This window comes from uncultured Bacteroides sp., assembly GCF_937912035.1.
In the GTDB taxonomy this organism is placed as follows: Bacteria; Bacteroidota; Bacteroidia; order Bacteroidales; family Bacteroidaceae; genus Phocaeicola.
On record NZ_CALDPF010000028.1, the window covers coordinates 1 to 57,671 of the forward strand.

At 39.6% G+C, this 57,671-nt stretch carries 43 protein-coding genes and 2 pseudogenes (1 of these 45 running past the window's edge); 17 read left to right on the forward strand and 28 right to left on the reverse strand.

Features of this window, described 5'->3' with window-relative positions:
- Positions 1–70: 70 nt before the first annotated feature.
- The gene (gene nadB / locus Q0486_RS04895) at positions 71–1,654 is read right to left on the reverse strand and encodes an L-aspartate oxidase (protein ID WP_299230774.1); all 1,584 of its coding nucleotides are present in this window, start codon (positions 1,652–1,654) and stop codon (positions 71–73) included.
- A 189-nt stretch (positions 1,655–1,843) separates the two neighbouring features.
- Between nadB and Q0486_RS04900 the strand changes: the two genes are divergently transcribed.
- The 5 genes from Q0486_RS04900 to Q0486_RS04920 all read left to right on the forward strand — a co-directional run bounded on the left by Q0486_RS04900 (position 1,844) and on the right by Q0486_RS04920 (position 7,446).
- The gene (locus tag Q0486_RS04900) at positions 1,844–2,266 is read left to right on the forward strand and encodes a PH domain-containing protein (RefSeq protein ID WP_299230776.1); all 423 of its coding nucleotides are present in this window, start codon (positions 1,844–1,846) and stop codon (positions 2,264–2,266) included.
- Positions 2,267–2,298: 32 nt separating this feature from the next.
- The gene (gene lpdA, locus Q0486_RS04905; protein ID WP_299230778.1) at positions 2,299–3,645 is read left to right on the forward strand and encodes a dihydrolipoyl dehydrogenase; all 1,347 of its coding nucleotides are present in this window, start codon (positions 2,299–2,301) and stop codon (positions 3,643–3,645) included.
- Between the two features lie 112 nt (positions 3,646–3,757).
- Positions 3,758–5,167, forward strand: coding sequence for a D-alanyl-D-alanine carboxypeptidase/D-alanyl-D-alanine-endopeptidase (gene dacB, locus Q0486_RS04910; protein WP_299230780.1), 1,410 nt, complete (start codon positions 3,758–3,760; stop codon positions 5,165–5,167).
- 160 nt (positions 5,168–5,327) lie between these two features.
- Entirely contained in the window at positions 5,328–6,122 is a 795-nt protein-coding gene (locus tag Q0486_RS04915) for a gluconate 5-dehydrogenase (RefSeq protein ID WP_299230782.1), read from the forward strand.
- A gap of 97 nt (positions 6,123–6,219) precedes the next feature.
- Positions 6,220–7,446, forward strand: coding sequence for a DUF4861 domain-containing protein (locus tag Q0486_RS04920; protein WP_299230784.1), 1,227 nt, complete (start codon positions 6,220–6,222; stop codon positions 7,444–7,446).
- Between the two features lie 79 nt (positions 7,447–7,525).
- On the opposite strand, the gene Q0486_RS04925 is transcribed toward Q0486_RS04920, so the two are convergent.
- Positions 7,526–8,140, reverse strand: coding sequence for a polysaccharide deacetylase family protein (locus tag Q0486_RS04925; RefSeq protein ID WP_299230785.1), 615 nt, complete (start codon positions 8,138–8,140; stop codon positions 7,526–7,528).
- A gap of 13 nt (positions 8,141–8,153) precedes the next feature.
- Positions 8,154–11,474: a DUF2723 domain-containing protein gene (locus tag Q0486_RS04930; RefSeq protein WP_299230786.1), complete on the reverse strand. Its 3,321-nt coding sequence runs from the start codon at positions 11,472–11,474 to the stop codon at positions 8,154–8,156.
- A 391-nt stretch (positions 11,475–11,865) separates the two neighbouring features.
- On the opposite strand from Q0486_RS04930, the gene Q0486_RS04935 reads away from it, so the two are divergent.
- Complete coding sequence (locus Q0486_RS04935) at positions 11,866–13,857, forward strand: hypothetical protein (RefSeq protein ID WP_299230935.1); 1,992 nt, start codon at positions 11,866–11,868, stop codon at positions 13,855–13,857.
- Positions 13,858–13,920: 63 nt separating this feature from the next.
- Here the strand turns inward: Q0486_RS04935 and pstB are convergent, their stop codons facing one another.
- The 22 genes from pstB to Q0486_RS05045 all read right to left on the reverse strand — a co-directional run bounded on the left by pstB (position 13,921) and on the right by Q0486_RS05045 (position 34,171).
- On the reverse strand, positions 13,921–14,691 hold the full coding sequence (gene pstB / locus Q0486_RS04940) for a phosphate ABC transporter ATP-binding protein PstB (protein ID WP_299230787.1): 771 nt from the start codon (positions 14,689–14,691) through the stop codon (positions 13,921–13,923).
- Positions 14,679–15,551, reverse strand: coding sequence for a phosphate ABC transporter permease PstA (gene pstA / locus Q0486_RS04945; RefSeq protein WP_287678497.1), 873 nt, complete (start codon positions 15,549–15,551; stop codon positions 14,679–14,681). The genes pstB and pstA overlap by 13 nt, the downstream gene beginning before the upstream one ends.
- 21 nt (positions 15,552–15,572) lie before the next feature.
- Positions 15,573–16,430, reverse strand: a complete 858-nt coding sequence (pstC, locus tag Q0486_RS04950; protein WP_204391488.1) for a phosphate ABC transporter permease subunit PstC — start codon at positions 16,428–16,430, stop codon at positions 15,573–15,575.
- A 90-nt stretch (positions 16,431–16,520) separates the two neighbouring features.
- Complete coding sequence (gene pstS, locus Q0486_RS04955; protein ID WP_154044993.1) at positions 16,521–17,570, reverse strand: phosphate ABC transporter substrate-binding protein PstS; 1,050 nt, start codon at positions 17,568–17,570, stop codon at positions 16,521–16,523.
- A gap of 106 nt (positions 17,571–17,676) precedes the next feature.
- Positions 17,677–18,681, reverse strand: a complete 1,005-nt coding sequence (locus tag Q0486_RS04960; RefSeq protein ID WP_299230792.1) for a hypothetical protein — start codon at positions 18,679–18,681, stop codon at positions 17,677–17,679.
- 319 nt (positions 18,682–19,000) lie between these two features.
- Entirely contained in the window at positions 19,001–20,929 is a 1,929-nt protein-coding gene (locus tag Q0486_RS04965) for a heparinase II/III-family protein (protein WP_299230794.1), read from the reverse strand.
- Between the two features lie 100 nt (positions 20,930–21,029).
- A complete protein-coding gene (locus Q0486_RS04970) occupies positions 21,030–22,118 on the reverse strand; it encodes a TlpA disulfide reductase family protein (protein ID WP_299230796.1) in 1,089 nt (362 codons plus the stop codon).
- Between the two features lie 169 nt (positions 22,119–22,287).
- Positions 22,288–23,580: a tyrosine--tRNA ligase gene (gene tyrS / locus Q0486_RS04975; RefSeq protein WP_299230798.1), complete on the reverse strand. Its 1,293-nt coding sequence runs from the start codon at positions 23,578–23,580 to the stop codon at positions 22,288–22,290.
- A 102-nt stretch (positions 23,581–23,682) separates the two neighbouring features.
- Positions 23,683–24,327 (reverse strand): TatD family hydrolase, encoded by a 645-nt coding sequence (locus Q0486_RS04980; RefSeq protein WP_299230799.1) that lies wholly within the window; start codon positions 24,325–24,327, stop codon positions 23,683–23,685.
- A 17-nt stretch (positions 24,328–24,344) separates the two neighbouring features.
- Positions 24,345–24,566 carry a membrane protein insertion efficiency factor YidD gene (gene yidD, locus Q0486_RS04985; protein WP_235327130.1) on the reverse strand — a complete coding sequence of 74 codons (222 nt, stop codon included), beginning with the start codon at positions 24,564–24,566 and terminating at the stop codon, positions 24,345–24,347.
- A 12-nt stretch (positions 24,567–24,578) separates the two neighbouring features.
- Complete coding sequence (rnpA, locus tag Q0486_RS04990) at positions 24,579–24,974, reverse strand: ribonuclease P protein component (RefSeq protein ID WP_299230800.1); 396 nt, start codon at positions 24,972–24,974, stop codon at positions 24,579–24,581.
- 106 nt (positions 24,975–25,080) lie between these two features.
- Complete coding sequence (locus Q0486_RS04995; RefSeq protein ID WP_235327116.1) at positions 25,081–25,827, reverse strand: uroporphyrinogen-III synthase; 747 nt, start codon at positions 25,825–25,827, stop codon at positions 25,081–25,083.
- A 4-nt stretch (positions 25,828–25,831) separates the two neighbouring features.
- On the reverse strand, positions 25,832–26,614 hold the full coding sequence (locus Q0486_RS05000) for a DUF4271 domain-containing protein (RefSeq protein ID WP_299230804.1): 783 nt from the start codon (positions 26,612–26,614) through the stop codon (positions 25,832–25,834).
- A gap of 21 nt (positions 26,615–26,635) precedes the next feature.
- Positions 26,636–27,223, reverse strand: coding sequence for a TIGR00730 family Rossman fold protein (locus Q0486_RS05005; protein WP_299230806.1), 588 nt, complete (start codon positions 27,221–27,223; stop codon positions 26,636–26,638).
- Between the two features lie 117 nt (positions 27,224–27,340).
- Positions 27,341–28,633 carry a methionine adenosyltransferase gene (gene metK, locus Q0486_RS05010; RefSeq protein ID WP_154045002.1) on the reverse strand — a complete coding sequence of 431 codons (1,293 nt, stop codon included), beginning with the start codon at positions 28,631–28,633 and terminating at the stop codon, positions 27,341–27,343.
- Positions 28,634–29,077: 444 nt separating this feature from the next.
- Positions 29,078–29,533 carry a 2-amino-4-hydroxy-6-hydroxymethyldihydropteridine diphosphokinase gene (gene folK / locus Q0486_RS05015; RefSeq protein WP_299230810.1) on the reverse strand — a complete coding sequence of 152 codons (456 nt, stop codon included), beginning with the start codon at positions 29,531–29,533 and terminating at the stop codon, positions 29,078–29,080.
- 2 nt (positions 29,534–29,535) lie between these two features.
- On the reverse strand, positions 29,536–30,591 hold the full coding sequence (queA, locus tag Q0486_RS05020) for a tRNA preQ1(34) S-adenosylmethionine ribosyltransferase-isomerase QueA (RefSeq protein WP_287678508.1): 1,056 nt from the start codon (positions 30,589–30,591) through the stop codon (positions 29,536–29,538).
- Between the two features lie 19 nt (positions 30,592–30,610).
- On the reverse strand, positions 30,611–31,315 hold the full coding sequence (gene truB, locus Q0486_RS05025) for a tRNA pseudouridine(55) synthase TruB (protein ID WP_154045012.1): 705 nt from the start codon (positions 31,313–31,315) through the stop codon (positions 30,611–30,613).
- 13 nt (positions 31,316–31,328) lie between these two features.
- Positions 31,329–32,132 carry an undecaprenyl-diphosphate phosphatase gene (locus Q0486_RS05030; protein ID WP_287678509.1) on the reverse strand — a complete coding sequence of 268 codons (804 nt, stop codon included), beginning with the start codon at positions 32,130–32,132 and terminating at the stop codon, positions 31,329–31,331.
- 12 nt (positions 32,133–32,144) lie between these two features.
- Complete coding sequence (locus Q0486_RS05035; protein ID WP_154045006.1) at positions 32,145–32,390, reverse strand: DUF3098 domain-containing protein; 246 nt, start codon at positions 32,388–32,390, stop codon at positions 32,145–32,147.
- Positions 32,391–32,411: 21 nt separating this feature from the next.
- Positions 32,412–33,272 (reverse strand): permease-like cell division protein FtsX, encoded by an 861-nt coding sequence (locus tag Q0486_RS05040; protein ID WP_299230814.1) that lies wholly within the window; start codon positions 33,270–33,272, stop codon positions 32,412–32,414.
- The gene (locus Q0486_RS05045; protein WP_299230816.1) at positions 33,269–34,171 is read right to left on the reverse strand and encodes a class I SAM-dependent methyltransferase; all 903 of its coding nucleotides are present in this window, start codon (positions 34,169–34,171) and stop codon (positions 33,269–33,271) included. The genes Q0486_RS05040 and Q0486_RS05045 overlap by 4 nt, the downstream gene beginning before the upstream one ends.
- Before the next feature lie 130 nt (positions 34,172–34,301).
- Between Q0486_RS05045 and Q0486_RS05050 the strand changes: the two genes are divergently transcribed.
- The 5 genes and pseudogenes from Q0486_RS05050 to Q0486_RS05070 all read left to right on the forward strand — a co-directional run bounded on the left by Q0486_RS05050 (position 34,302) and on the right by Q0486_RS05070 (position 41,947).
- Positions 34,302–34,493, forward strand: a complete 192-nt coding sequence (locus Q0486_RS05050; protein WP_299230843.1) for a PspC domain-containing protein — start codon at positions 34,302–34,304, stop codon at positions 34,491–34,493.
- A 31-nt stretch (positions 34,494–34,524) separates the two neighbouring features.
- A complete protein-coding gene (locus tag Q0486_RS05055; RefSeq protein ID WP_299230845.1) occupies positions 34,525–36,879 on the forward strand; it encodes a glycoside hydrolase family 3 N-terminal domain-containing protein in 2,355 nt (784 codons plus the stop codon).
- Between the two features lie 304 nt (positions 36,880–37,183).
- Positions 37,184–38,275: pseudogene (locus Q0486_RS05060) on the forward strand (glycoside hydrolase family 88 protein); the annotation flags it as partial.
- Positions 38,276–38,313: 38 nt separating this feature from the next.
- Entirely contained in the window at positions 38,314–39,795 is a 1,482-nt protein-coding gene (locus Q0486_RS05065; RefSeq protein WP_299230847.1) for a glycoside hydrolase family 28 protein, read from the forward strand.
- A gap of 43 nt (positions 39,796–39,838) precedes the next feature.
- Positions 39,839–41,947: a hypothetical protein gene (locus Q0486_RS05070; protein ID WP_299230849.1), complete on the forward strand. Its 2,109-nt coding sequence runs from the start codon at positions 39,839–39,841 to the stop codon at positions 41,945–41,947.
- Between the two features lie 77 nt (positions 41,948–42,024).
- Here the strand turns inward: Q0486_RS05070 and Q0486_RS05075 are convergent, their stop codons facing one another.
- Together Q0486_RS05075 and Q0486_RS05080 are read right to left on the reverse strand one after the other, a co-directional pair.
- Positions 42,025–44,793, reverse strand: a complete 2,769-nt coding sequence (locus Q0486_RS05075; RefSeq protein WP_299230852.1) for a glycosyl hydrolase — start codon at positions 44,791–44,793, stop codon at positions 42,025–42,027.
- Between the two features lie 58 nt (positions 44,794–44,851).
- Positions 44,852–45,985 carry a glycoside hydrolase family 88 protein gene (locus Q0486_RS05080; protein WP_299230854.1) on the reverse strand — a complete coding sequence of 378 codons (1,134 nt, stop codon included), beginning with the start codon at positions 45,983–45,985 and terminating at the stop codon, positions 44,852–44,854.
- A gap of 242 nt (positions 45,986–46,227) precedes the next feature.
- Between Q0486_RS05080 and Q0486_RS05085 the strand changes: the two genes are divergently transcribed.
- Positions 46,228–47,568, forward strand: a complete 1,341-nt coding sequence (locus Q0486_RS05085; protein WP_299230856.1) for a glycosyl hydrolase family 28 protein — start codon at positions 46,228–46,230, stop codon at positions 47,566–47,568.
- Between the two features lie 65 nt (positions 47,569–47,633).
- On the opposite strand, the gene miaB is transcribed toward Q0486_RS05085, so the two are convergent.
- A complete protein-coding gene (miaB, locus tag Q0486_RS05090; protein ID WP_299230858.1) occupies positions 47,634–49,007 on the reverse strand; it encodes a tRNA (N6-isopentenyl adenosine(37)-C2)-methylthiotransferase MiaB in 1,374 nt (457 codons plus the stop codon).
- 547 nt (positions 49,008–49,554) lie between these two features.
- Here miaB and Q0486_RS05095 point away from each other — a divergent pair.
- The 5 genes and pseudogenes from Q0486_RS05095 to leuS all read left to right on the forward strand — a co-directional run.
- Positions 49,555–51,054, forward strand: coding sequence for an acetyl-CoA hydrolase/transferase family protein (locus tag Q0486_RS05095; RefSeq protein ID WP_299230860.1), 1,500 nt, complete (start codon positions 49,555–49,557; stop codon positions 51,052–51,054).
- A 204-nt stretch (positions 51,055–51,258) separates the two neighbouring features.
- A complete protein-coding gene (locus Q0486_RS05100; RefSeq protein WP_299230862.1) occupies positions 51,259–53,742 on the forward strand; it encodes a TIM-barrel domain-containing protein in 2,484 nt (827 codons plus the stop codon).
- Positions 53,743–53,780: 38 nt separating this feature from the next.
- The gene (locus tag Q0486_RS05105) at positions 53,781–55,694 is read left to right on the forward strand and encodes a family 43 glycosylhydrolase (RefSeq protein ID WP_299230864.1); all 1,914 of its coding nucleotides are present in this window, start codon (positions 53,781–53,783) and stop codon (positions 55,692–55,694) included.
- Between the two features lie 186 nt (positions 55,695–55,880).
- Positions 55,881–56,852 (forward strand): annotated as a pseudogene (locus tag Q0486_RS05110) (glycoside hydrolase family 43 protein); the annotation flags it as partial.
- 188 nt (positions 56,853–57,040) lie between these two features.
- Positions 57,041–57,671, forward strand: partial view of a leucine--tRNA ligase gene (leuS, locus tag Q0486_RS05115; RefSeq protein ID WP_299230866.1) — the 5' end (the start) only. 2,204 nt of this gene lie beyond the right edge of the window; the window shows 631 of its 2,835 coding nt (coding positions 1–631); it begins with the start codon at positions 57,041–57,043; its stop codon lies beyond the right edge, outside the window.

Genomic DNA, 57,671 nt, shown 5'->3' on the forward strand with positions numbered 1-57,671 from the left:
CTCTATCGACTTTATATGCCATATTACTTTTTAGGGACATTTACTGAATATCCCTGCTTATTATTATCTGTTATTGTTTGTTTTCTTCAGAATGCTTCGGATAGTCGATAGTGTAATGCAATCCTCTACTTTCTTTTCTTTCCATTGCCTGGCGAGTTATAAGATATCCTACGTTAATCATATTTCTCAATTCGCATATTTCTCGTGAGGCCTTGACACGCTTGAACAGTCTTTCTGTCTCTTCATACAGGATATCAAGTCTGTTCCATGCTCTTACCAGACGTAAGTTGCTTCTTACTATACCTACGTAAGATTCCATTATCTGATTTACTTCGTTCATACTTTGTGTAATAAGGACTCTTTCTTCGGTACTGATTGTTCCTTCGTCGTTCCATTCAGGAATATCCTCATTAAATTCGTATCTGTCTATTACACTCATTGCATGCTGTGCGGCTGCATCGGCATAAACTATTGCTTCAATCAGCGAGTTTGAAGCCAGACGGTTTCCTCCGTGCAGACCTGTGCATGAACATTCGCCAATTGCATATAGACGGCGTATGCTTGACTGTCCGTCCAGATCGACTTTGATACCTCCGCAAAGATAGTGGGCAGCAGGAGCAACAGGTATATAATCTTTTGTGATATCTATACCCAGGCTCAAACATTTCTTGTATATGTTAGGGAAATGTTTCTTAGTTTCCTCAGGGTCTTTGTGAGTTACGTCAAGATAAACATGATCCTCACCACGCTGTTTCATTTCGCTGTCTATTGCACGTGCTACTATATCGCGTGGTGCCAATGACAGGCGTGGGTCATATTTATGCATGAATTCTTCTCCTGCAAGATTTCTGAGAACGCCGCCATATCCGCGCATAGCTTCTGTTATAAGGAAGCTTGGACGGTCGCCTGGATGGAATAATGCAGTAGGATGGAACTGAATGAATTCCATATCTTTTACGGCACCCTTGGCACGATAAACCATTGCTATACCGTCGCCTGTTGCAACAAGTGGGTTTGTAGTGTGTCTGTATACAGCTTCACATCCACCTGTAGCCATGACAGTGACTTTCGAAAGGAAAGTATCCACTTCGCCTGTCTCTTCGTTCAGAATATATGCTCCGAAGCATTTTATACCAGGTGTGTGGCGCGTAACTATTATACCAAGATGATGTTGTGTAATAAGTTCTACAGCGTAGAAATTTGAGAATATTGTAATATTGGGGTGCTGTTTGACTGCTTCAATCAGGCTTGTCTGAATTTCAGCTCCTGTATTATCCTTGTGGTGAAGAATTCTGAACTCTGAATGTCCTCCTTCTTTGTGAAGATCGAATTCACCTTTTTCATTTTTGTCGAAATCAACCCCCCATTTTATCAGCTCTTCTATCTGTTTAGGGGCGTTTGTTATGACCTTTTCTACGGCTGCAGGGTCACTTATCCAATCTCCGGCAACCATTGTGTCGTGGATATGTTTTTCAAAGTTGTCAACTTTGAGATTCGTTACAGAAGCAATACCACCTTGTGCAAAATAAGTATTGGCTTCTTCCATTCCGGCCTTGCATATCAATGCAACTGATCCTTTATGCGCCACTTTAAGCGCAAAACTCATTCCGGCAATACCAGAGCCGATAACGAGAAAATCGAATTTCCTAACCATAATAATTTATATCTATGATGCAAAACTACTAAAAAGTTGTCATATAGCTTAATACTATGGTTATTTTATAAAACTTTTCATAGAAATAAATCATAAAAACAGATAAAGAAATTTTGTTTTAGTGGTTTATTAGTAAATTAATTTTTATCTTCACAGAAAATTACTGAGTTTTTGTAAATACTTAAAGATATGGATAGAACGTTTAAGACCGAAGTAGGATGGTGGTATTGGATTCTGATTACTGTTACATCTTTGCTTCTTTTCTTTTTCTTCTGGATGCATGACACGGTGCTGGCACTTATTATGGCCGTTCTGGTGATATATGAGATAGAAATGCTTATTCATACCCAATATATTATAACAGATGGCGGCTTGTTGAGAATTGAAACCGGTCGTTTTGTTAAAGGATTCACTCTTAATATTGAACAGATAGAATCAATAAAGCTGGTGCGTTCGATGAAGTTCTGGGCTCCTGCACTGTCATTCTATAGACTTGAGATAAAATACAATGGGAATAACAGATCTATAAAAGTACATGTTTCTCCACGGAACAAGGATTCTTTTATTTCGAAACTCAAGTCGATAAACGGCAAACTTGTAATTATTGAATAAACACAAACTAATTTTATACCTTTTTATATACTATGGATTTTCAATTAGCAATTATTGGTGGAGGACCTGCCGGTTACTCTGCCGCCGAAGCTGCTGGCAAAGCAGGTTTGAATGTCGTTCTGTTTGAGAAAAATGCTTTAGGCGGTGTTTGTCTTAACGAAGGATGTATTCCCACAAAGACATTGTTATATTCAGCCAAAGTTTTTGACGGGGCCAGAAATGCTTCAAAATATGCAGTGAAAGCAGATAATGTTTCTTTTGATATCGCAAAAATTGTAAGCAGAAAACAGAAAGTAGTCCGTAAGCTTGTGCTTGGAATAAAAAACAAAATGAGCGAATCGGGGGTTACTGTGGTCACTGGTGAAGCTTATATTCAGGATAAAAACACAATAAAATGTGGTGATGAAGTGTATAAATGTGAAAAACTGATCTTGTGTACAGGTAGCAAGACATTTGTACCTCCTGTAAAGGGGTTGGAAAAGACAGATTTCTGGACACACAGAGAAGCTCTCGACTGCAAGGAGCTGCCGGAAAGTCTTGTTATAATAGGAGGTGGAGTCATAGGAATGGAGTTTGCATCATATTTTTGCAGTCTAGGAGTAAAAGTCACAGTCGTAGAAATGACTTCAGAAATTCTTGGAGGTATAGATAAGGAGCTTGCTTCTATGTTAAGAGCTGAATACACTAAGAAAGGTGTCAGTTTCATACTTGATGCCAAGGTAACTGAGGTATGTAATGGATATTCCGGAAATATTATAGTTAAGTATCTGACTGCAGACGGCGATGGATGTGTAGAATCCGCGAAACTGTTGGTAAGTGCCGGACGCCATGCATGTACCGAAGGTTATGGATTGGAAAATCTTTCTCTTGAATTTACTCCTAAGCATAGAATCATGGTTGATACAAAGACAATGATGACTTCTGTTGACGGAGTTTATGCATGTGGAGATATTACTGGTTTCTCTATGCTTGCTCATACAGCAGTGAGAGAAGCCGAAGTCGCAGTAAATCATATTTGTGGGAAAGACGACAATATGAGTTATAAGGCTATTCCCGGAGTGGTATATACAAATCCAGAGGTGGCATCGGTAGGTATGACTGAAGAGATGGCCCAAATAGTAGGATTCGATTATAAAGTTGCAAAACTCCCTATGGCATACGCCGGAAGGTTTGTTGCCGAGAATGAGGGGATGAACGGTATATGTAAGGTAATAACAGATTCCAAGAATCATATCCTTGGAGTACATATATTGGGAAACCCAGCCTCGGAACTTATAGTAATGGCCGGAATGATGATAGAAGAAGGTAGGAAACTTGAGGATTTCAAGAAATATGTTTTTCCGCATCCTACTGTAGGTGAAATTTTCAGAGAGTTTTAATCTTTTAACTTCGTTGATTCTCAATTCTGATTATATTTGTAGACGGTTTTTGAATACTATTTAAATGGTATTTAAAAACCGTTTAAACGTATAATAAAAATACAAAATAATCATGGCAAGAACAATTTTAAGAACATCTCTATTGTTTGCTTTTCTTTTATTATGTCTACAGTCAAATTCTCAAACAATAGTTCACAGAATAGACTCGCTTATAAACAACTCCTCATTCCTTAATACATCTGAGGTAGGAATTCTGGTATACGATTTAACTTCGAAAAAAGAATTATACAGATATCAGGCAGAAAAACTCTACAGACCAGCATCTGTTGAAAAAGTTATTACTTCAGTAACAGCTCTTTCTGTCTTGGGTAAGGATTATCAGATAAAGACAGGTTTGTCATATTCAGGGTATATTGAAAGCGATACACTTTACGGTGACATTTATGTAAAAGGTGATTTTGATCCAGAGTTTATGCAGGAAGATATGGAATCGTTGGTAGATGCCATTGCGAATATGGGTATACACGGAGTAAAAGGCCGTCTGGTTGGTGATGTGTCAATGATGGACTCTGTTTATTGGGGGCCTGGTTGGGCATGGGATGACACTCCTGATACTTTCCAGCCATATCTTTCGCCATTGATGCTGAACCGTGGCTGTGTAAATGTAAGCATATCACCTTCAGGTGGAAGTAAATCCAATGTAGAGATTAAACCTGAGTCCGATTTCTATACCATTGACAATAGGACATCACCTGAAGGTACATACGTTAGTGCCACACGCAATTGGCTCAATAACGGTAATATCATATCTATATCCGGCAGTTCGAGACATAAGGCCAGTACTTCGATGAATATTTTCGATACAAAATCTTTCTTCATGAATACCCTACGCTATCAGTTACAGGGAAAGGGAATATTCATTCCCAAAGACAGTATAACATATAGTATTGTGCCAGACAATACAAAAGGTATAATAACAGTATATAGAGATATTGACGAAGTTTTAAAACGTGCATTGAAGGAGAGTGATAATCTTTCTGCCGAAGCCCTGTTCTTCCATGCTACAAGAGAAATATTTAATGGTAAGAAGTATCTCAGTCATAAGGATGGACAGAATGCCATTTACAAGTTTCTTAAGACTGATATAGGCTTTGATAGCCGAAAGTTCAGAATAGTTGACGGCTGTGGAGTTTCTGATTATAATTATGTCTCTCCGGAACTTATTATGGGATATTTGAAATATGCTTTCAGTTCTCCTTTGATATTCCCTTTGTTTTATGACAGTCTGCCGATAGCTGGTATTGATGGAACTTTACAATATAGAATGGGAAAAGGAAAAACATTCAGAAATGTGCGTGCAAAGACCGGAACTTTGACCGGCGTATGTTCATTGGCCGGCTATGTTACATCGTCATCCAAACATACAATTGCATTCGTCATTATTAATCAGAATGTGCTGAAATATGTTTCTGCAAGACGTTTTCAGGATGAAATCTGTAATATTCTGTCAACATGTGATTGAATTTACATAAGTAAAACTATATGTATAAATGTTTTAAAACATGTTATTATCATGATATTAAACATTTTTGTACATATTCTGTATATTTTTGTGTGCGGTAACGGAAATAATTTATTACTTTTGTGGAAATGATTTATTAAACAGTATTAATTATATTATTATGGTAAACTTTTCACTTGAAGGTAAGGTTGCTCTTGTAACAGGTGCATCTTACGGTATCGGTTTTGCAATCGCTTCTGCTTTTGCTAAGGCTGGTGCAAAGATCGTTTTTAACGATATCAAACAAGAATTGGTAGATAAAGGTATCGCAGCTTACAAAGAACTTGGTATCGAAGCTAAGGGATATGTATGCGACGTTACTAATGAAGAAGCTGTAAATGCTTTGGTTGCACAGATTGAAAAAGAAGTAGGTGTTATCGATATCTTGGTTAACAATGCAGGTATCATCAAGCGTATCCCAATGACTGAAATGTCTGCTGCTGAATTCCGTCAGGTAATCGATGTAGACCTTAACGCTCCATTCATCGTTTCTAAAGCTGTTATTCCTAGCATGATTAAGAAGGGTCACGGTAAGATTATCAACATTTGCTCTATGATGAGTGAACTTGGTCGTGAAACTGTTTCTGCATATGCAGCAGCTAAGGGTGGTCTTAAGATGCTTACTCGCAACATCGCTTCTGAATACGGTGAATTCAACATCCAGTGTAACGGTATCGGCCCGGGTTATATCGCTACTCCTCAGACAGCTCCTCTTCGCGAACGTCAGGCAGACGGTTCACGTCACCCATTCGATGCATTTATCATAGCTAAGACTCCTGCTGCTCGTTGGGGTAACCCAGAAGATTTGGCAGGTCCAGCTGTATTCTTGGCTTCAGATGCTTCTAACTTCGTAAACGGTCATGTATTGTACGTTGACGGTGGTATCTTGGCATACATCGGAAAGCAGCCTAAATAATTAATGGTCGCCAATAGAGAATAATATTATATAGGGTCCTGCCGGAATATTACTTTTCCGGTAGGACTTTTTTTGTTTTAAGCCTTATAAATTAAGTATGAAAAAGTTATTTGTATCTGCTGCTGTTGTTGCTATGATGGCTTCATGTGCTCAAGAAAAAGGAATTACAGTATCAGTTTCAAATCCATTGAATATAGATCGTGTAGAAGAGATTGTTGAGATTTCTGCTGATGACGTTTTGGGAAAACTGAAACTTGGTGAGACTGCAGATTTTATTATTACAGATGAAAATAAAACAGAGGTTCCTTATCAGTTGACATCTGATAATAAGATAATATTTCCCGCTACAGTAAAGGCCAATGCTATAGCATCTTACAGTATCACTAAGGGTCAGCCTTCGCATGTAAATACAGTTGTTTATGGACGTCAGTATCCGGAAAGACTTGACGATATCGCATGGGAAAATGATAAAGCCGCATATCGTGCGTATGGTCCTGCTTTACAAAAGAACGGTGAAAAAGCATACGGATATGATGTCTTTACAAAAAGCGTTTCAGAATTAGTAGTCGAAGACCGTTATGCAATGGAACTTGATAAGGATGCCAGAGCAATGATAAAGCAACTTCGTAAAGAGGGCAAAAAAGCTGAGGCAGACAGTTTGGGAAGAGCTATATCATATCATATTGATCATGGAAACGGAATGGATTGTTATGCTGTTGGTCCTACACTAGGTGGAGGTACTGCTGCTTTGATGCCAGATTCTGCAATAGCGTATCCTTATTGCTATAAGAATTTTGAGATATTGGATAATGGGCCTCTCAGATATACAATGAAACTGGAATTCAATCCTTTAAACATCGATGGAGATACAACTGTTGTTGAAACACGTATTATTCAGCTGGATAAAGGTTCACATTTAAATAAGACTACTGTAAGTTATTCTTCACTGAAGAAAGACTATCCGATAGGTGTAGGTCTTGTTGTTCACGAAGCATTACCTGACAAGTATTCAATGGATACAGAAGGTGGTTATATTGCGTATGCCGATCCTACTACTAATCCTAAAGCTGATAATGGTATAGTTTACGTAGGAGCAGTATTTCCTAATAAAGTAGAGAAAACTATGTTCCAGTCTTTTGAAAAGCCTGTAGCAGGGGCTATTGGCCATGTAATGGGTATCAATACATACCAGCCTGGCGATGAATTCGAATATTATTGGGGATCTGCATGGAGCAAATGTGGATTCGATGACGAAAAATGGAACTCATATCTTGAAGAATATGCTAAGAAGGTAAGAAATCCATTGTCTGTTACAATAAAATAATAACCTACTATTTATAATGAAAATAAGCCATCGTTACTGGTATTCTATACCAAATGTAATGATGGCTTTATTTTTTTATTCAATCGAAGACCTTAAATTCATATCCCTGTTCCATAAGCCATTCGATAGCTTTAGGCAGAGCATATCTGATGTTTTCTTCCGATTTCAGGGAATCGTGAAAAGTAATTATCGAACCGTTACGGACGTATCTCTTTACTTTTTTCAGAATCTGTTCTCCTGTAAATTTACGGTTATAATCGCGTGTTACAAGGTCCCACATTATAATCTTATACCTTTTTTTCAATTCGGCATACTGCTTTGGACTCATATATCCGTGAGGCGGTCTGAACAGATTTGTGTTCATCATCATTCTGCATGCCTTATCGGTGTTGTCAAGATATGATTTTATGTCATAACTCAGTCCGCGTATATGGTTAAATGTGTGGTTTCCTATTCTGTGTCCCTTCTCAACCACCATACGGAACTCATCAGGATGTTTACGAATGTTATCTCCCACCATAAAGAAGGTAGCTTTTATTCTATATTTGTCAAGAACATCAAGTACCCATGGAGTTACTCTAGGTATTGGTCCATCATCAAAGGTCAAATACACAGCCTTTTTGTCTTTATCCATTCGCCAAATGGCGGATGGATAAAGGCATCTTATCAATTGTGGTGGTTGTTCTATAAACATGTTTTTGTATAAATCAATTCTTTCCTACTCTTGATTCAAGCAGTGAGTATAGTTCCTGGAACTTCTGATTGTAATGAACGGCAGTTTGGCATATTTCGCCTGTTTTGTCGTCCTTTATTTTCTCCAGACTCTTACATATCTCGTCAAGGCAGTAGATATTGCGCAGGCAGTTCTCGTATGACAGTGCGAAGCGTGAGTCGTCAAGGCTCAGATACCATGCTATGTACTGAACATTGTCGTTGGCTATCTGGTCAAGAATATTCTCGGCTTTCTTATATTCACCAAGAGTGATATAGTTGTCAGCCATTTCCTTTGAACCACTGTAGATATAATCATGTCTTACAGTTGAACCAGGAATAACTTTTTCACAATAATCCAAAGCTTTTATAGCTTTCTCCTTTTTGCCTTCCTTGATAAGCTGGGTACTAAGCTGTACAAACATGCGGCGGTGAGTGTCGCACATACGTGTCACTGTTTCATCCAGATAAATGTCTGGATTTTCAATGCCTCCGAACTTGAACTTGTTCATCAGATTGTCGTACATTTTCTCACTGTCTATTGTTCTGCCCAGCTTCTTGTTGTCGAAAGGAGTGATTCTGTATGCAAGACCTTCCTGCAGGAAGTTATTTGTCAGATTCAAGTGATTGTCCGAACCAACAGTGATAGCCATGTACAGTGGTCTCTCCCAGTTAGTGTTCGCAAGCATTTCAAGCATCATCAACTCACTCTTATACAATACTCTCTTGCCTTTCAGTGACAAGTGCATGTAGTCAGGAATAGAGTCCGGAGTAAGCATTCCTGAGCGTTTGATAGCTTCCTTGTCCAGTTTGATTACTATACTGTCTGTAGGAATCATCTGTAGTCCGTCTTTAGAATTTCTCACCCAGTGTTCCAGAATGTTCTTCAGTTCGTATGGGTTGTCGCCGAATTCAGCTTTTGCCTCTTCAGGATTCTGCTTGTAATAGTTGTTTATAGTTTGCATTGCTTCCGGACGTACATATACAGCCTCGTTGTGTCCAGAAACGTAGTCAATACGATCCCAGTTGATAGGCACAGAAGGAGAGTCGTATGCAGGACGTTTCATCTGGTCGATATACCAGTCTGTCTGCAGATAGCTTAGGTTACATACACGTACATCTGTACGGAAACCTTCAGTCTCCTGATTATACCACAATGGGAATGTATCATTGTCACCGTTTGTGAATATGATAGGACATCCTTCTTCTTGAACTGTTTTCAGATAGTTTTGTCCGAAGTCTCGACAAGTATAACGTCCGCTTCTGTCGTGATCGTCCCAAGTCTGGCTAACCATCTGCAGAGGAACTAGCAGACATAATACAGCTGTTATGGAAGCAGCAGTAGTCTCGTTCATCTTCTTGCGCAGATATTCAGTTATACCTGCCACTCCAAGACCAATCCATATTGCAAAAGCATAGAATGATCCGGCGTATGCATAATCGCGTTCGCGAGGCTGCAACGGAGTCTGGTTCAGATAAAGCACAATGGCAAGACCTGTCATGAAGAACAAGAAGAATACAATCCAGAATTGCTGTATACCCTTGTCTCCTCTGTATGCCTGCCAGAACAGACCTATAAGTCCCAATATAAGAGGCAGACAGTAGAACACGTTGTGTCCCTTGTTGTTTTTCAGACTGTCAGGAAGGAATGTCTGGTCGCCAACAAGCATATTGTCTATGAACGGAATACCTGTAATCCAATTACCATGTTCTATTTCACCCTGACCCTGTATATCGTTCTGTCGTCCTGCAAAGTTCCACATGAAGTATCTCCAGTACATATAGTTCACCTGATATATAAAGAAGAACTTTATGTTTTCCCATTGAGTAGGAATTTTGACCATAACCATTTCGCCACACTGGTCGTAAGGTACTTGCTTACCTTTTATTCCGCCTACCCATGCTTCGTATTGTTGTGCGTGTGCTTCGCTGTACATACGAGGGAAGAACATGTTCTGCGCATACTTGTATTCAGTTCTGTGACGTACTATTTCGTAGCTGTCCTTTTCGTCGGGAGTTTCCTTTTCCTTACGCTGATATACTGGTGCTCCTTCCTCTACATCATACACACATCCGCCATCAACTTGTTTCAGTGCAGGTTTTGAAGCGTAGGTTTGTCCGTAGAACAATGGTCGTGTACCATACTGCTCGCGACCAAGATACTCACCAAGGGTAAAGATATCTTCAGGCGAATTCTGATCCATTGGAGTATTAGCTGACGAACGTATCACTATTACAGCGTATGAGGAATATCCCACAACAATCATCATCAAAGCCAGCAGTGAAGTGTTTAGCGTACGTGCGCTTACGCGGAATTTATCGCTTAGGTCGGCAAACAGATAAGCTGCCAGGATACCAAGTACGATTATACCTATTATCACACTGCTCCAGCCGTGTCCGTAGAATGGAATACCAAGAAGTCCCAGTGTAAGTAGGAATGATATATTCATCAGCTTGCGGCTGCGTACTGTATAGCTTTCGTAAACACCCCAGATAAGCGATGCCGCCATGACTATTATATAAACGATAAGTCCTGAGTTGAAAGGCATTCCAAAACTGTTGACAAACAACAGTTCGAACCAACCTCCCACTTTTACAATACCCGGTACGATACCGTAAAGTACAGCGGCAATAATAATCATTGAACCGCAGAGAGCCAAAAGGCTTCCTTTCAGGTTAGCGTTAGGATTCTTCTTGTAATAGTAAACCAGTACAATAGCAGGAATACACAATAGGTTAAGCAAGTGTACACCAATCGAGAGTCCTGTAAGATAAGCTATCAGAATCAGCCATCTGTCGCTGTGAGGCTCGTCTGCACGGTTTTCCCATTTCAGTATAAGCCAGAAAACCAGAGCAGTAAACAAGCTGGAATAAGCATAAACCTCACCTTCTACCGCACTGAACCAGAATGTATCACTCCAGGTATATGCCAAAGCACCGACAAGACCTGATCCCATTATGGTAATAAGTTTGCCAGTGGTCATATCCTCTATATTCGGGCATACCAGTTTTTTTGTAAGATGTGTTATACTCCAGAAAAGGAAAAGGATACATGCCGCACTCATCAGCGCGCTCATGATATTGACCATTAGCGCCACTTGCGAAGGGTCTGAAGCGAACAGACTGAATAAATTTGCAGTAAGCATGAAGAAAGGTGCGCCAGGCGGGTGTCCTACTTCCAGTTTGTAACCGGTGGTGATAAATTCCGGGCAGTCCCAGAAACTGGCTGTTGGCTCGATAGTCATGCAGTAAGTGAAAGCCGCAATTGCAAAAGCAAGCCATCCAACCAGATTGTTAATCTTGTTGTACTGTTTCATGAATTATATATTTAACTTTGTTGACCGTTGGTTAATTTCATTGACCGTTGGGTCTGTTATTATCGTCAAAAACAAGCGCAAAGATAATAAAGAATTGATAATGATAACAGTATGACAATCTTAAAGTTTCTTTATAATAGGGTGTTGATACGTTTTAAAAAAATGAGCTGTCATTCCAAATCGAACGACAGTTCATCTTGTTTCGAATGACAGGGTGTTTAAAGTTCAAAAAAGAGCTATTCCTGTTTTGGGCTTTTTAGGACATTTTGATTTATTATTTTTGTACTTTTCTGTATGTATAACTTTTATAATAAGTTTATATTTGCATAATGAATACTAAAATAATGATATCATGAATTTTGGAAGATTACTTTCAGTAATTACTTTGGGGATGATAATGGGGTGTGTTAATGCATTCGAGTTTACTCCTGCAAATATATCCTCATATATAGCTTTAAAGAAACCGGGAAATATGTCTGTATATTACCCTCTGAAGATGAACAAATTGACAGATCAGAAATTTTCCTATCAGTTGGTCGGTGATTCTGAAATGCCTGTGCTTGTATATCAGAATATAATGGGTAGTGGAAGTACCAGACAGATAGTGATTTGGATTACAGCTCTTGATGATGTCTATTTTAATTTTGGACAACAGCTTAAATCGAATTTTAAACATGATGACTGTCTGTTTTATATGCCTGGTTTTTGGTATAGACGTAATCTTCGTTCGCCCAAAGAAGCTCCTTCGTTTCATACCTCTGACAGTTGGTTGGTTCGTGATGACCGTTTAAGTACTCCAATGACGGCTGTTTATGATGAGAAGTACAATAATTCTATTTCTGTCACCCGTGTGGCGGATTTTGAATGTGATGCGTTGGCAACACATAATCATGGTGAAATTATCCTTTCAGGAAAAACATCCATAGGCTATACGGGATTTGAAAACATCAATGGAATGACTGCTCTGTCGTTTGGGTTTCCATATAAGGAAGCCCCTAAAACATATATCCGCAAACTTACTTTGGCTCCTTCTGTCCAGGCTTTTCAATTGTTGAAAAAAGGGGAAAGCATAGAATTGAAATGGGAAATCAGAGAAAACAGGGCAGATGATTTTGCCGATTTTATAAGAGAGTCGTGGGAGTATAGCTATGATTTGTACAGGCCAATGCCTGTTGAAACGCCATACACAGACGAGATGATGAAAGAAGTATTGAGTAATTTCTTTGTCGAAAGTTTTGTAGATGATACATCTGTGAAGTATTTCTCCGGCGTGGAATTACTTACTGATGATTGTTTGAAACATGATGTTGCTGAGGTTGGTTTTGTGGGGCGCACATTGTTGAATGCGTTCAATGCATTGGAGTATGGTGAGCAAAAAGACCGTAAGGAATTAGTTGATATGGCAAACGGTATTTTCGATTCTTATCTGCAAAAAGGCTTTTCTAAAAACGGTTTCTTTAATGAGGTTGTACATTTTAAACGTAATTCTGTAGAAAAGAATCATAGCATTCGTCGCCAGTCGGAAGGTATATATGCTGTCTTGTATTATTTGAATTATGAGAAGAAATACGGACGTAGTCATTCGGAATGGGAGATGCGTTTGAAGAAAATGCTTGATAACTTCTTATTGTTGCAGAATAAGGACGGAAGTTTCCCACGCAAATTTAAGGATGATTTGTCTATAGTGGATACTTCGGGAGGAAGTACGCCTTCGGCTACTCTTCCTTTGGTAATGGCCTATAAATATTTCAGAGACAGACGTTATCTGGAAGCGGCAAAACGTTCTGTTGCCTATTTGGATAAAGAATTGATATCCAAATCTGATTATTTCTCATCTACACTTGATGCCAATTGTGAGGATAAGGAGTCTTCACTATATGCCTCTACCGCTGCTTATTATCTGGCACTTGCCACAAGAGGACACGAACATGAATATTATGCAGAGCTTGCAAAGAAAGCAGCCTATTTTGCGTTGTCATGGTATTACACCTGGGATGTGCCTTTTGCTAAAGGTCAGATGTTGGGCGATGTAGGTTTGAAAACACGCGGCTGGGGGAATGTGTCTGTCGAGAATAATCATATAGATGTGTTTGTATTTGATTTTGTAGATGTACTCCGCTGGCTTTCAAAAGAGTTTGATGAGGAACGCTTTGCCGAGTTCTCAGAAGTAATAACTTCATCTATGCGTCAGCTTTTGCCGTACGAAGGACATATGTGTGGCATTGCTAAAACAGGTTTCTATCCTGAGGTGGTACAGCATACAAACTGGGATTATGGTAAAAACGGAAAAGGTTATTATAATGATATTTTTGCTCCAGGCTGGGTGGTTGCTTCTTTGTGGGAAATGTTGTCGCCTGGTAGAGCGGAGAATTTTATAAGATGAAAAAGGACCGTTATCCCTGCAATGCCGGGAAACAGTCCTTTTCCTACTACAACATAAATATTATTATCCCATTTTACCTGTCAGGTATGCACGAGTACGTTCATCATTAGGATTGGTAAACATCTTCTGTGTTTCATCGTATTCAATCAGTTCGCCAAGGAACATGAACATTGAACGGTCTGAGATACGTTTTGCCTGCGACATATTGTGTGTCACGATAAGGATAGTCACTTCCTTCTTCAGTTCGATAAGAAGTTCCTCGATGTGTTTTGTCGCGATAGGGTCCAGCGCTGAAGTTGGTTCGTCCATAAGGAGAATGTCTGGTTGTAATGCCAGTGAACGTGCGATACACAGACGTTGCTGCTGACCTCCTGAGAGGAATGTACCACGTTTTGTGAGTGAGTCTTTCACTTCGTCCCAAAGCATAACGTTGCGGAGGTTGCGTTCCACTATTTCGTCTTTCTTACTTTTGTGGAGCTTTATACCGTTGAGGATATATCCGGCAAGTACGTTATCGTAGATATTCATTGTAGGGAACGGATTAGGACGCTGGAATACCATACCAATACGTCTGCGTTCTTCAGTAGGGTCCATTTCAAGAACGTTTTCACCATTCAGCAATATCTTACCTGTAACGTTGATATTCTTGTAAAGCTCGTGCATACGGTTTACCGCACGCAGCAATGTACTTTTACCGCAGCCTGAAGGTCCCATGATGGCTGTAATGGTGTTCTTCTCAACATCGGCACTTACATTCTTTACTGCCAGAATCTTTCCTGTATATGATATTGATACATTCTGTATTTGAAGGATAGGATCTTTTATATTTTCCATTTCTTTGCAATTCTTTTAGCTAATAAGTTTAAACATAATACGAAGGTGAGCAGGAATAACGATGCTCCCCAGATGAGGCTTTGGAGGTTAGGATCGTTGAAGAATTCCCAGATAAGCAATGGTACTGCCGACATAGGGCGTGCCATGTTCCAGCTTATCGCTGCGCCTCCAAGTGCTGTAAACATAAGTGGTGCTGTTTCGCCGACTACACGGGAGATGGCAAGCAGAATACCGGTGAATATACTTCCGAATGCTGATGGAAGCATGACCTGAAGCATTACTCTCCAATAGCTTCCTCCTAGTGCAAGACCTGCCTCCTTGAGGGTTTCCGGAAGAATCTTCATTGTCTCTTCTGTGGAACGGATGATGAGTGGAAGCATCATTATGAACAGTGCAACACTTCCGGCAAATGCCGAATATCCTTTCATCGGAACTACAACCCATATATATGTGATGATACCGATGATGATTGATGGTGTACCCTGAAGAAGGTCGGTAAGATAACTTACTATTGTTGCAAACCAGTTACCTCTGTATTCCGAAAGGCAGATACCGCAGAATATTCCTACAGGAATGGCTACTATCGCGGCAAGGAACAGCATAAGGAAAGTTCCCACTATACCGTTGGCTATACCTCCCGGTATTGTTTCGCCTGCTTCCATTGCCTGCATTGCCTTATAAGCGTTCGGTGTGGCTTCTGTGATAAATGACCATCCCAACTGTTCCCAACCTTTTATGAACACTTCTCCGAGGATGGCAAGCAACGGTATCGCTGTCAGACCGGAAAGTATGCATACGGTCCAGAACAGGAGTCCGTTCTTGAATTTTCGTATCTGTAGTTTATTGTCTTTTACTATCATATTCTTCTGATTGATGAATTGTTATACGTGCTGGGCGCGGCGTATCAATATCTTTCCTATCATGTTTATTATTGCCGTAATGAGGAACAAAAGCAATCCGATTGCGATGAGTGATGAAAGTTTCAATCCGTCAGCTTCGCCAAACTGGTTGGCAATGATACTTGCCATGGTGTTTCCTGTAGTTCTCAGTGTTTCAGGCATCTGGTTTGTGTTACCGATAAGCATTGTCACTGTCATGGTTTCACCCAATGCGCGTCCGATAGCGAGGATATATGCCGAGAAGATACCTGAACCTGCCATAGGGAATATAACGCGGCGGATTACTTCGGCACGGGTTGCTCCCATAGCGTAAGCTCCTTCTTTCAGATCAGACGGAACCATCTTTATGAATTCGGCACTAAGCGATGCTGCGTATGGCACAATCATGATAGCAAGTACGAAAGCTGCTGTCAGAATTCCGGAACCTTGTGGAGAAAGGTTAAGGTGCATAAATACATGGCGAAGAGCATAGAATCCCCACAAACCATATATGATAGACGGGATACCTGCAAGCAAATCTACTACGGTACTCAGTATGGTTGCTATTTTCTTTCCCTTGAAATATTCACCGGTAAATAGTGCTACAGGAAGCGAGAATGGAATACACATGAGCAGTGCAAGAAGTGTGGTGAGAAGTGTACCTGTTATGAACGGCAGCGCACCGTATTTCTCTTTTCCGGCTGTAGTTACCCAATCGTCAGAGAAAATGAAATTCCAGAAACCGAATTCCTTGAATGCTCCTGAAGCATCATTCACCAAAGAGAATACAATTCCAACGCCGATAACCGGTATTATTATTGCCGATATTATGAGTAATGCCCTGAATATCTTGTCTTGCATGTTGATTTGTTTTTTAGTTAGGCTTTAATAAGTTTACAAAGTTGGCATGGCATATTGCCTTGCCAACTTTTTTGTCAAAACTTAATTATTTTATTTTAGGATAGCCTGTCCGTCGAAAGTAACTTCTTTCAAGTTCTGGAGGCTCTTTTCGATTGCGCTCTGTGGCAGTGGAGCGTAGTGTACAGTTTCAGTAGTTTTCTGAACATCAGCACTCAACATGTACTGAAGCATGTCAAGAGTAGCTTTAGCCTGTTCGATAGTACGGTCTGAATAGTTCTGTTCTTTGTAGATAATCAACCAAGTGAAACAGCTGATAGGATATGCGCCTGCAGCGTCAGCATTTGTGATTGAGCAGCGAGTGTCTTGTGGAATTTCGCCTGCAGCTGCTGCAGAGATACTTTCTGTAGAAGGAGTAACCAGTTCGCCACGTACATTCATAACGCTTGCGTATGGTATTTTCTGTGCGAAAGCATATTCAGAACCGATATAACCGATTGAGTATGGAGTCTGACGGATGATACCTGCTACACCCGGGTTACCTTTGGCAGCTTGACCAACTTTGAAATCAACAGTCTTACCGCAGCCGAAGTTGTTTTTCCAGTCTTCGCTTACTTTGCTCAAATAGTCAGTGAATACGAAAGTAGTACCACTACCGTCTGAACGATATGCCGGGATGATATCCTTTTCAGGAAGTTTTGTATCAGGATTCAATTTCTGAAGACGTTCGTCATTCCATTTTGTGATTTTTCCTGCGAAGATGTCAGCTATTACATCACCTGAAAGGTTCAAGGCTGTAACTTCAGGAAGGTTGTATGCCAATACTACAGCACCCATACAAGTCGGGATGTGTACAACCGGTTTCATTTCGCTCATTTCCTTGTCTGAAAGGAAAGCGTCGCTACCGGCGAAATCAACGATACCGTCTTTAAGGTTACGGACACCGCCGCCACTGCCGATACCACCGTATGATACTTTATTGTTGCCTGTTGTTCCGTAAGAGTCGAATGACATAGTGTAGAAAGGAAGTGGGAATGTTGCTCCGGCACCTGTAAGTTCTACTCCGTTTGATTTCTGTCCGCCGCAAGAAGAAACTATTGCTGCAAACACACCTGCAATGAGTGATAAATAAATCTTTTTCATACCTTAAAAAATTAATATTCTGTTGTTTTATAGTTATCTGATTTTTGTTTAGCTACTGTTCACTGAATGTTCACTAAACGTTTGCTGAACATCATTTGAACAATTATTAAAGAGCGAATGAAGCGTTTAAGTATGCGTATGTAAGATTCTTCGTTCCGTCTGCCTTAGGTGCCCATATTCTGAAGTTAGGTGATAGCTTTACATATTTGCCCAACTTGAATTCCACACCTGCCATGCCTGCCATTCCGTCTTTAGCACTGTCCCATGAGTCTTTTGATGTGAGATAGTCCCAGCGTCCGTATATGTTGATTTTCTTTGTAAGGTTTATTGTTGTGTAAACAGAAGCACCACTCTTGTCGTTTCCGTTGGCAAACTTGGTGTTCTTCATCCAGTTGTATTCTGCTCCAAGAGAAAATGCAGAGTTTTTATATCCTGCGAAAAATGCGATGTTTGTAGTTCCTTTTACATCGTCTTTGTTCTGTGCCGCATCTTTTATGCTCTGTCCGGCTTCGTTGTACGAACCGTATGCGCGTACCATAAATCCTTTTATCGGAGTGAGTGTCAAGCCGGCACCGTACTGGAGACCGTCGTCCACTTGTACTTTTTTGTAGCCTTCACCGTTTGCCACTATTACGTCGGCAGAAAATATATCGCAAAATTTGTATGCTGCAGATACAGCGAGGTCGGCGCTACTACCGAACTTATATTCATCCTGGAATGATTTCATAACGTAGCGTTTGCCCCAGAAATCTTCCTGAGTCTTGAACTGTGTTGTGCTTATCAAACCTCCGTTCAATGTCAGTCCTTCGTGTTTCCATGAAACCATTGCGTTTTTGATAAAGCCTACTCTCTGTATGTCATCAACGTCGTCTGACTGGTCAAAGTCCATAACCGCCTTTATCAAGAGATTGTGAGGTAATTTATACTGGTAGCCAATGTAAGCTCTGTCCAAATTAAAACCTCTGTCGTTGTTCACAGTTCCGAATCCTGAATGCAAATCAGAATAGATGGTAATGATTGCACTCCCTTTTTTCTCTTCTTCCTTTTCCTTTGCAAATGTTACTGTTGGTATTGTAAGTGCCAACATTACACTTAGTAAAATCTTTCTCATATTTATAGCTTGCTTAATTTTCACGATGCAAAAATGACTGTTTAGTGTTACAAACATGTTACAATTGCTTAACATTAATATTAATATGATTTTATTCTCTTAATGTATATGTCTAATAATTAGTTTATTAAATACAAATGCAATACATGTTACAAATATGTTACATGGAATATAACCTTGTTTGTGATATGTATATAATAAGAAATGAGCAAATATCCATAGAATAATTGGTGATTTAACCAATATAGGATACTTGCTCATTTTTTCGGAATATAAGCTTGCAAATATCTTTAAAATAATTTGCAAACGTTTTTCAATACTACTTTATAATGAACTTGTAGCTTCCCTCAAGTCTCTTTTGTGTATCAATCAATACAATACGGTATATCTGTTTTCCCCATACGTTTGAGAGTCGTGTATCTGGAAGTTCTATGGTCTCAAGTGTGGCCTTGAAGTTTGCAGGATATTCAAGTGTGGCATGTTCGTTACCTACTTTAATACTTACTTTTCCAGCTTTGCTAATATCTATGTCTCCCCATACAAGGAAATTCACCTGATTATAAGATTTTGTCTCTTTCAGAGAGAATTTGTCTGTTATTACAAGACGTTTATTCTCTAATTTATATGCGCGTGTCCAGCTATTTACGCCTGCTTCTTCAGGGTATGCTGTAGAAATATCGGCAGAGAAGTAACGCTGTTTCTCTTTGCATACAACATTCGTTGCTTTGTATTCCTGTCCGAAACGTTGTGGAATACCGTTTATCATAGGCAGATTGTGGTAGTTGCTTTGCATTGTCCAAATGGAATATCTTTCGCTACTGAATGTCTGGCGTGTATATGTTCCTACTCCTGCATCAATAAGCATAGGTGTGTTGTTGATGTAAAGTGAGAATGTCCCGGCGTCGTTATGATTGTGGCTCTCGTTGTTGAAGCCTCCCTTTGTGGCAAGGAACCAACCTGAGTTGTTTGTAAGATAACAGAATTCTGTTTCAGGATACCATGTACATGCAGGGACATTGTGAGCAGGTTCGGTCTGTTCCAACTCTTTATTCAGCAGTACACACTGTAATGTACGGAATACATCATTCCCTAGAGGTATAGTAGGACGTTTCCCTTTGAGCAGATATGCTGCAAACTGCATCATCTCTTCGCTGCCTACTGCACGTCCGTAGCGGTAAATCAATGGAGCATCGCCGCCGCCTTTTGCTGAAGCGTCAGCAAAGTTTACTACCCAACCGTCGCCAACATACGAACGGCTGATATATTCACCCATGCGGCGTATCATAGGATTTTTGAATAGAGATACTTTTCCGTTTGTACCGTCGGACAGTATCTGTAGATAGTCATACATCTTTCCAGCTGCGTGTCCCCAATAAGAAGGTCCTTCTTCGCATGCTCCGTCAGATTTTACGAAATTGATGAATTTATCTACTGACTGCATTGTTCGCCATACTGCATCAGTAAGTTTGTCACGATCCTCTTCAAGAAGAAGATAACACTGAAGTACATTTGAGTTACACCAAGGATTCCAGTTGTTTATAATCTCTCCAGGTTTCCAGTAGAAAGCCATCCACCATTCGCGGTCGTTTTCCATGTAAGGGTCAAGAATACGTTCCTGAAGTTCGTGGCGCAGCCGAAGCGATATAACCGGATCTGCCTTATCGAATGTATCGTGGAAGAAATAATATACCCATGCCAACATAGAACCGTAGTTACCGGAACCAAGGTCTATGATTTGCTCACGCCAGTCCGGCATAGAGCGTTTGGTGCTTTGTCTTGGCAAGTGTGCAGACAGAACCCATGAAGTCATTTCACAGCTGAAGAATACACCGTTTATCAGTTGGTCGATAAAACGTCCTTTTCCTTCAGCAAGTTCGGCCATCATAAGTACGTTTATGGCTTTGCGATTTGCTTCGTATGGATTCTGCATAATGTTTCTTTCGCCGCTACGTTCGTATTCCAGATAGTCAGTAGCACGTATTACCTGCCATTTGTAGTCGAGAATCTTTTCTCCGGCTTTGATGAGTGTCTGCCTGTCTTCTTCGCTGAGTAGTGAATTCCAGCCTTCGCGGTCGGAATATTCAGGATATGGTACCCAGGCACCGTTCATTACCAATGCTTCCTTAAGCTGTCCTTTTGTGATGTAATTTTGCAATAAATTTCTTTCGGTGTATGCATACGAGGCTGATACTATTAGTGTAAGTAGGCAGCATACACTCCATAAGCGCAGTAAATAGTGATTCTTCATTCTTGATAAAATTAATAGGTTAAATGTGAGTTCGATGTAAATGATAATATATTTATTGGGTTATAATGAATATTACAATTGTGAATATATAGAACATTTCCTATTTACGGTTTATGATTTCTTCCACTGTTTTAATCATCATGTCTCCGCGCAAGTTACGCTTCAAGATGGTACCATCTGGCGAGAACAAGATTATGTGTGGGATACCATCCACCCCATACATCTGGGTGGACTTGTTTTCTTTGTCAAAAATCTGTGGCCAAGTAACTCCTTCTGAGTCCATGGCTTTCTTCAGGTTCTCCTGATTGTCCCATACAAATAGGCCTATCACGGTTAATCCTTTATCTTTGTACTTGTTATGTAGTCTGGCCAGATTAGGTATTTCTCCTTTACATGGGCCACACCAACTTGCCCACATGTCCATTAATACGTAATTTCCTTTACCAATGAAGTCAGAGAGAGCAATGTTGTTCCCTTCAGCATCAGTACCTGTAATATCTATGTATGGCATACCTTCAGCTGTCTTTTCCTGAGCTTCAATTTTTTTGCTTATTCTTTGTACTGTCTTGGTGGATTTCAACCAATTACCGAACTTTTCAAGAAGAACTTTCTGTTGTTCTAGTGGAGTAAAGTCGAAGAGTTGCGAATACAGGAGGGTATATCCAAAAGCATCATCCCAATGACCTTCGTATAAAGCCGCACATTTATCAGCAATTGATTCCTTTTGCAACTTTACGAACTCTTTCATCTGGGAATCAAAAGCCTGTTTGTCGTTCCCGCATTGTTCCATGATTTCTTGACGACGTCGGTTAATAAGTTCATTGATACTATCTTCAGCCAGTGCCAGTTGGGCAACTTTATCGTTCAGCGGAGTTCCAGATGGTTGATTGTGCTTTTGCAAGTCTACCCGAATATTACCATTTTCCAGAATAAAATTAGCATACACACCTCTGTCTACATCAATACGGCAATAAGATGCTGTATCGACCTGTCCTTTGAACGTGAACTGATTATTTTCAATGATAGTGCTGTCTATATAACGGTTATCGTCGTAACGCAAAATATAGATTTTCTTTCCATTTGCTGATGAGTCACTTACCACACCTGTTACAGAATATTCGCTAGAATGAGGAGAGGGGCTACATGCATATAAAATCCCCAAAAAGCTTACGAAGATAATATTTTTCATAATTAACCAGGATATTGTATATTTATTAAATGATTACCGTTATATTTCCAAAGTCTAAAGTTACAAAGGTTTATTGTATAGCCGATAATTTTTGCAAATATTAATAATCAGCTATAATAAAAAAGGGTCGCAGAATGTTCTACGACCCTGAAAAATGTGTATTGTTTTTTTATTTTGCAATAACCAGATAATAGTTTTTCTTTCCACGCTGTACGAGAAGATATTTACCGTCAAGCAAATCTTCGCTTGTGATAGTCTGGTCGAATGCAGCAAGTTTCTCTTTGTTCAAAGAAACTCCACCGCCCTGTACCAGCTTTCTCATTTCGCCTTTTGAAGGGAAGATGTTTGTCTTTTCAGCAAACAGGTCAACAGCTTTTATTCCGGCCTCGATATCTGCCTTGGCAACTTCGAACTGTGGAACACCTTCAAATACTGAAAGAAGAGTATCTTCGTCAAGTTTCTTCAGAGCTTCTGAAGTTGCATTACCGAACAGGATTCCTGATGCTTCAACTGCTGCATTGTAGTCTTCTTCAGAGTGAACCATGATAGTAACTTCCTTGGCAAGGCGTTTCTGAAGAACGCGCAAGTGAGGAGCTGTTTCATGTTCAGCTATCAGGCTGTCGATTTCTTCTTTTGATATTGAAGTGAAAATCTTGATATATTTCTTAGCGTCTTCGTCGCTGACGTTGAGCCAGAACTGATAGAATTTATATGGAGATGTATATCGAGGATCCAACCATATATTTCCTGACTCTGTCTTACCGAACTTACCACCGTCGGCTTTTGTTATAAGCGGACATGTAAGTGCGTAAACCTCACCACCGTTTGTACGGCGAATCAGTTCGGCACCTGTGGTGATGTTACCCCACTGGTCGGAACCGCCCAACTGAAGTTTACAGTTCTTGGTTTCATACAGATGCAGGAAGTCATATCCTTGCAGCAGCTGATAAGTGAATTCAGTGAATGAAAGTCCGTCGCGTGCCTCTCCGTTAAGACGTTTCTGTACAGAATCTTTTGCCATCATGTAGTTTACGGTGATGTGCTTTCCTACTGTACGTGCGAAGTCGAGGAATGAGAAGTCTTTCATCCAGTCATAGTTGTTTACCAGTTCTGCCTTGTTTGGGGCGTCCGATTCGAAATCGAGGAATTTGCCCAACTGCTTCTTGATACACTCCTGATTATGGCGCAATGTTTCTTCGTCCAACAGGTTACGTTCCTGTGATTTTCCGGACGGGTCGCCAATCATACCTGTAGCACCACCTACAAGAGCCAACGGCTTGTGGCCGCAACGCTGGAAATGTCTTAACATCATAACACCGCATAAGTGACCGATGTGCAAAGAGTCTGCAGTAGGGTCAATACCGAGGTAAGCTGTTACCATTTCTTTTTCAAGTAGTTCTTCTGTGCCTGGCATCATGGTGTGTACCATTCCGCGCCATCTTAATTCTTCTACAAAGTTCATCGAATGAAATTCTTAGTTTAACATATAAAATTTTTGGTTTAACTTCGTTTACCGTTAGTTGTTGATGGCAAAATTACGACACTTTATCTGAATAACCAATTTTTATCTATTAAAAAAGAGACGTTTAGCATTTTCTGATGCGATGTTCTGTATTTTATCAGTCGGAATGTCAAGTGTTTTCGCTGCATTTGTGATTATTTCTATGATGTTTCCGCTGTGTTCGTCTGTCTCAAACAATAGTCTGTCGTGGGGTGTTATTTTTATTGATTCAGTGTTATATAACTTTCCGAAAGACAAATAGAATCCATTGCTTAAGTATTGTAATGCCTGTTCAGGTTTTCCACGGAAACCATGTATGATCCATGCCTGTTTTGGCTTTATGGATTTTCTTAGTTTTATTATTTCGTTAGATGTCTTTACGGAGTGTATTATGAGGGGGAGTTCAAGTTCTTCTGATAAGGTTATACAGTTGCAGAATGCTTCATACTGTAGATTGATATCTGTATTGCACAGTTTGTCTGTTCCGCATTCGCCTATTGCAATTACGCGTTTGTCGTTTATTGCAGTTTGTTTTATCCATTCAGTCTGTTCTTCTATGTCGTCTGCAGTAACATACCACGGATGGATACCTATAGAAATATGTATTGCTGATATGAAATCTACGGTATCCTTGTCTTTCATGCAGAAACTGTTTATTTTGTATTCATGCATGGCTGAAACGTTGTGTGAATGGATATCAGTAATCATGATAGTGGTATATTGGATTAAGGCACAGGATCATATCCTGAACCACCCCACGGATGGCAGCGGAGGACTCTTCTTATAGTGAGGTACAAACCTTTGACAGGACCGTGTTTCTTTAAGGCCTCTATGGCGTATTGTGAGCACGTAGGGGTGAACCTGCATGACGGAGGTGTAAACGGCGAAATACAGTTTCTGTAAAAATATACCGGAGCCAGTAGCAGATAAGTAAATATCAGTTTTATGGTTTTCATCTTTCACACAAACTTTTCGGCAGTAAGCTGAAGCAGCTTAATTACTTTACTTTCTATTTCAGAAGAGTCACATAACTCGTTCCCGAGCCAGATGAAAGCTATTGCTGCTTTTTTATTTTCTTTTTCCAGAAAGTCTTTCAGTATGAACTTGTTTTTCCTGTAGGCCTCTCTTATCTGTCTTTTTACACGGTTTCTTTTTACGGCTCTTTTGAATTTCTTTTTCGGGACACTTATCAGAAGTGATATTGTGGGGAGCGACTCTTCCTCTACAGGCATATAGACTATTCTGAGCGGGAATGCCGGCAGAGACTTGCTTCCACCTGAAAACAGCTTTTCTATGATTATTTTGCTGTTCAGTCTCTCTTCCTTCTGTAATGTGAATATTTTCTTCTCGCTCATTAATCTTTATTTTATGGTTAAAAAAACAAATCGGGAGTTCCGCACCGCAAAGTTAAAAACTTTCCTGATACAAAACTCCCGATTATGGGTGATATTTATTCTTTTATTACTTATTATGCTCGCGAATGAAAGAATCAAGTGCGGCAGGCATTGACGGAGCTGCTGCAGATGGAGCTTCAAGATCAAGACGCAGTCCTGCATCTTTCACAGCCTTGGCTGTTGTAGGTCCGAAACATCCTATTGCGATGTCCTTCTGCTCGAAGTTAGGGAAGTTCTTCATCAACGATTGTATTCCTGCAGGGCTGAAGAATACCAACATATCGTAATCAAAACTTTCTTCCGGTGTGAAGTCATTGCTTACAGTGCGATACATGATAGCCTCTGTGTGCTGTATCTTGTGTTTGTCGAGCAAGTCTTTAACTTCATCGTTATGAACATCCGACATTGGGATGAAATACTTCTCTGTATTGTGCTTGATAATTGTAGGCAGCAAATCAGCAAATTTTCCACTAGGGCCGAAGAATACCTTGCGTTTTCTGTACTGTACATATTTCTGTATGTAAAGTGCGATAGCTTCTGATGTACAGAAATATTTCATTGTTTCCGGTATCGTAACACGCAGATCCACACAAAGATTAAAGAAGTGGTCTATTGCATGGCGTGATGTAAACACGATAGCTGTATGGTCCAAAATAGATACTTTCTGCTGTCTGAATTCCTTTGCAGTAAGGCTTTCTACTTTTATAAACGGGCGAAAATCTATCTTCACTCCGTATTTCTCAGCAATGTCAAAATAAGGAGACTTCTCTGTTGTCGGTTTTGGCTGAGAAACAAGAACTTTCTTTATCTTCAATGCTTTAAGTTTTTAATATCAATATGCTGTTAATTAATTCTATACCTTTCCACAGAAACAGGTCGGGTATTATTTCGAGGGTGCAAAAGTACAAAATTAAATGCAAAGCGCCATGAAAACTACTGAAAAAGTACCTAAAACACTTGTAAAATAACAATATTTTACTTATAAAGATGATAATTAGTATGATTTTTGAGGAAAAATGAAATTCAGAGTCAAGAAAAACAATGTAAAGTGCTGTGGGGAAAAGTGTGAAACCAAGTGCGGCAATTATGTTAAAAACGTTTTCTATCCATAGCCTGTTTTTTTCTTTATCGAAAAAAATCCAGTTTACGAATGAGTACATTATCCATTTTATTAGTAGAAAGATAATCAGCGTTCCCGCATAGATTCCCATCATTGCAGGATGGTTTGCGTTAAAGAAAAAATCCGGGTTGGAGTAGGAGTAGTAGTGATAGATGAGTAATCCACCCATAATTCCTGATACCACGCACAGGAGTACTGTTGGTATGTTTGATGTGGAGTTGTAGCTGTCATCGAATAGATTTGTCCTGTCTGGTGAAGCTGAAATACAGTTGCGTAATATCCTATAGATCCCTTTCTTCTCATTTTGTATGGCTATGACAATGAGTAGGAAACCTAGCATTATAGCAGTCATGACGTTACTGTCCGATACCAACTTGTAAGGCATGACCTCACCTTGCATACCGCTGTCTGCCGGTATGATTGTTTGTTCGGTTTCAGGTCTTACGCATACGCTGTCGTTGAATAATTTCCACTCATTCATATCTGGTATCTGGATAAATGCTTATATGGCTGCAAATTTACGAAATTCTTTGTTCCACATAGGTATCGTATATAATAAATCTACGGCCTCTTCCGGAGTATTTGCCACTTCCCACAGTTTTACATGTTCCGGTCTCATGAAATTTTCTTCAATGGCTTTTTCAAGCATATTGAGCAACGGAGTGAAATATCCGTTTATGTTCAGAACCACTATTGGTTTGAGATATAGCCCCAACTGCTTCCATGTGATTATTTCCAGCAGTTCTTCCAATGTGCCGCATCCTCCCGGCAGTGTGATTACAGCGTCGCTCATCTCTGCCATGAGGCTCTTTCTTTCGTGCATCGTTTCGGTTTCAATGGTCTGTGTCAGTCCCGTATGGTTCCAACCTTGCTCTACCATGAAGTGCGGAATAACTCCTGTCACTTTTCCTCCTGCTTCAAGAGCAGAATCCGATACGGCTGCCATTAGTCCCTGACATCCGGCTCCGTTTATTACATTTATACCTTTTTCTGCCAGCAATTTACCTAATTGTCTTGCTGCTTCGAAATAAGCCTCGTCTATCTTTGTGCTTGATGCGCAATAAACGCATACTGATTTTATATTTTCCAAATTCTTGATTTTAGTTGTTAAGAGCTAATTGCAAATGATTTTGTAACCTGTCAATACAAAAAAATGAAGAATGAAGACACTATGTGCCATTCATTCTTCATTTTATATCTTATTGGATTATAGTCCGAAAGCTTCTTTTACTTTGTCAACATAATCCAGTTTCTCCCATGTAAAGAGTTCTACCTCAACAGTCTTGTTGCCTTCGTAAACAGATTCGAATGTTTTTGTAACGACCTTTGGTTCGCGTCCCATGTGTCCGTAAGCAGCTGTTTCGCTGTAAATTGGATTGCGGAGTTTCAGGCGCTGTTCGATAGCTTTAGGTCTCATGTCGAATATTTCGTCAATCTTCTTGGCTATCTCACCGTCGGTCATTTTTACATTGCTTCTTCCGTAAGTGTTTACGTAGATGTTGATAGGTTTTGCAACACCGATAGCGTATGAAACCTGTACTAATATCTCGTCTGCTACACCTGCTGCTACAAGGTTCTTAGCGATGTGGCGAGCAGCATATGCTGCACTACGGTCAACCTTACTTGGGTCTTTACCAGAGAAAGCACCACCACCGTGAGCACCGGCTCCACCGTATGTGTCAACGATAATCTTACGTCCGGTCAGACCTGTATCACCGTGAGGACCACCGATAACGAACTTACCGGTAGGGTTTACGTGATACTTGATGTTGTCGTTGAACAGAGCCAATACAGCAGGGTTGTGTATCTCTGCTATCACTCTTGGCATAAGTACTTCGATAACGTCCTTGCGGATTGTAGCAAGCATTTCTTCGTCTGCCTTCAACTGAGCTTCTTTAGAAGAATCTGCAGGAGCAACGAACTCATCGTGCTGTGTAGAAACTACGATAGTGTCTATTCTTACAGGACGGCGGTCGTCATCGTATTCGATAGTAACCTGGCTTTTTGAGTCCGGACGGAGGTAAGTCATTACTTTGCCTTCGCGACGGATGTCGGCAAGCACTCTAAGTATCTTGTGAGCAAGGTCGAGCGAAAGAGGCATGTAGTTTTCGGTTTCGTTTGTAGCGTAACCGAACATCATACCCTGGTCGCCTGCACCCTGATCCATTGGTTCTTCGCGTTCCACTCCGCGGTTGATATCTGCACTCTGTTCGTGAATAGCAGAAAGTACTCCGCATGAGTTTCCTTCAAACATATACTCGCTCTTTGTATAGCCAATCTTGTTGATAACCTCTCTGGCTACACGCTGCAAGTCGATGTACGCATTGGTTTTCACTTCTCCTGCCAGTACCACCTGTCCGGTAGTTACCAATGTTTCGCAAGCTACTTTAGAACTGGGGTCATAAGCCAACAGTTTGTCAAGCACAGCATCCGATATTTGATCGGCTACTTTGTCGGGGTGTCCTTCAGACACAGATTCGGATGTGAATAAATATCCCATTTTACGTTTTAAATTAAAAAATTAGTGATTGTAATTATCCGTGTACGGACAGAGTAGGAATGTAGGAATAAATATATGTGTTTTAGCATTTTTTTCCGTGGTTGCAAGCTACTCAAATCTTTCCACTTTTTATTTCCGCCTGCAAAGATACGCATATTAATTGGAATAATTACAAAATGCATATTATTTTAACATACTTGGCCTTGGAAAGTTATAGATGTGCGGGAAAAAACTTGTAAATGTGCCGGCATAATCTATAAATTAAACTTGTGTTTTTATAAACAACACTGTTGTTTGTATAAATCACAGTGATATCTCTATAAACCACAGTGTTGTTTATAGATTTATTCAAGATATTTTAGTTTTTTGTTCGGTGTTGATATTATAATTTGAGCTGTCGCAAATTATGCGACAGCTCAAATTATGTAAGAAATTCACTCTACACTAATGTGATATTTCTTTTAATCTCTTCTTAAAAACAGGATGTACAGCATCGCCTGCAATCTCTAATAATGGTTTCATAACGAAATCCCTTTCTGTCATAAGCGGGTGGGGAATGGTCAGTTCATCTGACCTCATAATCATATCGTCGTAAAGGAGAATGTCGATGTCAATAGGGCGGTCGGAATATACTTTGTTTACAGATTTCTGTGTTCTGCCCATTTCTATTTCTATTTCCTTTATAATATGAAGAATGGCTGCTGGTTCAAGCGATGTTTCCACACAAAGGGCTGCATTCAGGAATGAGTTGTCCGACTTGAATCCCCAAGGTTCTGTTTCATAAAAAGAAGATAGGGAAGTCACCTTCCCTATCTTCTCTTCTATATTGGTTACTGCCGTTAGCAGATTCTTTCTTTTGTCGCTAAGGTTGGTTCCAAGGCCCAAAAATACTTTTGCCATAATTATTTGTCGAGTATAAGCATTGCGTCGCCGTAAGTACCGAAACGGTAGTCTTCTTTAAGGGCAATGTTGTAGGCATCCATGATAAGTTCGTATCCACCGTATGAGCAAACAAGCATAAGCATTGTTGACATAGGCATGTTGAAGTTGCTCACCATTGAGTTTGCCACGCTGAAATCGTATGGAGGGAAGATGAACTTGTTTGTCCATCCTTCGTATTCCTTGAGATGTCCGTCTGTGCTTACTGCAGTTTCGATAGTTCTCATTACAGTAGTACCTACGGCACAGATGTTATGACCGTTGTCTTTGGCATTGTTTACTATGCGGCATGCTTCTGCATTGACAAACATCTGCTCTGAATCAACTTTATGTTTTGTAAGGTCTTCAACGTCTATTTCGCGGAAGTTGCCAAGTCCTGCATGCATTGTGATGAATGCAAAGTCGATACCTTTGATTTCCATACGCTTCATAAGCTCGCGGCTGAAGTGCAATCCTGAAGCAGGAACGGTTACGGCTCCTTCATTCTTTGCAAAGATATTCTGGAAGCGTTCCTCGTCAATCTTTTCAGCACGACGGTGTATGAATGGAGGCAATGGTGGTTCGCCAAGCGCATAAAGGGCTTTCTTGAACTCATCATGCGGACCGTCATAAAGGAAGCGCAGTGTACGTCCTCTTGATGTAGTGTTGTCTATAACTTCGGCTACCATTGAATCGTCTTCGCCGAAATACAGTTTGTTTCCGATACGTATCTTACGTGCCGGGTCAACAAGAACGTCCCACAGACGTAGTTCTTCGTTCAGTTCCCTGAGCAGGAATACCTCGATTTTAGCGCCTGTCTTTTCTTTGTTTCCGTACAAACGTGCAGGGAATACTTTAGTGTCGTTAAAGATAAACACATCCTTGTCGTCGAAATAATTCAGGATGTCCTTGAACACCTTGTGCTCTATTTCGCCTGTTGACTTATGTACCACCATCAGGCGTGACTCGTCTCTGTATTCTGTAGGATACAGAGCAATTTTTTCATCCGGCAATTTAAATTTGAATTGTGACAGTTTCATCTTTTGTTCCTTTCTTTCCTTAATCGTTTGTAACTTTAATATCTTGCTTGTCGAGCCATTGCTCGAAATCTTCAGGTTTCATACAGTCTTCCAGCTTCACATCTCCCACGCGGGTACGTATCAGTCCTGTGAGATGTGCACCGCTGTCGAGGGCTTGTCCGATGTCCCTTGCCAAGGCTCTGATGTAAGTTCCTTTGCTGCAGACTACTCTGATTTTTATCTCAGGCAGGTTACATTCCAAAAGCTCTATATCATCTATAACAAGTGTCTTGGCTTTTAGTTCAACTTCATCGCCTTTTCTTGCAAGGTCGTATGCTCTTTTACCGTCAACCTTACATGCCGAGAATACCGGTGGCACCTGTTCTATGGTTCCTATGAATTTTTTCAGTACTTCCTCCACCATTTCGCGTGTGATATGTTCGGTAGGATATGTCGCATCTATCTCCTTTTCAAGGTCGAACGACGGAGTGGTAGCTCCCAGTTGCAGAGTGGCGATATATTCCTTGGTGTGATACTGAAATTCCTCTATTCTTTTTGTTGCCTTTCCGGTGCATATAATCATCACTCCCGTAGCAAGAGGGTCAAGTGTTCCGGCATGTCCCACTTTTATTTTCTTCACCCCCATTTTGCGGCTTATGTGATATCTAAGCTTGTTTACTACAGCAAACGATGTCCACTTCAGCGGTTTGTCTATGTATAGAATTTCTCCTTCCTTAAAATCCAGCATACAGACCGTTTTAGTTGAGTAATGATACAGCTATAGTTATGGCTCCGGCTATCGCACAATAAATACCGAAGTAAACCAGTTTTCCTTTCTTGACAATGTTAATCATCCATTTGCAGGCGATACATCCGGAAATGAAGGCTGCAAGGAAGCCTGCTACAAGTGCACCTACCGATACACCGGCATCGGCAGCAGATGCTTCATTTACAATCTTTATACCGTCTAAAAGAGCTTCGCCCAATATTGGAGGAATAACCATAAGGAATGAGAACTGTGCGAGTGATTCTTTTTTGTTGCCAAGCAATAGTCCTGTAGCGATGGTAGAACCTGAACGTGACAATCCCGGCATTACTGCACAAGCCTGTGCCAGACCGATGATGAATGCATCTTTCATGCTGATTTTCTCTTTGGTGCGGGGCTTGGCATAATATGAAAACACCAGAAGAGCCGCAGTAAGCAACAGCATTATTCCTACAATCAGAAGTCCTGAACCGAATATGTCTTCTACATAGTCTTTGAAGAACACTCCGACAATTCCCACAGGAATCATGGAAACTATGATGTTCAATACATATTTAGTTTCTTCGTTCATCTGGAATTTGAACAGACCGCGGAAAATCCAGTCTATTTCTTTCCACAATATCACTAGCGTACTAAGTACAGTTGCCACGTGCACCACAATGGTGAATGTCAGGTTTTCTTCACCTTCTATCCCGAAAAGTGCAGAACCGATGGCAAGGTGCCCACTACTACTCACAGGCAGATATTCTGTGAGTCCTTGAAGGAGTCCCAGAATAATAGCTTCAATCCAAGTCATGTTTTGTTATTCTTAATTTTCGATATTTTCTGAAATTGATTTTGGTTTACGCAGTATGCCGTATATCATGAAAATAAATCCTACGAAACATACAAATGGTGCTACTTTGATGCGGCGCACACTGAAAATGTCCGGTTCGAATGCTGTTTCTGTCGAACCAGGTCCTGTCATCAGCAGAAAGCCGATGATGATGACTGCCATTCCTATCCCCAGAAGGATGAAGTTTGTCTTGTCGAATGCAAATTTAGTTCTGTCCATATCTTGATTATATTATTGTTTTCAATACAGTTCGCTTATTTTCATGCGCAGATATTTGTTGATTGATATGTATGCGCACAGTGTGGTTATTATCATACCGAACACCATTACTGCAAGCGCTACAATCATTATACTTTCCGGCGATACTATAGCCAGAAGTTCAGGTTCGTATTTTACGGCGGTATATGCCGATGCCGTAAGAATGGCGTTTGCCACAGCTCCGGAAAGTATTCCTATCCACAGGTTTCTGGTGATGAACGGGCGGCGTATGAAACTCCAGCTTGCACCCACCAGTTTCATGGTGTGTATCAGAAACCTTTTGGAATAGATAGTCAGACGTATGGTATTGTTTATCAGCGAGAATGATATCAGCGAGAGTAGAACAGCAAGTCCCAGCAGGAAAGCACTTATTTTCTGAAGGTTCCTGTTTACGGAGTCAAGCAGATTTTGGGGATAACTTATTTCCAATATACTCTTGTTTGCCATAAGCTCCTTCTCAATCCATTTTATGCTGTCCGGATTAGTATATCCGGCATTTAACCTTATTTCTATCGAAGCGTTGAACGGATTATGTCCCAAGAATTCGCTTGGGTCTGTACCCATAGCCTCTATCTGCTCTTTAAGTGCCTGATCCTTCGATATATATACTGTTTGTTTTACGTAGTCTTTCTTGTTGAGGCTTTCCTGAAGCTTTATTATGGAAGTTTCCTTTATTCCGTCGTCAAGTATAGCGCTGAAGGCTATGTTTTCTCTGATATACACAGAAAGGTTGTTGGCTGTCAGTACGAAAAAAACTACCAGTCCCAGCAGAAACAATACCATTGTAGTGCTTATTCCTGCTGTGATAAATTGCATGTCGAATATTGACTTATGTTTTCTCATAACTGTTTCTTCCTGAATATATAAATCATTGAACTGCTTTTGTCTTTATGGTTGAGGGATGCAATCCAGGCTTTCGTTCCTGTGAGTAATCCCCGTACGAAAGTATTGGATTTTTTCATATACTTTTCGCTGAGCATTGACACGTAAAAGGCATCGAATGGCATGGGATATCTTTCTGTCATTACAAAACCATGTTTGGATGCTAATTTTTTTATTGTAGTCGGTGTGAAGTGCCACAAATGGCGTGGAACATCGTATGCTGCCCACATTTCCTTATATTTCCCGGCATCGTATGATGTTGCGTTCGGCACAGCAATTATAAGTGTCCCACTGTCTTTGAGGATTCTCTCCAGTGTATTCCATGTACGGTCCAGTTGTTCCAGATGTTCCATTACATGCCAAAGAGTGATAACATCAAACTCTTTATCTTTAAGTGTGAATAATGTTTCCGGTGGATATACATCAAGTCCGAAGTGTTCTTTTGCGAAAGCTCTTGCCTGAGGACTTTTTTCAATTGCAGAGACCTGCCATCCTTCATTTTTCATTTTGTCTGCAAAATATCCGGTACCGGTACCAATGTCAAGAATCTTTCCGCATGTCAGATTACTGTTTCTGCTCACAAGCTTTGATTTTTCTGAAAGCATGTGTTTTCTAACCTTATGATATACTGAGTTCATAAGTCCCTTGTGAGTATCGCTGTGTGAAATGTAATCCGGTGATTCGTAGTATCGACCTATCTCAGACTCAACAGGTGCATTCTGAGTAAACATGAAGCTACAATTTATGCAACGGCACAAATCGAACGATTCGCCCGTGGCATAATGGTCTGTACATGTCATAACCTTTTCAAACTGGCTTTGTCCGCATATCGGACACTTTTCTATATATAGTTTACCCACTTTTATCCCTAATTTGCTGCAAAATAACAAAATAAATAGGTATGTATAGTATTTATTTAAAAGTTTTTAAGAGTATGTGCATATATTCGTTGTTTTTCACTATCTTCGTATATAAAATAAATCTTGGATTATGGAAAATAAAAAACTTACAAGGTCTGATGACCGCATGATAGCTGGAGTTTGTGCCGGTCTGGCAGAATATTTCGGCTTGGATACCACTTTAGTGAGGGTCGGTTATGCTTTACTTACTGTATTTACTGCGTTCTCAGGAGTTATAATATATATCATACTCATGATTGTTATGCCTGAAAGGAAATGGTAAAAATTTAGATATAAACCAAATAATTAATATTATGAATAAGATAAAGAACATGCTCATAGCTTCAGCATTATGTCTGAGCATAAGCTCTTGTTGTGGAAGTTATAAAAATGAAACGCCTGCTGCGATTCCTTCGGATCCTGAGATTGAAGCCAATATTAAGGAATGGCTTGGAAAAATGACCCTTGAACAAAAGATAGGTCAGATGTGTGAAATAACAATAGACGTTGTAAGCGATTTTGAGGGAAGCAAGAAACACGGCTTTGTGATGAACCAGGCAATGCTTGACACTGTGATAGGAAAGTATAAGGTGGGCTCATTGCTTAACGTTCCTTTGAGTATTGCACAGACTAAGGAGAAATGGGCTGAGGTAATAAAGCAGATTCAGGACATCTCAATGAAGGAGATAGGAATTCCTTGTATTTATGGCGTCGATCAGATACATGGAACGACTTATACTCTTGGGGGTACGATGTTTCCACAAGGTATAAATATGGCAGCCTCATTCAACCGTGAAATGGTCCGTAAGGGAGCTGAGATTTCTGCGTACGAAACCAAGGCCGGATGTATTCCATGGACATATGCCCCTGTAGTGGATTTGGGACGTGATCCACGCTGGCCTCGTATGTGGGAGAACTACGGTGAGGACTGTTATGTAAATGCAGAGATGGGTAAGGCTGCTGTCGCGGGTTTTCAGGGAAATGACCCTAATCATATAGGTGAATATAATGTAGCCGCATGTATGAAGCATTACATGGGTTACGGTGTTCCTGTTTCCGGAAAGGACCGTACTCCTTCTTCAATATCACGCAGCGATTTGCGCGAAAAGCATTTCGCTCCTTTCCTTGCTGCCGTTCGTAATGGCGCACTGAGCGTGATGGTCAATTCCGGTGTTGACAATGGAATGCCTTTCCATGCTAATCGTGAACTACTTACCGAATGGTTGAAAGAAGACTTGAACTGGGATGGTATGATAGTGACTGACTGGGCTGATATCAACAATCTTTGTACTCGCGACCATATTGCGGCTACCAAGAAGGAAGCTATAAAGATAGCGATTAACGCTGGTATAGATATGTCCATGGTTCCATATGAGGTAAGTTTCTGTACTTATCTTAAGGAACTTGTTGAAGATGGTGAAGTTCCTATGAGCAGAATAGATGATGCCGTATCACGTGTGCTTCGTCTTAAATACCGTTTGGGACTGTTTGAAAATCCATACTGGGATATCAAGAAATATGACAAGTTTGGCTCTGAAGAGTTTGCTGCTGTAGCACTTCAGGCAGCCGAAGAATCAGAAATACTTCTAAAGAATGATAATAATATACTTCCTGTCAAGAAAGGCAGAAAGATTCTGCTGACAGGTCCAAATGCCAATTCCATGCGCTGCCTGAATGGCGGTTGGTCATACAGCTGGCAGGGACACCGTGCTGATGAGTGTGCACAGGCATATAATACTATATACGAGGCATTATGCAACAAATATGGAAAGGAGAATATCATTTATGAACCTGGTGTTACATACGCTGCATCCAAGAATGATAACTGGTGGGAAGAAAATACACTGGAAACAGGTAAGGCTGTCTCGGCTGCTTCACGTGCCGATGTTATAGTGGCGTGTATAGGTGAGAATTCTTATTGTGAAACTCCGGGTAATATTACCGATCTTACACTGTCGGAAAATCAGAGTAATCTTGTAAAAGCTTTGGCAAAGACAGGCAAACCTATTGTGCTGGTATTGAATCAGGGACGTCCACGTATAATAAAAGATATAGAACCACTGGCACAGGGAATTATAAACATAATGCTTCCGAGTAATTATGGTGCTGACGCTTTGGCTAATCTGATGTCCGGTGATGCAAACTTCAGCGCAAAGATGCCTTTTACATATCCTAAATATGCCAGTTCTTTTGCAACTTACGATTACAAACCTTGCGAGAATATGGGACAGATGGGCGGTAACTATAACTATGATGCTGTCATGGATGTCCAGTGGCCTTTCGGCTTCGGTTTGAGCTATACTACTTACAGCTATGATAATCTTCGTGCAGACAAAACTTCGTTTACCGCGGGTGATGAAATAACAGTTTCTGTAGATGTTACCAATACCGGAAGTGTAGCAGGAAAAGAGCCTGTTCTTCTGTACTCAAAAGATATGGTTGCCAGCAGCACTCCGGACAATATCCGTTTGCGTAATTTTGAGAAGGTCTCATTACAGCCAGGTGAAACAAAGACTGTTAGTATGAAGATTAAGGGCAGTGATCTTGCCTTTGTAGGTTATGACGGTAAGTGGCGTTTGGAGAAAGGTGATTTCAAACTGAAATGTGGCGATAAGTGGATTGATTTGAGTTGCTCTGAAACAAAGATTTGGGATACACCTAATATATAAAGTAAAAATCTGATAGGATAATATAATAGAAGGCGCTGTTTCTTAGGCGCCTTTTATTGTATATATAATATTCTGTCATGTCCTAAAATGAAGTCCCATTTTAGGACATTTTCCGCATGTGTGAACATTTTTACATGTAAACGTACTATTTTATATTTCTTATAGTGATGTATGAACTTATATTTGCAATAAAAATATAATACTATTATTGATTAGCACTATTATCACTATGAGAAAGACTTTTTACGGTTTGTTTATAGTATTGCTATTGACAACCTCTTGTTTAATGGCAGAAGAAGTTCTGTATTCAAAGAAATTTGCAGATTCAGAAATGAAACGCTTTCCGCAGGCATGGCAGCTTGATCATGGCAAACGTCTGTTTTTCGGATATGCCCAAGGTGTTGGCTGTTGTGCAATGTTGGATATGTGGAGATCTACTGGAGAAAAACGATATTATGATTATGTAGAAGAATGGGCCGATACATTGATAAATGATAATGGGGAAATTTATAAGTACGATATGTCAACTTATAATTTGGATTTTATCAATTCAGGAAAAATATTGTTTGATGTTTATCACGAGACTGGAGATGAAAAGTACAAGAAAGCGATGGACCTTCTTGTCAAACAGTTGGAAAGACAACCAAGAACCCTTAAGGGCGGCTTTTGGCATAAACTTATCTATCAGCATCAGATGTGGCTTGACGGGTTGTATATGGCTTCTCCATTTATGGCCAGATATGGAGCAGAATTTAACAGACCTGACCTGATTGATGAGGCGGTAAAACAATTTAAGCTTTGTCATGAATATACCTATGATAAGAATACGGGATTATATTATCACGCATGGGATGAAAGTAAATCTCAGCGTTGGGCTGATCCTGAGACTGGGCACTCACCTAATTTTTGGGGAAGAAGCATAGGCTGGTGGTTTATGGCTCTAGTCGATGTATTGGATTATATTCCGGAAAATCATAGTGGACGAACTGAACTTATCGGATATGTCAGGGGATTGGCTGAAAGTCTTTGTAAATACCAGGATAAGAATGGATTGTGGTATCAGATTGTTGACCAGCCGGAGAGAGAAGGAAATTTTCCGGAAGCTTCGGTAACTACGCAGTGCATGTATGCTTATGCCAAAGCTGTGAACAAAGGATATATTGATGGCAAATATCGTGTAGTGGCAGAGAAGGCATTTAAGGGAATAAATGAAAAACTGATACATAAAAATGCAGATGGTACACTTACTATGACGAGGTGTTGTCAGGTTGGTGGCTTGGGAGGCAATCCTTATAGAGATGGTAGTTTTGAATATTATGTAGGAGAGAAGATACGCGATAATGATTCAAAAGCAACCGGACCTTATATAATGGGATGTCTGCAACTTGGATATTGAATAATGATTAACCTGAGAACTAAATGATAAAGATGATTATGAAAAGACTTTTTTTTATATTTTGCAGCGTTTGTCTTATTATAAATACAGCTTTTGCCTGGCAGGAGTATAAGTATGAGTATCTATATGATAATCTTCCTTTTTTGATGCCAAAGGTTATGACACCTGATTTCCCTGATAATGAAGTCAATCTGAAAGACTTTGGAGCGATAGGCGATGGCATTCATCTGTGTACAGATAATTTTTCAAAGGCTATTGATGCTCTGAGTGAAAAGGGCGGTGGAAAACTTGTAGTTCCTGCAGGTGTGTGGTTCACAGGGCCTATTGTTCTGAAAAGTAATATAAATCTGCACATCGAAAAAGGAGCCATAATACTGTTTTCACCAGATGTGGATTTATATCCTTTGGTTGAGACCGTTTTCGAGGGACTTGACACAAGACGTTGCCAGTCGCCTATTTCCGGACGTAATCTGGTAAATGTCGCTATCACAGGACAAGGAGCTATTGATGGGAATGGACATTACTGGCGACCTTTGAAGAAGCAGAAAGTGACAGAAAGTCAATGGAAAGCTGCTACATCAAGAGGAGGTGTTTATAAACGTCCTGATTATTGGTTCCCTTATCCTGAAACTCTGAAAGGTGATACAATAAGCAATATGAACGTTCCACAAAATCTTCATACAGAAGAAGAGTGGAATAGTGTAAGACATTTTTTACGTCCTGTAATGGTCAGCCTCATTGAATGTAAGAATGTATGGTTACAGGGAGTGATATTCCAGAATTCACCAGCCTGGAATCTGCATCCTCTGATGTGTGAAAATGTTTTGATAGAAGATGTCGAAGTACGTAATCCAAGTTATGCCCAAAATGGTGACGGACTGGATCTGGAGTCTTGTAAAAATGTACTTATAGTGAATTCATCATTTGATGTAGGTGATGATGGTATATGTCTTAAAAGTGGAAAAGACGAGGACGGACGCCGCAGAGCACGTCCTTGTGAGAATGTGATAGTGGATGGATGTACAGTCTATAAAGGTCATGGCGGTTTTGTTGTTGGAAGTGAGATGAGTGGTGGAGTACGTAATATTTCAGTAAGCAATTGTCAGTTTCTCGGTACAGATGTCGGACTCCGTTTTAAGAGTAAAAGAGGTAGAGGAGGCATTGTTGAGAATATATGGATAAGAAATGTATCTATGATGAATATTCCTACGGAACCAATAACATTTAATCTTTATTATGGTGGAAAATCCGCAGTTAAGGTCTTGGAGAGTGGAGAGGTTGTTCCTGCTAAGGTTGATCCTATGCCTGTTGACGAAACTACACCTTGTTTTAGGAATATTCATGTCGAGAATCTGACATGTACAAATGCACGCAGGGCGATGTATTTCAATGGAATACCTGAAATGCCGATTGACGGAATCACTTTGAAGCATATTCGTATCAGTGCCAGCAAAGATGCAGAGTTTTATTATTGTAAAAATATTCACCAGGAAGATGTAGAAATTGTTATATTGAAATAATAATTATATCTAAACATATTGTTCATTAATTTTAGAATCTATCATGAAGAGACTTTTTTATTTTATCTCAGCAATAGCTGTTATGGCTTGCAGTTCCGAAGAACATGAGCCTATTGACAGATTTGCTCTTGTAGAAAGGAATAATCCTGTGGTAACTACGGTCGATTCTTTATCTTCTTTGTCTGTAGGTAACGGGGAGTTTGCCTTTACTACAGATATTACAGGATTACAGACTTTTCCTGAAGTATATTCAAACGGAGTACCATTGGGAACACAAAGCCAATGGGGATGGCATAGCTTTGAGAATGACGGAAACTATAGACCGGAAGATGCATTAAAGGAATTTGATTTCGGACGTGGACACAAAGAAATTTATTCATGTCAGTTTAAGGAAGAAGGAAGACAAAAAGATGCCTCAAACTGGCTTCGTGCCAATCCTCATAGATTGCACCTTGGAATTGTAGGGCTGGAATTGGGTGATGATGTCGATTATTCACAACTTCAGAATATTAATCACAAACTGGATATGTGGAATGGGAAAATACATAGTAGTTTTTCAATATCAGGAGTTCAATATGATGTGAATACTGTATGTCATCCTGATAAAGACATGATAGCCTCAAGGGTGTCTTCAGCCTCAAGAACAGGTATAAAATTTCATTTTCCATATCCAACGGGGAAACATAGTGACGATGCTTGTGACTGGAATTCAAATGATAAACATTCTACTACTGTTGTGAGTCAGGATGAAAATTCTGCTGTATTGAAACGTCAGATTGATGCTACATCTTATTTTGTTACTATAAACTGGAAGGGAAAAGCCAGTCTGACCGAGAAAGAAAAGAATTATTTTGTACTTGTTCCGGCAGATACTCTGCTGGAGTTTACATGCCATTTCACTTCTATGCAAACAGAAGATACTGAAGATTCTTTTGATGACATTGTAAAGGCTTCTGCTAGCTATTGGAACAGTTTCTGGAAAGAAGGAGCTGTAGTAGACTTTTCTGAATGTACTGACTCAAGAGCAAAAGAATTGGAACGTCGTGTGGTATTAAGCCAATATTTACTTGCAATTCAATGTGCCGGATCTACTCCTCCCCAGGAAACAGGTCTTACATATAATTCTTGGTTTGGAAAATTTCATCTGGAAATGATATGGTGGCACCAGGCACAATTTGCATTATGGGGACACCCGGAATTGCTTGACCGTACATTGGCATGGTATGGGAAAGCAGAACCTATGGCTCGTGAGATTGCCCAAAGACAGGGCTTTGAAGGTGTCAGATGGATGAAAATGACCGATCCTGATGCAACGGAAGCTCCTTCTAATGTGGGAAGTTTTCTTATATGGCAACAACCGCATATCATTTATCTGGCCGAATTGTTATATCGTGCAAATCCTTCTGATGAACTTATAGGAAAATATAATGACATGATTCAGGAAACAGCAAAATTTATGTATTCATTTGCCACTTATGATAAAGAAAATGACAGATATATACTTAAAGGTGCTATTCCTGCTCAGGAAACATTGCGTGCTGCAGATACAGTAAATCCTCCTTTTGAATTATCATATTGGTTATTTGGACTGCAGACCGCACAGACATGGAGAGAACGTGCCGGCATGGAGCGTGTGGAAGAGTGGGACAATCTGATAGAGAAAATATCTCCACTGGCTTATAATGAAGACCAATTATATCTGGCTGCAGAAACAGCGGTTGATACTTATAAAGATATTCGTTTTACTTCAGACCACATGGCTGTATTAGGCGCTGTAGGCATCCTTCCTATGAATAAGCTTGTTAATCCGGAATATATGAGAAATACTTTGAATTGGGTCTGGAATAACTGGAATTGGAATAAGACATGGGGATGGGACTATCCTATGACAGCAATGAATGCAGCACGTTTGGGTGAACCGGAAAAGGCTGTAGGAGCATTGCTGATGAATAAACGTACTAATACATATCTTGTTAATGGACATAATTATCAGGACGGACGTTTGCGTGTTTATTTACCAGGAAATGGAGGACTTCTGACTGCTATTGCTATGATGTGTGCAGGTTGGGATGGTTCGGAGGGTGTTAATCCCGGATTTCCTAAGGATGGTAAATGGAATGTTAAATGGGAAGGCTTGAAACCTCTTCCTTAATCAATATGAATATATCGTAACGTAAAAAGGCGCTAACAAAGCGCCTTTTTACGTTATTGACCAGTGGATAGTAGAATCTATTTATAATTTACAGGTATTAGTCGTACATGTCCGTTTAATCCGGAAGGCATTGTCTGCCAGTCCTTATAGTCACCTTTGTTATAATTTAGTTTGGCTATATTGATATCTTTGAAAATTCTCCATTTTATATTTTTTCTGTCCATGTCGGCTATTCTGTTGGCAGGCAGGTTAGTAACCTCTATTTCTATTTTATTCTTTCCTGGTTTTAGTAACTTCCCTACTTTAAGTCTGAATGGAACAGCCCATACTGTACCTGCATTTTTCCCGTTTATATATACTCTTGCACTTTCCCTTACATCTCCGAGGTCAAGAATCCAGTCGTCAGCATTTATATCCGGCATATCCATTTCCAACGAGTAGACACCTGTGCCCATATTAATTTTGGCATTTGCCTCTTCAAGTTCTGTCCATGACGTTGGAGTATCTATCATAAACTCACCGTTTATGGCTGGAGTACTGTTTTTGAATTTCAGCTTCCAGCCATGATCGAGGCTAAGACTATATGGTTGTTCTTCAGTATATGACCAAGCAGGTTCGTCCTCTATATTTTTGTTGAAAGTTTGTATAATGATACTCTCACCTGATTTTAATTGTAGGCGAACCTGTAGTTTGCCGTCTGCATTACGATAGTCGGCTTTCCCTTTCTCACCATTCATCGGATTAAACAGCATAGCTGATGTTTCGGGAACATTGAGGGTGCTCCAACCGTCAACATCTCTCTTTTGCAGATTTGTTACGAAATAATGATGCCCTTCTGCATTAGAACGTCGTATGAACTGTAGTCCGTATAAAGTCTTCATTTCTTCAGCTTTAGTACCTGTTTCTGATAAAGTCTTCTTATAATCCGAACCGATTATAATCTGTCCCTTACCTAATTTAAATTTCTGTGTATTGCTGAAAGAAGATACTGTTGGAAGTTCCTTTGAAATTTCGGTTAATAATTTTCTGTTGTTTTTCAGGTTACTGTAACCTGGTACATCTTTAGGATATTGTTCCATGAAAACTACTGTAGCTCCCTGTTTGGCCAGATCTGTTATTCTCTTTAAAGTAGATGCCGGAATCAGCCTTACATTTGGTATAATTATAGCCTTGTATTTCGCTCCTCCACTGGTTATAAGCATATTATCCTTGCATACAGTGTTTTTGATAAATGAATCAGAGATGTAGTCTACATCATATCCGTTTGCAATAATTGTTTGTATTGTCTTGATAAATGTAGGTGCATATTGATCCATTTTATGAATGTCGAAAGCTACCAGACGTCCCGGTAAATTGTCCCATAAATCATAGATAGGCAGATATATCAGGAAATCGTTGTCGGGCTTGCCCATTTGCAGGAACGATTGGCATCTGGTTATATAATCAAAGAATGAAGGGGCATCTCTCCAAATAGAATTTGTGGGTGACATATTTATGCTGGCATAAAACAGCCATCCCGGCCATGCTGCATCTTGTGGAGAGTATGTCGTTCCATGGAAGAACATGTGGTTTACGCCTGACACAAACATCAGGTCCATATCTGGTTTACATTGTGACAAAGATGTGCGGAAATGTTCTGTAAGCCAGGTAAATGTTTCCGATGATGTAAATTGCTTTCCTGATATATGCGCTGCCGATGAGGCATACTTCAACATTGATATATCCGAGAAATTAGGACGTGTCAGCGAGTCAGTCCTTAGTCCTTTAATATGAAAATCTGTCAAACCGAAGCCTTCACATTCAGGAATATCTACCGATGCGTAAGTGTCTATAAGATTGGCAGGTGAACCGTGAGCCTGGTTTCTTGTAGTACTTCCATGCTTATGTGCCCATTTTGTCCATTTAGATGTAAAATTATCAATGAGCATTTCACTTATAGTTTCTCTATAATCGGAAACTATGCGTCTTGTCATTTCAGAACGTTCGGTGCTCAGAAATTCCGGGAAATATTTTTCCAGTTTATACCCTCTTCTTCTTTCAAATTCCTTTAATAGGTTTGGTGACCAGTCAGCCTTGTAAACCTCGTACGAGTCATTGAAAAATGTTCTTGGATACTCTGAGTTGTTTTCTTTAAAAGCTTTATCAAATTTATTCAGGTAAGCTTCTACGGCTTCCGGATTCATGTGGTCCATTACATAACCTTCACCCCCAGGGGCTGCCCGTTTTACCTTTTGTAGGGTTTTCCCGATAAATAAGGCTATAAGATTCCATTCTCCTTCAGGCGCTTTCCAACTCAACTCACCGTTATCAACCTTTTTTGTCAGATCCAGGCACTCCCCATTGTTATCGTAGGCCATTAATTTGCTTAAGGTTGCTATTTCCTGCTGTTTTGCTTCTTTAGGATCTTGAATGGAAATTTTTAGTTTTATATCTTTCCCCCCTGTGATTTTATATTTCTCGAATATAGCCCTTGTTGCCGCATGTTCGAGAGATACATCCGGACCTCCGAATGGCCATCCGGTTCCGGTATTCATGTCTATGTCGATATTATTCCTTTTTGCTTCTTCTTTGGTATATTCAAACATGTCCATCCATTGTTCTGATAAAAAAGGAATATCTTTATTCTCATTTCCTTTTACACCATAAATCGGTGTAATTTCAAGACTTCCAATTCCGGCAGCTCCATATTGTTGCAGGTTGTATGCGAGGCTCTTTTTGTCTACAGCGCTTCCCATCCACCACCAACGGCTTCCCGGACGTGCCTCAGGATTGACTGTAGGCCAATCCTGAGCTTGTGCACAACCTCCACAAAGAAGCATCAATAACAGTATATTGTTTTTTGTCATTAGTATATTGAATTATTGATTTTAATATAACAAAGATATTAATTTAACTGTCGTGTAATTATCTTAGTTTGTATATTTCACTTCCGGCCAGTAGAAAACATCCTGTTCCAAAATCATCAAAGTCTGGTTTGCTGTCGTATGTTACAGGTTGTCCGTCCTTAGGCTCTTTTCCTGTGCCCTGAACATATCCAAGGAAACCATTAGGGTGGACAGCTTCCTTAATCATGGCATCCCAGGCTTTTAGAACAACAGGAAGATACACATCGCGTTCAAGTAGTCCATTTCTTATTCCCCAGGCCATGCCATACACAAATAGTGATGTTCCTGTTAGTTCTTTACCTCCGAAATTACTTGGATCGTGTAGACTTACGTTCCAGAATCCATCTTCTCTTTGGCAGTTTTTAAGAGCTTTACTCATAGCCAGAAAGTCGTTGATATAGTCTTTCCTGTGAATCTCATTAGCTGGAATTTCGTCAAGAACACGGACTAGGGCTGCATAAACCCAACCGTTTCCTCTGCTCCAGTAGCAGTCTTCTCCGTTTGGTTCCTTATATGGAGGGTCGAAATTATGGTCTCTCCACCATAATCCGTCTTTAGGATTATACATGCCGTTATCTCCGTGTCTGTTTCTTGTGTATTCGTACATTTGCCACATTTTGTCAAAGTATTTCTGGTCACCTGTAAGTTTTCCCATTTTGGCAAATCCCGGCATACCCATTTGGATTGCGTCTATCCACCACCACTCATTTATTTGAGGTGTATTGACCAACATGTTCAGGTTAGACTTCACATTAAGCAATATTTCAGGTTTAGGACATAAGTTATACATATCTATATAAACCTGTCCGCATGCATAATTGTCCGCATGTCTGGTTGTTGTTCCCCTCCACATACCCCATTCGTGGAATTTACCCCATTCGTATGCGTACTTATAGTATTCAGTATCAGGATAAATGGAATATAATGCAAGCAGCCCTTCATAATATACTGTTCGTGTCCAGATATTGCTTGGACGCATTTTGCCATTTACAAAACTTGGAATCCTGCAGTCAGGATTGTTCTCCATGTAATGATTGTTTACTTTGATAAGTGTGTTAAGTGTTTCTTTCTGGTCAGGAATCTCTTGTGCATTGATAAATCCGGTTGATGCAACGAAGAGTGATGTTAATGCTGTGATTAATAGTTTTTTCATGATATTAATTGTTAATAGTTTATGTTACAAATATAGTGTTAGCGACTCAGATTCATATGGAAAATAATGTATAATCCTTGTACTTTTCAGTATTATATTTGTCTATTATACTTTTAAATTGCCCAGGTGTACAATTTTCCTAGTTTATGAATGATTTTCTATTTATATTATGTGTGACTTTACTTATTTTTGTTGCAATAAGTTTTCAGAATGATATGTATAATTATAAAAAATATTTTGATATGAAATTGAGAAGAACATTTATGCTTTGTGCATATTTTGTATTCCTTATGTGTAATCTTTCTGCGAAAGAAGTTTTTCCTGACGGAACACCTATACCTGACTGGTTTCGTAAAAATGAAATTACGAAATTGGAGGATTTGGGTAAAATATATAATATAACAAATTTTGGAGTAGTAAATGACAGCACAATACTGCAGACAACGCAGATTCAGGCTATAATTGATAGAGCTTCGTCTGAAGGTGGTGGGGTTATTTATATCCCAAAGGGAACTTTCTTAAGTGGCTCGCTGTTCTTTAAGCCTAAAACTCATTTGTATATAGAACGTGGAGGGACATTGAAAGGTAGTGACGACATTAGCAATTTTGATGTTATAGATACCAGAATGGAAGGACAGAATTTAAAATATTTTGCTGCTTTGGTCAATGCTATTGGTGTAGATGGATTTACTATATCCGGTGAAGGACGTATAAACGGAAATGGATTAAGGTATTGGAAATCATTCTGGTTAAGACGTAAAGTTAATCCGGAATGCACAAATCTGGAGGAACTCCGTCCAAGACTTGTCTTTATATCTGATTCAAAAAATGTTCAGCTTTCGGGTGTACGGTTGGAGAACTCTCCATTTTGGACTACACATCTATATCGTTGCGAGAACGTTAAGTTGTTGAACCTTCATATATATGCTCCTTATGCACCTGTTAAGGCTCCTAGTTCAGATGCTATTGATATAGATGTATGTACTAATGTTCTTGTCAAGAACTGTTTTATGTCTGTAAATGATGATGCTATAGCACTGAAAGGTGGTAAGGGACCTTGGGCTGATCAGGATAAAAAGAATAATGGTTCAAATCGTAATATTATTATTGAAGATTGTGTGTACGGTTTTTGCCATAGTGCTTTGACTTGTGGAAGTGAGTCTATACATAATCATAATGTTATTTTGAGACGTTGCCGTTTGGATAATGCTAAACGGTTGTTATGGCTGAAAATGAGACCGGATACACCTCAAAACTATAATTATATTACAGTAGAGAATATTACTGGAAATGTAACCAGTTTCCTGTATGCAAAACCATGGAACCAGTTTTTTGACTTGAAGGGAAGAAAAGATATTCCTTATTCTTATTCAAAACATATCACTATGCGTGATATATCAATGGAGTGTGACATCGTTTTTGATGTTACAAAAGCTGATGATCAATATAAATTGTCAGATTTTACTTTTGAAAATTTAGATTTGAAGGTTGAGAAGAAAACTGATATTAATACAGATTATATTGATGGTTTCATAATAAAAGATGTTAGGATTAATGGTAAAAACATTGCAGAACAATTTTAATAGGTATTAGGATGATTGTTTTCAGAAAAAAACTCCGGCATAACATAATGCATGCCGGAGTTTTTTTATTCCATAACCTCAACCCCCTTCAGAGTGGCTGAGCTTGATTCAGTAATCTTTACTTTTACAAAGTCACCTATACGGTGTGTTCCTCTGTCGAATACTACTACTTTGTTCTGTTCCGTACGACCGAACAACTGTTCCTTAGAACGTTTTGATACGCCTTCTGCAAGAACTTCGAATGTTTTTCCCACATCCTTTGCATTGCTTTCGGCAGAAAGCTGGTTCTGCAACTCTATCATTTCGTTCAGACGTCGTATTTTGATTTCTTCAGGTACATCGTCAGGAAGATGTTTTGATGCGTATGTACCCGGTCTTTCGGAATATTTGAACATGAATGCCGAGTCGTATGCACATTCGCGCATAAGCGACAATGACATCTGATGGTCCTCTTCCGTTTCGCTATGGAATCCTGAGAATATGTCTGTGCTTAGTCCGCAGTCTGGAATTATGCGACGTATAGCCTCTACTCTTTCAAGATACCATTCGCGTGTATATTTTCTGTTCATCAGTTTCAGTATGCGTGAACTTCCGCTCTGTACAGGCAGGTGGATGTGTTTGCATACGTTTGGCACTTCTGCTATGACATGGAGTGTTTCGTCGCTCATATCCTTAGGATGAGATGTGGTGAAACGCACTCTCATTCCCGGTACTGCTTCTGCCACAATGCGTAGGAGCATAGGGAATGTCACTGTCTTTCCGTCCTTTTCGAAACGGTATGAATTTACGTTCTGTCCCAGGAGAGTGACTTCCTTGTAGCCTTTCTTTTCCAGGTCACGAACTTCATTCAGGATACTTTCCACGTCACGACTTCTTTCGCGTCCTCTTGTGTAAGGAACGATACAGTAATGGCAGAAGTTGTTACATCCACGCATGATTGATACGAATCCTGAGATGTGGTTACCACAGATGCGCGAAGGAATTACATCACGATAAGTTTCTGTAGTTGACAGTTCCACGTTGATAGCTTTTTCTCCGGCTTCTACTGATGCTATGAGTTCCGGAAGAGTCAGATATGCATCAGGCCCCGCCACGAGGTCGACATGATGGTTTTCTATCAGGTCTTCTTTCACACGTTCTGCCATACAACCCAATACACCTACTATCAGGTTTTTCCTTTTCTTTCTCAGAGAATGAAAGAATTCCAGACGGTTCAGAATCTTCTGTTCCGCATTGTCTCTGATAGAGCATGTGTTCATAAACACCGCATCTGCTTCCTCTAGGGTCTCACATGGGGAGTAGCCTGCCATTTGCATGATAGATGCTATTACTTCACTGTCTGCCACGTTCATCTGGCATCCGTAAGTTTCGATGAACAGTTTTTTGCTGTCTTGTTCAGTTGCAGATTTTAAGTCTGCTCCTGTTGCTTCATTTGTCATAATTGCTTGATTTGTTGATTAAAATTTCTGCAAAGATAGTGCAAACCGAGCGAAGCACAAAGTGAAAACAAAGTTTTCGACTTTTGATTCCGAGGTGCAGCCTTTCTTATTAAAAGATAGTGCAAACCGAGCGAAGCATAAAGTGAAAACAAAGTTTTCGACTTTTGTGTATATTAGAGATTATTTTTATTATGGAATATAGTTTTAAATGTACTATTCAAAATGCTTTGTTGTTTGACTTAAAACGCTTTGTCGTTTTATTCAAAATGTTCTGTCATTTTTTTTAAACGTGTCAGGCTTATAAAGTGTAGTGTATTTAGTTGTCAGTTTAGTAACTCCATAATACTACAAATATTTTGTGTTTTAATATTTGTCAAAATATTTGAAATATTGGCGAATTGTGCTCATTTTGTAGAAAAAAGTATGTTTTTTATCATAATTTTGAAACAAAATGTATTGTATTTGATGTTTTTTTTCTAAATTTGGACAGCCTCGGAAAACTTACTAACTTTCGAATATATATAAATAACTTTAAAAACACAATATCATGAGCTATAAATTTATGACAGCGGCCGAAGCTGCAAGTTTGATTAAAGACGGAGATATTATTGGATTAAGTGGATTTACACCAGCCGGAACACCAAAGGCTGTTACTGCCGAGTTGGCTAAAATGGCTGAAGAAAAACATGCACGTGGAGAACATTTTAAAGTGAGCGTTCTTACAGGTGCTTCAACCGGAGATTCATGTGATGGCGTTCTGATACGTGCCAATGCACTCGAATTTAGAGCTCCATATACTACAAATACAGATTTCCGCAAGGCTTGCAACAACGGGCAGGTAAAATACTCTGATATACATCTGTCACAAATGGCTCAGAGAATCCGTTCGGGCTTCTTAGGCAAAGTTAATGTTGCCATAATGGAAGCTTGCGAACTTACTGCCGATGGACGTATTTACCTTACTGCAGGTGTGGGTATTTCCCCTACAGTGGCACGTCTGGCAGAAAAAGTTATAGTTGAACTTAACGCTGCTCATAACAAGACAAGTCTTATGGGTATGCATGATATTTATGAGCTAGAACGTCCGCCACATCGTCGTCCTATCATGATAGAACATGCTAGTGACCGTATTGGAACACCTTATATTCAGGTCGATCCGGCTAAAATTGCAGCTGTAGTAGAAGTGAATATTCCTGATGAAGCCCGTGGATTCCACGATCCGGACCCTATTACCGACAAGATTGGTCAGAATGTGGCAGACTTTCTGGTAAATGATTTACGTAAGGGTACAATACCTTCTACTTTCTTGCCTTTACAGTCTGGTGTTGGTAATATAGCAAATGCAGTGTTGAGTGCATTGGGTAAGAATCCTGATGTACCTGCTTTTGAAATGTATACTGAAGTTATCCAGAATTCAGTGATAGATTTGGTAAAAACAGGTAGAATAAAGTTCGGTAGTACATGTTCATTGAGTGTGACAAACGACTGTCTGCAGGATATTTACGATAACATTGAATTCTTCCGCGACAAACTTGTTTTGCGTCCTTCTGAAATTTCAAATTGCCCGGAAGTAGTACGTCGTCTTGGAGTTATTTCAATGAATACGGCTATTGAAGCGGATATTTACGGTAATGTAAACTCTACACATATCTGTGGAACCAAGATGATGAACGGTATTGGAGGTTCTGGCGATTTTACACGCAGTGCTTATATTTCTATTTTCTCTTGTCCTTCAATAGCAAAAGGTGGTTGTATCAGTTCGATTGTTCCTATGGTTTCACATCAGGATCATAGCGAACACTCTGTAAATGTAATTATTACAGAACAGGGTATTGCCGATTTGCGTGGTAAGAGTCCTATGGAACGTGCCAAGACTGTTATTGAGAACTGTGCTCATCCTGACTACAAGCAGCTTTTGTGGGATTATCTCAAGATAGCTAGCAAGGGACAAACTAGCCACAGTCTTTCTGCTGCGCTGGGAATGCATGAAGTGTTCCTTGACAAGGGTGATATGCGTTTGACTGACTGGGCTGACTTCAAGAGATAATCAGATAAGTGTAAGAATGTGTTAAGATAAATTTTGAAGTATTAGTTTGTAAATATTGGTTCAAAAAACTTAATATATTAAATTTGCATCATTCTCCTTTGTGATGCTTTAGAAAAGTCAAGAGCTGAATGGATTATATAACATTCAGCTCTTTAAATTCTTAAGAGTGTAATGATTATAATTTATCTATAATTAATAAGTTTTATGAACCGGTTTTGTCTTTTTGTGGTAGCATTTATAGCTACAGTTTCACTTGAGGCGCAGATTGTTGAGAAAACTTCTAACGGTGTTAAATTTTCAACAGCAGAACCTACTCTCAATGGAGAGGTTATTTTCTACTCTTCTTCTATTGTTCGTGTTGTGAAGTATCCTTCACTTCAAATGCCAGAAAAGAAAAGTTATCCTGTGGTTATGAGTCCTCAGAAGGTTGAGATTTCTTTTGAGCAAGAAGGAGATGATATGATTATGAAAACTGCCAATTTGATGGTAGTGCTTGATACTAGAACTGGGCAAGTGGAATATTCAAAACTTGATGGTGAAAGACTTCTTTCAGAAAAGCCATACGGTACAAATTTTCTTCCTCGCAAGGATGTGAATAGGGATTCATATACCGTAAGTCAATCGTTTATGCTTCAGCCGAAGGAAATTATCTACGGACTTGGACAAAGACAGATGGGAGTAATGAATCATCGTAATCAACAGATTGAACTAAGAAATGTAAATACTAATATTTGTATTCCTTATTTTACCTCTGAAAAAGGGTATGGAGTTTATTGGGATAATCCGGCTATTTCTCAGTTTAATGATACTCCATACGAGACTTCTTTCTCTTCTCAGGTAGGATTGCTCTCAGATTATTATTTCCTATATGAAGATGGTACAATGGATGGAGTTATTTCGTCATTGCGTGATTTAACCGGCAAGGCTACAATGTTCCCTTTATGGACCATGGGGTACTGGCAGTGCAGGGAGAGATATAAGAGTCCGGATGAACTATGTGATATTCTTGATAAATATCGTGAATTAAAAGTGCCTATCGATGGTATTGTACAGGACTGGCAGTACTGGGGATGTGACTCCAATTGGAATGCTATGAAATTTATGAATCCTCGTTATATCAATAAAGTTGGTAATAAAGAATGGATGAAGTATATACCTAAAGGACATAATGCCGATAATGAGGCAGTAATGAAAAAGAAACCTCGTATTAAAAGTCCTCAGGAAATGGTGGATCATGTGCATAAACAGAATGCACATCTTATGATTTCCATTTGGGCAAGTTTCGGGCCTTGGACAGAACAATATAAGGAACTGAAAAAAATGAATGCTCTTATACCGATAGATACTTGGCCAATGAATTCTGGTACAGTTCCATACGATCCTTTTAATGAAAAAGCGCGTGACTTATACTGGAAATATCTTACTCCTATGTATAACATGGGTATGGATGCATGGTGGACTGATTCTACGGAACCTGACCATTTTAACGTGAAGGATAGTGATTTTAATCTTATGACAGCCGACGGTTCCTTCCGTTCCGTTGTAAATGCCTTTCCTCTTGTTACCAATAAGGGTATATATGAACATCAGCGTGAGGTGTCAGATGAAAAACGTCTATTCCTTATGACTCGTTCTTCCTATCTTGGACAGCATCATTACGGTTCATTCAGTTGGAGTGGTGACGTTGTATCAAGTTGGAGAACTATGAAACAGCAGATACCGGCTGGTCTTAACTATATGCTTTGCGGTATACCTTTCTGGACTACTGACTTGGCAGGATTCTTCGGATGGGAGTATAATAATGACTGGAATAATGTTGCATATCAGGAACTTCATGTGCGCTGGTTCCAGTGGGGATGTTTCCAACCTATGATGCGTAATCACTGTTCTTCTCCAATGATGAACGAAATCTGGTTGTTCGGTAAGGAAGGCGATTGGGCGTACGATGCTCAGAAGCGTATTATAGAACTGCGCTACAGACTTCTTCCTTATATTTACAGTACAGCTGGAGAGTGTGTGCATAAGGATGGTGTAATGATGCGTCCTCTTGTTATGGATTTCATTTCTGACAGAAAAGCTATTCAGCTTGATGATGAGTATATGTTTGGACGTAATATTCTTGCTTGTCCAGTTACTGAACCTCTTTATACAAAGAAGGTTGAAGGTAATAAGGGCGTAACTATTGTAGATGATGTGTCTACTGCAAGCAAACCGTATGAAGTATATCTCCCAAAAGGCAGCAAATGGATTGATTTCTGGACAAACGAAGTATTTGAAGGTGGTCAGGACGTTAAGCGTGAATGTCCTATATCTATAATGCCAGTCTATATTAAGGCAGGAAGTATTATGCCTCTTGGACCTGTTGTGCAATATTCTGAAGAAAAGAAATGGGATAATCTTGATATATGTATATATCCTGGTGCAGACGGAGAGTTTACACTTTATGAAGATGAATTCGATAATTATAATTACGAAAAAGGTATGTATTCGAATATCAAATTTGTTTGGAATGACTCTGAACATACCCTTACTGTATGCGACCGTGAAGGAGAATTCCCTAAAATGTTGAAAAAACGTAGCTTTAACATTACTGTAATGCAGCCCGGCAAACCTTCTGCTGAGAAAGTTATCAGTACTGCAGATAAAAAGGTACTTTATTCAGGCAAGAAGGTTGTTGTAAAACTTTAATATGATTATTATCAAATTCAATAAATCATTTTTATAAAATGAAAACATATAAACTTTTATTGATTTTGGGATGTGCATGCAGTATGCTGACTTCTTGTTTTTCAGGTAATTCAAAATATTCAGCTTCAGTTGATAATGCAGATAAGTATACAGGTTATCTTTTTGTCTATTTCGAAGGAATGGGAACTCCCGAACTTCAGGAACAATTGCGCTTTGCAATCAGTACAGATGCGGTGAACTGGACTGCTCTGAACGGAAATCAGCCAATTGTCGCTTCAGATACTATATCTAAGAGTGGAGGTATACGCGACCCGCATATTCTTAGGGGAGAAGACGGAAAATCATATTATATGGTAGCCACTGATATGTTCACCGTTAAGAATGGTTGGGGAGAGAATCCGGGAATTGTTCTTATGAAATCGGACGATCTTATAAACTGGTCACACTCTTATATCGCCCTTGCTGAAGATTATCCTGAAAATTTTGGCAATGCACACTGGGTATGGGCACCGCAGACTATTTATGATCCGGTGGCTAAGAAATATATGATTTATTTCACACTCAATAGGAAAGAAGTTGGAGGATTGGTTACTTATTATGCATACGCTAATGAAGATTTTACTTCATTCGAGAGTGAACCTAAGGAGCTATTTAGCGCAAAATACGGATCTATTGACAATGATATTATATTTAAGGATGGCACTTATCATCTTTTCTATAAAGGAAATACCAAAGATGAAAATGGTAAGGAAGTAAAGAATGGTATACAGAAGGCTACCTCAAAATCCCTACATGGGCCATGGGTTGAGGATTTCAAGTATCATGATGCTTATGCCGGCAAGACTCCTGTTGAAGGCTCAAGTATATTCAAACTTAACGGTTCTGAAACATACGTCCTGATGTACGACTTGTATACTTCAGGAAAATATGAATATCAGACAAGTAACGATCTTTGTACTTTCGACTCTGTACCTAAACAGTTCAGTAAGGATTTCTTTCCACGACATGGTAGTGTGATTTCCATTACACAGTCTGAAATGGATGCGCTTATAAAAAAATGGGGACGCAGGACTTTCAAGGCCGAAAGTAATCCTATTATAACCCACAAACATACAGCAGACCCGGCGGCATTGGTTGTAGGTGACTCTTTGTGGTTGTTTACAGGACATGATTTCGAAGGAAATCAGAAAGGGTATAAGCTTAAGGACTGGTGTGTATTCTCAACTCCGGATATGGTTAACTGGACCGAATATCCTACTCCGCTTAAGGTGGCCGACTTTAAATGGGATAAGACAGGAGCAGCATACGCGGCCCATGTGGTAGAGAAGAATGGTAAGTACTACTATTTTATAAGCACTAATGGATCTGGAATTGGTGTGGCTATAGCAGATTGTCCTGAAGGACCTTACAAAGATGTAATTGGTAAACCTCTCCTTACTAAGGAAGACTGTTTTGGAGCTACCCATTCTTGGGTATGTATCGGTCCTGCGGTATTTATTGATGATGATGGTCAGGCTTGGATTTTCTGGGGAAACCAGATTTGCTATTATGCCAAGTTGAAGGATAATATGACCGAAATAGATGGTGAAATAAAACGGATTGATTTTGAAGGGTTTAAGTTTACCGAGGCTCCTTGGGTACATAAATACAACGGTAAATATTATCTTACTTATGCAACCGGATGGCCTGAGAAGATAGCTTATGCTATAGCTGATAATATAGAAGGGCCTTACGAGTATAAAGGTATATTGTGTGAAATAGCAGGAAATTGTAATACCACTCATCCTTCTATAGTGGAATTCAAGGGTAAATGGTATTTCTTTACACATAACGGTGGGTTACATGACGGAACTAGTTATAGCCGTTCTGTGTGTGTGGAGGAATTGAATTACAATGCTGACGGAACTATTAAGAAAATAAATATCAGTACGGAAAGTATCTATGGCAGATAAATGATTATTGTTTAGTGCTAAATATTTTTTTATCAGGATATATTTTCATTAAGTTCTAATTTTTTAGCTTTATCCAGTAAATATATTACATTCATGAATTATAATCTTTTTAGAAACTTATTAATATTGTTGTCTGTACTTTTGGGTTTTCAGCAATGTTCACAAAAGTATACGGAAAAGCAGTATGTTCCAACAGAAGAAGATATGAGTGCCTATTTAATGGTTTTCCATACTGATGAAACGCATAGCCTTCACATGGCTGTCAGTTGGGACGGATATACTTTTACTGCCCTGAATGATGCTAGACCTGTAATTAAGGGCGATACCATTGCTATGCAGAAGGGTATTCGGGATCCTCATATTTACAGAGGACCGGATGGCGCTTTTTATCTAGCTATGACCGATCTTCATATTTATGCACAAAGAGAAGGGTATAGGGATACCGAGTGGGAAAGAAGTGGTGAAGATTACGGTTGGGGAAACAACCGTGGGCTTGTTCTTATGAAATCCCGTGATTTGATTAACTGGTCGCGTGCAAATGTGAGATTCGATACATTGTCTGATGAAATGTCGGAAGTTGGGTGTGTATGGGCACCGGAAGTTACTTATGACCATAATAAAGGAAAACTTATGATTTATTATACCATGAGATATGGCAACGGACGGAATAAACTCTATTATGTCTATGTGAACGATGATTTCAATAAACTTGAATCTATGCCGAAAATACTGTTTGATTATCCGGTAGAAGGTTGCTCTGCTATAGATGGTGATATAACTTATCATAACGGCAAGTATCATTTGTTTTACGTGGCTCATGACGGTACTCCAGGTATCAAACATGCCATTTCCGATAGTGCTTCTTGTGGATATGAATATATGCCTGGGTGGTGTGATTTTGAGAATGGTGCTTGTGAAGCTCCTAATGTGTGGAAACGTATTGGCGAAGACAAGTGGGTTCTCATGTATGATATTTATAGTATTAATCCTCATAACTTCGGGTTTATTGAGACGTCCGATTTTAAAACATTCAAGAATCTGGGACGTTTTAATGAAGGTGCAATGAAAACTACAAACTTTGTGTCGCCAAAACATGGGGCGGTTATTCATCTTACTAAGGATGAGGCTAAGAGATTGGAAGAATTTTGGCGAAGATAGCCAAATGATTAAAAGTTGTTTTAAATGATGCGGGCAGTAACAAGAACAGAAGTATATGATACTTTATCTATTGTTGCTGCTTTTTACTTTCATTCTATTGTCTTTTGGGGTATCTTTATTTTTTTTATTGTATCTTTGCAAACAAATTGTATAAATAACGTAAAATCAAATATATAAAGTACATCGCTATGGAATATAATTTCAGGGAGATAGAAAAAAAATGGCAACAGAAGTGGGTGGAAAACAAGACCTACAAAGTTTCGGAAGATGAATCAAAAAAGAAGTTTTATGTGTTGAATATGTTCCCTTATCCGTCGGGAGCAGGACTTCACGTAGGTCACCCGCTGGGATATATTGCCAGCGATATATATGCCCGATACAAGCGACTTCAGGGTTTCAATGTGCTTAATCCGATGGGGTATGATGCATACGGATTGCCAGCAGAACAGTATGCAATCCAGACAGGTCAGCATCCGGCTGTAACTACAGCTGCCAATATCGCACGCTATCGTGAACAGCTTGACAAAATCGGTTTTTGCTTTGACTGGGACCGCGAAGTTCGTACTTGTGAACCTGATTATTATCACTGGACACAGTGGGCTTTCCAGAAGATGTTCAACAGCTATTACTGCAACTCATGCGGTAAGGCTCAGCCTATCGAGAATCTGGTTAAGGCTTTCGAAACAAAAGGTACTGAAGGACTTGATGTAGCTTGTGGTGAAGAATTGAGTTTCACTGCCGAAGAATGGAACACAAAATCAGAAAAGGAACAGCAGGAAATTCTGATGAACTACCGTATAGCTTATCTTGGCGAGACTA

What these genes read in the sequence shown, in the direction of transcription:
- metK (WP_154045002.1), bottom strand. Translation starts at nt 28,633, where the DNA reads ATGGGATATTTATTCACATCCGAATCTGTGTCTGAAGGACACCCCGAC.
- Q0486_RS05100 (WP_299230862.1), top strand. Translation starts at nt 51,259, where the DNA reads ATGAACCGGTTTTGTCTTTTTGTGGTAGCATTTATAGCTACAGTTTCA.
- Q0486_RS05000 (WP_299230804.1), bottom strand. Translation starts at nt 26,614, where the DNA reads ATGAATGAGTGGAAATTATTCAACGACAGCGTATGCGTAAGACCTGAA.
- queA (WP_287678508.1), bottom strand. Translation starts at nt 30,591, where the DNA reads ATGAAACTGTCACAATTCAAATTTAAATTGCCGGATGAAAAAATTGCT.
- pstA (WP_287678497.1), bottom strand. Translation starts at nt 15,551, where the DNA reads ATGATAGTAAAAGACAATAAACTACAGATACGAAAATTCAAGAACGGA.
- Q0486_RS05070 (WP_299230849.1), top strand. Translation starts at nt 39,839, where the DNA reads ATGAAGAGACTTTTTTATTTTATCTCAGCAATAGCTGTTATGGCTTGC.
- Q0486_RS05065 (WP_299230847.1), top strand. Translation starts at nt 38,314, where the DNA reads ATGAAAAGACTTTTTTTTATATTTTGCAGCGTTTGTCTTATTATAAAT.
- tyrS (WP_299230798.1), bottom strand. Translation starts at nt 23,580, where the DNA reads ATGAACTTTGTAGAAGAATTAAGATGGCGCGGAATGGTACACACCATG.
- nadB (WP_299230774.1), bottom strand. Translation starts at nt 1,654, where the DNA reads ATGGTTAGGAAATTCGATTTTCTCGTTATCGGCTCTGGTATTGCCGGA.
- pstS (WP_154044993.1), bottom strand. Translation starts at nt 17,570, where the DNA reads ATGAAAAAGATTTATTTATCACTCATTGCAGGTGTGTTTGCAGCAATA.
- Q0486_RS04920 (WP_299230784.1), top strand. Translation starts at nt 6,220, where the DNA reads ATGAAAAAGTTATTTGTATCTGCTGCTGTTGTTGCTATGATGGCTTCA.
- Q0486_RS04925 (WP_299230785.1), bottom strand. Translation starts at nt 8,140, where the DNA reads ATGTTTATAGAACAACCACCACAATTGATAAGATGCCTTTATCCATCC.
- Q0486_RS05095 (WP_299230860.1), top strand. Translation starts at nt 49,555, where the DNA reads ATGAGCTATAAATTTATGACAGCGGCCGAAGCTGCAAGTTTGATTAAA.
- pstB (WP_299230787.1), bottom strand. Translation starts at nt 14,691, where the DNA reads ATGGAAAATATAAAAGATCCTATCCTTCAAATACAGAATGTATCAATA.
- Q0486_RS05040 (WP_299230814.1), bottom strand. Translation starts at nt 33,272, where the DNA reads ATGAGAAAACATAAGTCAATATTCGACATGCAATTTATCACAGCAGGA.
- Q0486_RS04960 (WP_299230792.1), bottom strand. Translation starts at nt 18,681, where the DNA reads ATGAGAAAGATTTTACTAAGTGTAATGTTGGCACTTACAATACCAACA.
- Q0486_RS04980 (WP_299230799.1), bottom strand. Translation starts at nt 24,327, where the DNA reads ATGATTACTGATATCCATTCACACAACGTTTCAGCCATGCATGAATAC.
- folK (WP_299230810.1), bottom strand. Translation starts at nt 29,533, where the DNA reads ATGGCAAAAGTATTTTTGGGCCTTGGAACCAACCTTAGCGACAAAAGA.
- Q0486_RS05030 (WP_287678509.1), bottom strand. Translation starts at nt 32,132, where the DNA reads ATGACTTGGATTGAAGCTATTATTCTGGGACTCCTTCAAGGACTCACA.
- Q0486_RS04970 (WP_299230796.1), bottom strand. Translation starts at nt 22,118, where the DNA reads ATGAAAAATATTATCTTCGTAAGCTTTTTGGGGATTTTATATGCATGT.
- Q0486_RS04935 (WP_299230935.1), top strand. Translation starts at nt 11,866, where the DNA reads ATGATAATGGGGTGTGTTAATGCATTCGAGTTTACTCCTGCAAATATA.
- rnpA (WP_299230800.1), bottom strand. Translation starts at nt 24,974, where the DNA reads ATGAGCGAGAAGAAAATATTCACATTACAGAAGGAAGAGAGACTGAAC.
- Q0486_RS04930 (WP_299230786.1), bottom strand. Translation starts at nt 11,474, where the DNA reads ATGAAACAGTACAACAAGATTAACAATCTGGTTGGATGGCTTGCTTTT.
- Q0486_RS05055 (WP_299230845.1), top strand. Translation starts at nt 34,525, where the DNA reads ATGAATAAGATAAAGAACATGCTCATAGCTTCAGCATTATGTCTGAGC.
- Q0486_RS05085 (WP_299230856.1), top strand. Translation starts at nt 46,228, where the DNA reads ATGAAATTGAGAAGAACATTTATGCTTTGTGCATATTTTGTATTCCTT.
- lpdA (WP_299230778.1), top strand. Translation starts at nt 2,299, where the DNA reads ATGGATTTTCAATTAGCAATTATTGGTGGAGGACCTGCCGGTTACTCT.
- Q0486_RS05075 (WP_299230852.1), bottom strand. Translation starts at nt 44,793, where the DNA reads ATGACAAAAAACAATATACTGTTATTGATGCTTCTTTGTGGAGGTTGT.
- Q0486_RS05105 (WP_299230864.1), top strand. Translation starts at nt 53,781, where the DNA reads ATGAAAACATATAAACTTTTATTGATTTTGGGATGTGCATGCAGTATG.
- Q0486_RS04900 (WP_299230776.1), top strand. Translation starts at nt 1,844, where the DNA reads ATGGATAGAACGTTTAAGACCGAAGTAGGATGGTGGTATTGGATTCTG.
- Q0486_RS04965 (WP_299230794.1), bottom strand. Translation starts at nt 20,929, where the DNA reads ATGAAGAATCACTATTTACTGCGCTTATGGAGTGTATGCTGCCTACTT.
- Q0486_RS05050 (WP_299230843.1), top strand. Translation starts at nt 34,302, where the DNA reads ATGGAAAATAAAAAACTTACAAGGTCTGATGACCGCATGATAGCTGGA.
- dacB (WP_299230780.1), top strand. Translation starts at nt 3,758, where the DNA reads ATGGCAAGAACAATTTTAAGAACATCTCTATTGTTTGCTTTTCTTTTA.
- pstC (WP_204391488.1), bottom strand. Translation starts at nt 16,430, where the DNA reads ATGCAAGACAAGATATTCAGGGCATTACTCATAATATCGGCAATAATA.
- Q0486_RS05080 (WP_299230854.1), bottom strand. Translation starts at nt 45,985, where the DNA reads ATGAAAAAACTATTAATCACAGCATTAACATCACTCTTCGTTGCATCA.
- Q0486_RS05035 (WP_154045006.1), bottom strand. Translation starts at nt 32,390, where the DNA reads ATGGACAGAACTAAATTTGCATTCGACAAGACAAACTTCATCCTTCTG.
- miaB (WP_299230858.1), bottom strand. Translation starts at nt 49,007, where the DNA reads ATGACAAATGAAGCAACAGGAGCAGACTTAAAATCTGCAACTGAACAA.
- Q0486_RS04915 (WP_299230782.1), top strand. Translation starts at nt 5,328, where the DNA reads ATGGTAAACTTTTCACTTGAAGGTAAGGTTGCTCTTGTAACAGGTGCA.